Source organism: Leptospira congkakensis, assembly GCF_004770265.1.
Classification (GTDB): Bacteria; Spirochaetota; Leptospiria; order Leptospirales; family Leptospiraceae; genus Leptospira_A; species Leptospira_A congkakensis.
Genome location: NZ_RQGQ01000017.1, coordinates 749729 through 807399 on the forward strand (window position 1 = coordinate 749729; position 57671 = coordinate 807399).

Sequence of the window (57671 nt, forward strand, 5' to 3'; positions counted from 1 at the left end):
GAAATTTTGGATCTTCAACAAGAGTTGCAGTTGACTTATAAATTAGGTCGAGCCTACAACTTGGAAGATTAAATTTCAAAAATAGATTTACAATTGTTATAGATTGAAGTTCCATTTACTCTAAGACTCTACCCTATGAAAATCCTTTTTGTTGATGACGAAGATACAATCCGCGAATTGTTCTGGGAATACTTCAAAGATGAATTTAATGTCACTCTTGCTTCTGACGGGTTAGAGGCACTTACCATTTCCAATCAACATACGTTTGATCTTATCATTTCCGATATCAGCTTACCGAAATTAAATGGAATTCAGTTCATACAAAAACTGAGAGCGGATGGAAATCAAACTCCATTTTTAGTTATCACTGGAGATAGCGACATTCAAATAGCGATTGATGTTTTTAGAATGGGAGCGGTGGATTTTTTTCTGAAACCATTTCGAATGGAAGCTCTTCGTTCTCGAATTAAAAAATTTGAAAACGCAGATATAGATCTAACACTTCTTTTTAATAGTGGTGAGATCATTCAATACAGTGATGATTCCAAAATTAAAATTCGTCCACAAATCAAAAAATTAAATTCTTATATTGCCTTTATCGTAAAACAAATAATGAATTCGCCTCTTGCCACTCATGAAGATTTAATTTCTATTAAAATCGTTTTGTATGAGTTATTGGCAAATGCCATTGAACATGGTGTTGCTGGTGTGAGTTACGCTGAAAAACAAAAATGTTTGGAAGCCAATGAGGATTATTTTAAGTTAGTGGATTCTCGTTGTGCAGAAAATAACTGCTCTATTTTTGTTGAAATTTCGATGGATGACGTTGGCATTACCATTGTCATTCGTGATGAAGGAAATGGATTTGCAGTCAGTCAAATTCCGAATCCGGTTGTGAATCCAGCTGCAAACTTAGTGAGTGGGAGAGGAATTTTTCTCGCTAAGATGAATATAGATTCAATCGTTTATAATGAAAAAGGAAACGAAGTTCGATTTTTCAAAACATGGTACAAACTCATGTTATCGAACTAGAACCGAATTCCTGAAGAAACAAAGAATCTGATGTATTCTTTTTTGGTAACAAAGTCAGCCAAAATGAAAAGTTTTCAGAACCAAGACCACCACCATCAATTTCTCTATAGAATCCAGTCCTCTTTTTGGGATTAGGATAAGATTCAGAAAAAAGTTTGAAAAAAAAGAAACTAATAGAAGGGAAACTCTCCCGATACTTGTAGAGATGAAGAAAATACTTTTGAAATACAGGCATGGATTTCTTCTCATTTTCCCTCTACTATTGGTTATTTTTTCTTATAGGGAAGCGGATACGCGTTTTTCACATGATTTGAGTCGGTTTTTTGAAAAGACAGATCATAGCAAAGAAGAAGTTGTTATCTTTGTTTATTTGACAGAAGTGGAAAAAACGGAATTTTCTGTTCGCCGAAGGAAAGAACTTTCAAGAGCAATCGTTCGATTTTCTCAAAAATTACAATTTCCAGATGGTACATTGTTAGGTGGATATCCTCCGAACTCCTCTTTGTTTTTATTGGCATGGGCAAAAACTAGATCGGAATTTCGTAAAACAAGTCCAGAAGGTTATGGAATTTTAACTTTGCCGGAACTATTTGTACGCGAATTCGAAATGTCTTCAGGAACAAAAATCAATCGTGATTACGATATTCAAAATGATTCTATCCAATTGAAGATGGTTATATTGAAACTAAAAGAATCCTTAGCAGAAGGAAAATCAGTTAAAGATTCTTATCTAAAATTGTATGGATCCAAAGTTTTTCCTAACGAGTGGGAAACCTTAGAAACAAACTATAAAAAAATATATGAGTTTGTTATTTCCGGAAATAAGCCATAAAGTAACCAGTCAAAAGTAACCAAGAAACAATTTGACCGAGAAAAAGGGAAATGGCGGCCCCATTGGCACCCCAGTCCGGTATGATCCAATAGTCAAAGATAGCACCAAAGATAAGGCGAAGAAGGGCAAGGCCCGCAAGGAGCCTTGGTAATCCCAAAGCAAACAATGCCGTTCCTAACGGAGCAAATACCAATTGAAGTAAAAAATTCGGGTATAGAATTTTAAATACGGAAATGGAGTTTGTGTATTTTGTTCCAAATAACAAGGTTAAGATGGGTTCAGCGAGTAAAATCCCCGGGGACATGACAATGGCGATCATCCCACCCAGATAAACTGATTTTTTTAATGCGTTGGGAAATTCTTCTGTTTCGGCAAGCCTTGCCAGTTTTGGGAAAATAATAGAATTAAAAGTAGCAAGGATGATCACAAATCCGCTAAACAACTGCAAGGCGGTTCCATAATCGGCAACAATTTCTGGTGGATGGAATTGGTTTAAAAAGAAAATTTCCAAACGATCCGATAAAATTGCAAATATAGATGCTCCGAAGGCCCAAAGATTAAAGAGTAACAGTTTTTTTTGATTGGTTCGGATTTCTGAGGTTTCTGCTGTAAAAGAGATTTCTTCCTTGCCAAAAAAGAAAAAGAACAGAAATAAAACGAAGATAGGTGCAATACAAAATATAGCAAGTATGTCAATATAAGTCAGCGAATGTACACTTGACTCTGAAAAATAGAATAATAATAAAAGACGAACTACATTTGGTAGTGGATTCCAAAGTGATAATGATTTGTATTTACGGTAAGAAACAAAAAGACTTTCGAAGTAGGATATAAAAGAAATGATGATCCCGCCGAATAACAATAACAATAAAACAATATAGTTTTCATCACTTGTGATATAGGCTACAAAACATACTAAGGATAAAAATAAAAAGGAATAGAACTTAATCCTGAGTGATGCGTTTAGAATTGCCCCTGGATTTTCTTTTTTTTCTGCTAAGGGAGAGATATATTTGATGAGAGCATTTGGCAGTCCAAATTCGGCAACCGCCAAAACCACGGGCAAAAATCCTAAGAAATATTGGAGTTTTCCATTTTCCGCTTTGCTTAACAAATTAACGGAATAAATCATAAACACCAAATTGGTGATAGCTGATAGAGCTTTGGAACTACTAACGAAGAAAGAGTTTTTGAGGACTCCTTCTTTTAGTAGCTCTAATTTTAAAACCTGAAATATCTTTTTTAATTTTTGCATGTATTAGTTTTGCAAAAACTTTCCTTTTTGGATTTTTTGCAGAACCAAAGGAACAAAGAAAACCAGAGCAAATCCAACAACTAAGTAACGGATGTATCTTAAAAACAAATCATCTTTCCAAATGGTTTTTTTGATCACAATTCCTGGAATCACATAAAGTAATAGAATCACTATCGCTAATACTAACAACCGAACAAGAACCGTAATCCAAAAATTCTTAAAATCTTTTGTCCCGAATGAGAAACTGAATTTAGGAAGAGACCAATCTAAAAACTCAGGTTTGCTAAATCTTGGATAAAAAAGTAAACCGAGCCAAAAACCAGCAAGAGCTCCACTGGCAGTCAGCACTCCCGACAAACTATGATGGTGTTCTACAGAAAGGAAGGGAGAATCAAGAGCAATTGGCGACAAGGTAAGGACGATTCCTAAAAGACTTAAGGTTCGATAATTATTTGTCTGTAGGAAAGTAGGAACAGAATCTTTTTTATAAAATCGATCAAGTAAAAGTAAAAGGATGAATAAGTGAACCACACCGAGTCCAAATCCTAAACTTACATCACCTAAATAATGAACTTTTAGATACATTCTTGAAAATGGCATAAAAAGAATGATGAGAACAGATAGAACCCGAAACCAAAGTTTAGGAATACGATAAGCTAACAGTCCCCAGACGACGACCGCCGAATATGCGTGACCAGATGGTAAACCAAATGCTTTTTCGTCGAAGGCTTCTGGGTAGGGGAAAGGTCTTGGGCTTTCTAAATAAAATTTTAAGATCGAAATGATCACCGCGGATGTGAGTAATCCGAGAGAAAGTTCAAAAGCGAGTTTTGGCCTGTAGTAGATGTAAACAAAGGATATGAGACCTAGGAAAAAACTACTTCCTCCCAAATAATGGCAGATGGTAGCAATGGTAAGGAAGATTCCACCGAGGGTAGGATCCCAAATATGTAGGGAATCTAGGGGGATGGGAGAAAACCAAAGGGAAGTCTGTGCGAGGAGGAGATCTTTCATAGGAATTTCCATCTAAGATGAAAATCCAACTTGATTTCATAAAGTTTTATTTTGAAATGTGTGATGTTTCTATGGATTCTAACCAAAACCCCGCTGATATACTAGAAAGTCTTTTCGTCATTCCCAGGGAAGTTCCCAAAACCATCCTTCGTAACCTCCTGGAGCTCATTTATGACGTCAAAGTGGCTGGATCTGAAAACATTCCCGAATCCGGCGGGGCTCTCATTATCTCCAATCATACCGATTATTTGGACATTCCGGTCCAAGGAGCTTTTGCCGATAGAAAGATCGTTTATTTGGGCAAATATGAACTTTTCCATCCTCAGGAAGAGATTATGGCCATCATCAATCATAAAAACTCTCCTTTCAACTACCCACCGTTAAGCCTGACAAAACCAATCGTTGAGGTTTTGGTAAACTCTCTCGGTAGTGTAGTGAAGAAAAACCTGATCAATTGGGGGAGTATGCCCATCATTCGGAATGCAGCAAAAGATTCGGAAATGGACAAACGGGCAGCCATGGATTACTACGAAAAACTGGAAACCTATATGGTGGATCTCATGAAAGAGGGGGAACTTCTTTCCATTTACCCGGAAGGATCTCGTTCCGAAACAGGGGAATTACAATCCTTTCGAGCAATGGCGGCAAAACTTGCCATCCGTGCTGGGGTTCCCATCATTCCGTCTGGAATTGTTGGTGCGACCAATATGTCAAAACCCAAGGCCTTCCTCACAGGAGACGCTTTCAAAACCAAAATTCGTTATCTTATTGGAAAACCCATCTTACCTTCGGAATTCCCAACAGGCCCCGAGAAGAAAGCTGCCAAAGAACTGACAGAAATTCTGGAAAATCGAGTGCGGGAGCTGATGAAAAAGGCGGAATCCATACTTTAATCTCGACCATTCGGGAAAATTATGACATAGTTTCCAAAGCTATGTCATTCCCGTCACATTTTCCAATTGAATCCATAGCAATCTTTTTAGAACGTTGTTCTCTATGACCACGGAAATCCTCACGTACACCCCCCAAAACAAAATTCGCTTTGTGACTGCGGCCTCCCTTTTTGATGGCCACGACGCCTCGATCAATATCATGCGGAGGATTTTGCAACAAAGTGGGGTGGAAGTGATCCACCTGGGACACAATAGGAGTGTGCAAGAGATTGTACAATGTGCCATCCAGGAAGATGTACAAGGGATTGCCATCACCAGTTACCAAGGTGGTCATGTGGAATATTTCCAATACATGATTGATCTTCTAAAAAAAGAAGGGGCAGGTCACATTCGGGTGTTTGGTGGTGGTGGCGGAACCATCCTTCCTTCGGAAATCGAAGTTTTACACAAATACGGTGTGGCACATATTTATTCTCCTGATGAAGGACGGACTCTTGGATTGCAAGGGATGATCAATGATGTGGTCAAAAAATCAGATTTCCCTACACCACTTTCATTTAACGGAGATTTGGCGTCTCAAATCCAAAATAAAAATTATTTAGCACTCGGCCAAGCCATCACACAGATGGAGTTTTCCCTTCTGCAGGAAAAAACAAACTACTCTATCAATTTAGAATTTCCACCTCCCCAAAAAAACATTCCCGTTCTTGGAATTACCGGAACAGGTGGTGCTGGTAAATCTTCTTTAACCGATGAACTGGTTCGTCGCTACCTACATGATTTTCCAAACCAAACCATTGCGATTTTGTCTGTGGATCCATCCAAACGAAAAACAGGTGGGGCACTTCTGGGAGATCGGATTCGTATGAATTCCATTTTTAATGAGAGAGTGTATATGAGATCGTTTGCGACAAGGGAAGCAAACATTGCACTCAACAGAAGTGTCAAAGGAGCCATTCAGATTTTAAAATCTGCGGGTTATGATCTGATCATTGTTGAAACTGCTGGGATCGGGCAAAGTGATTCGGAGATTACAGAAGTCGCAGATGTTTCGTTATACGTGATGACACCAGAATATGGTGCTGCTACCCAATTAGAAAAAATCGATATGATCGATTATGCGGATGTGATTTCCATCAATAAGTTTGATAAACGTGGGGCCCTTGATGCGCTTCGTGATGTTAAAAAACAATACCAAAGATCTCGTAATTTATTCAATGATCCAGTAGATGCGATGCCCGTGTACGGAACCATTGCTTCACAATTCCAAGATGCAGGAACGGATGAACTCTATGCTCATCTGATTGGAGTTGTAATTGAAAAAAACAAATTAGATTGGAAAACTAGTTCCTCTAAAAATCAAGAAGGAAGAGAGGCATCCGTTGTGCTTCCTCCTGATCGTGTTCGTTATCTAACAGAAATCAAAGAAGAAATTGATCGGAATGCCGAGTGGATCGTGAAAGAAGCGGAAGTTGCGAGATCCGCCTACCAACTGAAAGGTGCTATTTCCGTTTTATCCAAAAAAGGAAAACCAACCGGAGACTTGGAATCCGAGTACCAATTGTTATGGGATTCTTTGTCACTTGATTCGCGAAACATTTTAGATACTTGGTCTGAAAAAATCGAATCCTTTCGCAAGGAACAGTATTCCTATTTTGTTCGTGGCAAAGAAATCAAAGTAGATAACTATACGGTTTCTCTCAGCCATTTGAAAATTCCAAAAATTGCCACACCGCGTTTTGTGGATTGGGGTGATATTTTACATTGGTCTTACCAAGAAAACTTCCCTGGTTTTTTTCCTTATACGGCGGGAGTGTATCCTTACAAACGAAGTGGAGAAGATCCGACACGTATGTTTGCGGGAGAAGGTGGACCAGAAAGAACCAATCGTCGTTTTCATTATTTGAGTTCAGGAATGCCCGCCAAACGACTGTCAACTGCTTTTGACTCTGTGACTTTATATGGGGAAGATCCAGACATTCGTCCTGATATTTATGGAAAGATTGGAAATTCTGGTGTGAATGTTGCCACACTTGACGATGCTAAAAAACTTTATTCTGGTTTTGATCTTTGTGATCCTTCCACTTCTGTATCCATGACCATCAATGGACCGGCTCCGATGGTTCTTGCTTTTTTCCTAAATGCGGCCATTGACCAGGCTTGTGAAAAATACATTCGTGCGGAAGGGAAAACAGAAGAAGTTAAATCCCAAATTCAAAAAATTTACGCGGCCAAAGGACAAGTGGTTCCAAGTTTCGATGGGGCGCTTCCTGAAACTAACGATGGTTTAGGACTAATGCTTCTTGGTGTGACGGGTGATGAAGTATTACCGAAAGATGTGTATACAAATTTAAAAAAAGAAGCCCTGTCCCAAGTGCGTGGCACTGTGCAAGCGGACATTCTAAAAGAAGACCAAGCACAAAACACTTGTATTTTCTCTACTGAATTTGCTTTAAAGATGATGGGAGACATCCAACACCATTTCATCCAAAATGCAGTTCGGAATTTTTATTCTGTTTCGATCAGTGGGTATCATATAGCAGAAGCAGGTGCCAATCCGATCACTCAAGTTGCCTTTACATTAGCCAACGGATTTACTTACGTAGAATACTATTTGAGTCGCGGTATGGACATCAATGAGTTTGCTCCCAACCTATCTTTCTTTTTTTCCAATGGGATTGATCCTGAGTATTCAGTGATTGGGCGTGTGGCTCGTAGGATTTGGGCCAAAGCGATGAAGTTCAAATATAGAGCCAATGAACGTTCCCAAATGTTAAAGTACCATATCCAAACATCGGGTCGGTCTTTACACTCTCAAGAAATTGATTTTAATGATATCCGGACCACATTACAAGCTTTATATGCAATTTACGACAATTGTAATTCCCTTCATACAAATGCTTATGATGAAGCCATCACAACACCAACGGAAGAATCGGTTCGACGTGCCGTTGCCATCCAACTCATTATCAATAGGGAGCTTGGTCTTGCCAAAAATGAAAATCCATTACAAGGTGCCTTTATCATTGAAGAACTTACCAATTTAGTCGAAGAAGCCATCTTAACAGAATTCAACCGACTGACCGAAAGGGGTGGGGTACTTGGTGCGATGGAAAGGATGTACCAAAGGAATAAAATCCAAGAAGAGTCCCTCCATTATGAAACCCTAAAACATACTGGTGAATACCCGATCATTGGTGTGAATACATTTCTCAACCGCAACGGATCGCCAACAGTAATTCCAGGTGAAGTCATTCGTTCGACAGATGAGGAGAAAAGGCAACAAATTGGAAATTTGAAGGCGTTTCAAAAACGAAATGAAGGCAAAACAGAAATTGCCATTACAAAATTAAAACAAGTGGCTCGTGCGAAAGAAAATATCTTTCAAGAGTTATTGGAAACAGTGAAAGTGGCGTCCTTAGGGCAAATCTCCCATGCTTTGTACGAAGTGGGAGGTCAGTACCGCCGCAACATGTAAACAAAGGAAAGGGTAGAGTTCCTACCCTTGGTGACTTTATGATTTCTTGGGATTTGATTAAAAAACACAAACTTGGAATTCCTCTACTTTGGGACATTACCATGGTCTTTGTTGTCCTTGGGAACTTGGCGCTTATCATTTTTGATTTGAGTTATTTGAGTTTACGGCCGTTTTACTTTCATAAGTTTCCAGAAATACTAAAACTATACGACAAACCAATTTTAGGAATCGAAACTCATAGAACAACATCAGCTTATACTGATTTGGTGGATGATTTAAAATATCTCACTCAATTACGAGATGATGGTTTTAGAGAAAACCAAAGAAAAATCACCAGAGAAGAAATTTACAAGACATTAACTTCTTTGAAATCACAAGTTTCCAATGAGAAGTTTGATTCCCTATACGCTAACTTTGAGTCTGCGATTCAAATTGAAGATGTTCAAATTCGTCGAAAAAAAGTCGAAGAGATACTATTACAAGTCAATGATTTTGTTAGTGTTTTGGAAGAGACAGATGAAATCACAAAACTCAGCGAACTATCTGAAAAATATGCTTTTATCAATCGGTTGAGTGTTGAGACAAACGAATCGAAAGAAATTCTATCCATTTTTCAAAAGATGGACAAACGGATGTTGGAAATTGTAGAATCCAATCCATTTGCCATGTCAGGGCAAACTCATTTTTTATCGGAGATCCAAACGACGATCAAAAACGAATACCAAACCCATAAAACGAAAGCAAGAGATATCAAATTAAGACAAGAACTGGATCCCGTATTGAATCGAGATCGAATTCCATCCACTGTTGTGGCGTTTGCTTGGTTTTGGCGGGATCAAAACAGGTCATTAGAACAAAAAATTGAATTTTTTAATTCTAATTTTCGAGAGTATTTTGCTCTGAATTATTACCGAACCATTGCATCGGATGGAAATTTAACTAACAACTATTTATTGTTAGATGCTCCATTTTTATTTTTCTTTTTGGCTGAATTCATTATTAGTTGGCTGATTGCCATTCGAAACAAATCCTATATCGCTTGGTTTTTGTATCCTATTTACCATTGGTATGATGTACTTGGACTCATTCCGATTGCTACTTTCCGTTTTTTCCGTTTGGTTCGGGTGTATAAAATTTATCTGATGTTACAAACCAATCAATTTACTCGCATTTTAGGAAATGATTTGATCAGTAAAACTTTGCGGTATTATTCCAATATCATCAAAGAGGAAATTTCTGATATTGTTACGATTCAAATTTTGACAGAAACTCAGAATGAAGTAAAATCTGGAAACTCACTTGATCAACTAGTGAATGCCATTGATCAAAACAGAGATGAATTAAAAAAGGTGGCAATCAAAAATATTGCCAAGTCGGCTCAGAATCCAAACTTACAAGCGTTAATTCAAAATTTGGTGACAGAAATTTCCGAACGTGTTTCTGCAAATATGAAACCTATATCTTTGCTTCCAAAGGACATGCAAGCCAATCTCACGAAACAAATTAGTTTAACAATTTATACTGCGATATCACAAGCAACTGTAGCAATGGCAACTGATCCTTCAGGAAGAAAGTCGATTGAGAACTTAATTGATTATATCATTGATGAGATGATTGTTTTTGCACAAGATCCAGATATGGTAAAACTCAATACGAACATTACTGTTGCTCTAATTGAAAATATGAAAAAATCAATTGGTGAAAAAAAATGGCTGAAGGCAGAAATTGGAAATAGTTAACATAAGAAGTTAAACATATTCGTAATTCTTTCGAACACTGTTTTTTCTTTGAAAAAAGTCTTGTTTTCTTTCGAAAACAAGATGTGATCGATCCACTTTGAATTCTTATTTTCGATTTTTTCTTCTTTGTTTCGTTTTGATTCCAGGACTTATACTAGTCGCCCAACCTAAAGCTACAAAAAAACAAATGAAGGGATGGGATCTTAAGGATCAAAAAGGAAATTGGAAACCTCTGGAACTTATTTGGGAAGAAAGTTCAGGAGCCGTTGCCCCAGAATTTCGGTATGGGAAATACTACCGATTGGTAACGAGCAAAAATAAAATTTCACTCACTCGGAAACAATCCCGCGCAGGAAAACAGATACTCAATGAAACAAAAGAAATATCTGCTTCCAACTATGAATCCTGGATGCAAAAACTTTATAAAACAGGAATTGATTCATTAACGATCGAACCTTCTCCTGAGGAAAAAGTTACTGGAGTCAGTTATAACTTCGTTTCTTTTCAATTTACTTCCACCAAATCAAAGTTTTATTATATGTTAGAAGATAAAAAAAATCCAAGTTGGAAACAAAAAAATAGTATCATAGAAATGATTGAGAGGATGAAGCCATGAGTTTAAATCAAAATTGGAAAGTAATAGGATTATTCCTTTTATTTACGAGTGCAGTTCTTGCGGAAGAATTTGATCCGAGTAGTGTTCGTTCTCCTGGATGTAAACCAGGAACGTTCTCTTGTGGTTATATTCCGAGTTCAAAAGAAATTCAAGATAGTATTCCGCTCAAAAGAGATTTTAATTCCTTTGATGAGTTACCAAAATCTGTAGATTTATCTTCTATGATGCCACCTGTTGGGAACCAAGGTAGACAAAATAGTTGTGTTGCATGGGCCAGTGGTTATGCGATCAAATCTTATTTATTAAAAAACAAAGGACAGGCTTCAGAATATGATCCACCTTTTGCTGGCGGAAAGGGAAACTTCGTTTTTTCACCTGCTTTTATTTATAACCAACAGAATGGCGGAGAAGACAAAGGTTTATATTATTATAAAACAATGGAATTTTTAAAGTCTAATGGTGCCGCTCCGTGGAGTAGTATGCCTTATTCTGATAAAGATTATCTCACACAACCTTCTCCAGGTTCTAAAAAAGAAGCTCTAAAATACAAAATTAAATCATTCTCTAGATTAAATTATAAAAATCCTGATGAGATAAAACGAGTATTAGCTGGTAAAAATGTTGTACTGGTCGGAATGATTATTGATGATGCTTTTTATAAATTAAAAGGTTCTGCTATTTATGATGAGAATGGTGGGCAAAGTTATGGTGGTCACGCTATGACTATTGTTGGTTATGATGATAACAAAAAATCGAAGTCAGGAAAAAAAGGAGCCTTTAAATTACAAAACTCTTGGGGAACCAATTGGGGAGACAAAGGATTTGGTTGGGTATCCTATTCTATCCTTGCAAAAGTAGGTCAAGAAACCTATGCCATTATTGACGAACCAGCTCCACAAAATACGCCGACAGTCAATGTAACTCCAACAAAAAAACCAATTGCACCTCCAGCAGAAATTAAAGCATCAAAAGGTGAGTTCGACACAAAAATTGTCTTAACTTGGGCTCAACAGGATTTGGCTGTTGCTTATTTGATTCAAAGAAAAGAAGAATCAGAATTTTATGATCTTGCCTATTCAGATAAACCAAGTTTTACTGATATCTCTGTTTCACCTAACTCTGCTTATGTATATCGTATTCTTTCTGTTGGAACAGAAGAAGTTTCTGTCGCATCTTTGGATGTAGAAGGATTTACGGCAGCAGAACCAAATTCCAATGGAAACATTGGGCAGGTAGTGGGACTCACTGGTGTGGTTTATATGAGTGGATCGACACCGAATGTGGAGCTGAGTTGGTCCGCGTTGGATGGGGCGACAAGTTACTCAATTGTTCGGACTGATTCTTCTCTGAAATGGAAAACAATAGGGACAAGTAAATTACCAAGTTTTACCGATCCTTCTCCCAAAGTTGGTGAATCAAATTTTTATCGAGTGGTTGCTTTGATGCAGTCCAAACCAGTTGGTGATTGGAGTGAATCTGTAGTGATCGATGTTGCGGACCAAAATTTATTACCGAATCAGGTGAGTATATTAACGGCAACTAATGGAGATTATTCGAATAAAATTGTTTTGAATTGGAATGCAGCTCCAGGTGCTAAGGTATATTTTTTATACCGGTTTGATGAAAGAGCGGAACCTTCTGGTCAATTTGAAATCTCTGGAACTAGTTATACGGATACTGATGTATCGATTCAAAATGGAAAACAATATTTATATACAATCATTTCTGCTAATGATTTGGGTTATGCAGAGCCAAGTGAAGTTGCCATTGGAAAAACAGATCCTGCCCTGACAAAAAGAGCAGGTGGTGTGACTTTGGCTCCTCCAAAACAATTGGTTTCAAATGCAGTCGGTAAGGATAAACTTGTCACTTTGAAATGGGAATCTGTGAAAGATAGTTTTGAATACTATATTTATCGCAAACAAATGAAAGGTGGTGGAAAGTTAGGAAAACTAGAATTTGTGACCGGAGTAGATTCTAAAAAAAATTCCTATAGCGAAACCTTTCCTGGAAATTCAGGAGATTTGTTTTTATATTCGGTTCGCTCAAAATCAGAGTTTGGATCTGAGTCGAAGGATTCCAATTTTGTTTCTGTATTTTGGAACGAACCAAAAGTCCAAGTGAAAAAAAGAGCTATGTCTTTAGAAGAATTACCATCTACCTTTGTTGGGACATGGTCTTCTATGTATTGGAATCCAAAATCAGGGCCACAAACTGTTTTAGTAGAAATTTTAGGAAATGGACAAGACTTTACCGCAATATTAAAGTTAAATGATAAAGAGATCAAACAATTTAAAGGATCGTGGACGCCCGGTAGTCATTCTTTAAAAACAAATGGATTTATGTTTGAATTATCGAATTCATTGGAAGGTAATTCTTTGGCTCAGTTCCAATCCATCAAAGATATTGAGAATGGAACAGAACTGAGTTTTACCAAAGAAAAATAATTTAGATTTGTATTTGGTTAGAATGAAATACTAAATTGTTTGTAAATACAGCCAAAGTGCTTTGAGTTCTGTGTCCGTTAGTTGACCCAAACTTTGCCAAGGCATTGGAAATTTCATCTCTGAACCATCTGGACGTTTTCCTGTTCTGATGGTTTGGATGAAATTAGATTCCGTATAATTTGTTAAACCAATTTTACTGATATCTTGTGCTTGAGGCCATTCCGGTGGTGCACCTTGGATCGGACCTCCTTTTAAGTTAAATCCATGACAACCGGTACAAGTTGACGCAACATATTTTCCATATTCCAAAGAAACAGAAGGTTTAATATTTGTTAAGTGAACTGTCTCGTGGTTGATGATTTCAGCGGAAACAAAGATTGGAATTTCTCCAATCAAATATAAAAATCTTCCCAAGAGGCCTGGTTTGATGTCTCCTTTTGGTTTGTCTACGGCAGGAGTGGAACGTAAATAGGAAATCAATTTGCCAATGTCTTCGTTGGTCATTCCGTGAAAATCGGTGGAAGGCATAAAGATTAAAGCTTTACCATTTTTGCCGACACCATGTCGGATGGAAATGGCAAGTTCTTCATCAGATCTGTTTGATAAAACTCCCCCTTTACCCGATGTTAGGTTTGATCCAGAAAGAGTTCCGATTGCCGGATCATCAATAAATGTTTTTCCGCTTCCATCTACATCATGGCAATCACCACATCCTCTTGATTGATAGAGACGTTTTCCTTCCGCTATGTCAACTGGTTTGGAAAATTTAGGAATGGGAACAGATTTTACTTCATAGGTTTTGTTCATACGTACTGAACTGATCGCAAAGATTGTAGCGACTAACAGTACGACTATGCCCAATAAAGATAGGAAGGTGAAAAGAAAGATACGGGAAATTTTTTTCATAGGTGGAGGAATTAGAATCGAAATAAGAATTTGGTCAAGTGGGATTTTGGTGGGTTGCGAGGGGGGTGGATGTACAGGATTGGATATCAGTATCCCCGCCCGATTAGAGGGTGGGGAACTAGACCCGCCTCCCAATGAGTTCCAAATATCATATTTTCCAGAAAAAGGAAATTTCTTTCCAAAGCCTAAAAATTTTTAGTTTGGGAAAGTTCATATTTCTCTCTGTTTTCATCGTGTTTGTATTGGGATTTTTTCCCGCCACCGATCGCAGTGGAAATCCTTTCCCGAAGGGAAAGATTGGAACGGAGAGCGGGATCGCTTTTTAGTTTTGATTAGCGTTTCAGAATTAATTGCGAGGCACAAAAATATCAACTATAGATTGTTAGGGTATGGCATCGTGACAAATCCTTTGAAGCCATCTTGGTAAACGGCTAGGTATAGTTTTTCTTTTCCTGGCACAACAACGATGATATAAGAAAATAAACTTCCGTCGTGGACTGAATAGTATATCGGATTTGTACCGTTAGGTGACAGTGCGATGATACTTGTTTTTTTTGATACGGGTTGTAGTTTTTCAGGGATGTAGAGAACGAGACGTTTCCAAAATGGATGTTTGTGTAACCAAGTAATGAGTTTGGATCTTTCTACGGGGATGGCAATCCAAATCCGTCCACTTGGATCTCTATCCATACCATCGGGAAATCCAGGAAGGCCTTCGATGACTAGTTCGTCTTTTCCAGATTTATCGCCAGTTAGGTGTAATCGAATGAGTCTGGATTTTGAGAGTTCATTCAGTAAGATAGAGGATTCTTGTTCGCTTTCTTTTTGCGAGTATTCCAATAAAATTCCATCTAAGTAAGTATACTGGTGTGCGATCAAACTTGCGGTGTTATCTTTTAAATCATATTTCCAAAGATGTCCATTTCGTCCTAATGTGAGAACTTCTTGTTTTGATTGTATACTCACGCCAAGGATTGCATTTGGATGGTCGTAGGGTTCTGTGAAATAGATTCTTTCTCCGTCTTTACTAATCGCCAAGTCGTCTGCTTTTTCCACATTGCGGCTGTTAGTATTATTTAACTCGCTGATTGGAATTTTAGTTTCTTTGCCTTTGGAATAAAAAATACCAATTTGATCATTGGATGGTTCTTTTGTTTTGTCCACAAGGGGAACTCGTGTGCCAATTTTACGAATTTGTTTTGTGGAGATAGTGAGTTCGTAAATCCCAGGTGTTTCGTTGAGGTTACTTTCATGTTGTTTTCCACGTGACAAACACATATAAATGATATCTTGATTTTTTGGATGAAACACCATACCACCAGGTAGAAGCGGAGTTTTCACAAATGGTTCCGCTAGGTTAGTGGTTAGATCAACTTTCCAAATCCATCCATCAATGGAAGCGACAAAGGCTCTACCTAAATCTTCCTGGAGAAGGATTTCATCTTGCGCCGGTAAATTTGATCCACTAATCGTTACATTTTGTTTGATGGGATCACCTTCGGATTTGATTGATTCTATGGAAGGATTGTAAGGAAGATCAACAGGGCCTTTGATTTGATTTTTAAAATATTCTTCTGGTGTTCTGCAAGATAATAAAATCAAAGATACAAAGAATATAACTATCGGACTTGAGTTTCGATAGTTATGGAATGAAGGAGAGTTTATAATATTTTTTTTCATTTTACTTTTCACCTAACTTTAAACTATCGGTAGGGATGGAATATAATCCTCTAGAGGTTGTGTCAAAGGATGGAAAATAAAGAAAATTCAAATTGGGAACTGCCACGGAGATATCTTTGATTTTGGAACCATCATGCATTGAATAATATAGAGCTTTTTTACCGGATGGATCAAGTAGTAGAATCCCTGTTTTTTTGGCGATGGGAAGGATTCGTTGGGGAATCGATAATAACAATGGTTTTAGCCACGGGTTGTTATGAACAAAATTAATAAGACCCGAACGAGGTTTGATGATCCCAACCCAAATTCTACCTAATGAATCTCGTTCTAAACCATCCGCAAGTCCCGGAAGATTTTCGAATAAAATTTCAAACGTTCCTTCTTGTTTGCCACTGATGTTTGCTTTGATGATTCTGAACTTTGTTGTTTCCGTGATGATGACTGATTCTTCTTTAGAAGAGGAATGATCGGCAATGATGATGCCATCAACAAAAGTAAATCCACTCATGATGAGAGAAACTGTATTTTGTTTTCTATCATACATCCAAAGTTTGCCATGAGGATAAAGTCCAATTGCCTCGGGAACGGCACCACTTCCCATTGCTGCGTTAGGTCTTTCAAATGGTTCTGAAATATAAATTCGATTTCCATCTTTAGATACGGCGAGATCATTACATAAGGAGAAGGTTCTTGAATTGGATTCGTTTAAATTTCGAAGAGAGAACGTAGGTCTTTTTGCTTCTGGATAAACTGTTTCAAAATCTGATTTTTCTAAATTAGGTAGGTTGAGTAAAAGCGGAACCACTGATTTTGTTTTGATATTAATTTCATATAAACCAACGCGATTGGTTGCATCATAATTAACTCCACCAAGTCTTGAAGCACAAGCGAGTATGGATTCATTGGATTTGTTTGAAAATTGTAAGCCCGCTGGATTCACGGGAGGTTTTACCCAAGCTTCTGCTGATTTTGTTTTGAAATCTAATTTCCAAATCCATCCATCCATTCCGGAAGCATAAGCAATTTGATTTTTGTTATCGAAGATAAGATCGTCATGACCAGGTAACTCAGGAAAGTCGATTTTTAAATGGTTCAAAAAAGGATCTGGTTGGTTTACTTCTAGAATTGAATCAGGAACTTTTCCTAGTTTATAGGCTTCTCCAATTTTGATATTACCGGAATTACATCCAATGAATAGAAAAAAGATAATTGAATAGATAGAGTAAATAGAGTTTATAGAAAATAAAAATTTCATATTGTTTCCTTTTGTGTTTTGTATTTGTTTACATGTGGGACATCGTTGTCTAACCAATAGGCTTTGTCTTTTTCCACTACTAAGATTTCTTCAAATTTAAAACCAGTTTTTCCTCTTCCTAAATGTGGTTCGATAGCCCAAAGTCCAACTTTATCTCCTTCATGGTCAGGAGTTAAGAGTTCTGGTAAAACTTTGTGTGATAAAAATTCGTAAGATCCTTGTAAGCTAAACCAACTTGCAAAACTAATTGGCAACAAAGGAAAGGAAATATTGGGAAGGTTTACTTTATAAACACGATGGCCTAGTACTGCAAAAGGATACAATGCATGTACATTATCGAATCCGGCATTTTTTGCATCGGAATCAATTTTCCACCAAATTTCAGAAGGAGTCATAGGTGAACTAAAATAGTTTGGAATTTCTTTTCGAAGTTGTAATAGATAATCCATACCTTTATCGAGTTCAGAATTTTTGATTAGCGATGATGAATATCCAATATCACCTATGTAACCATCTACCACAGGTGAAACATCTAGAATAAAAGATTCTTCTTCCTTTAAGATTTTTTTGCCAGGATGGAATTGAGTGAAACGTTTGTATCCATCGAATCTTGCGTGTTCGCCGAACCAAGCAAAAGGTCTATGTAAAAATACTTTAACCCCATGATCCCGTAAAAATTCATCCATACGTTTTGCGGTTTGTTTTTCTGTCCAACCAGGAACTAATTCTTTTTCAACTGTGGTAACACAATCATAAGCAAGTCTTTGAGCTTTTAAAAAGCCGGCTTTCTGTTCTGGTGTAGGAATTCTGATTGATTCAGAATTTAATTTTGAAAATTTCGAGGAGAGTTTGGAAAACAATCCTTTTTCTTGGGTTAAGGGCATTGGTTTTTCTTTTCCTTGGTAGAAAAAGAGAATAACAAATTATAAATATCTCTGCTTGAATGATTCCGGTATTATTAAAAATTATTAAAGAATTTCGTTTGGTTCACAGAAGCGAACTTCTGCTGTTTTGAGATGTCCAAAAAATAAAGAAGGGATAAATCCAAAATTTTCTTTGAATGTTCTAGAAAAATGAGCCGAATCGGAAAAACCTGCTGCATGAGCCGCGTCAGTCAGATTATTGCCTGCTTTTAATTCTTTGACTGCTCGTAGAATTCTCACCCATAACAAATATCTTCGCAGTGGAATACCTAAGTTTTCTTTAAACAATCGAATCAATCTATCTTCTGAAATGGAAAAGTCTTTTCCAATTTCTTTCATCCGAATGCTATTCGGAATTTCCATTCTAATTTTTTGAGCAATTTTTTGAATTCTTGGATCAATACTTGTTTCTAAGGTATCAAATGGATAAACCGTACGAAGTAAATTTAATTGAAGTTTGGTGGCTTCGGTATCATTTAAATCACCATAATACAGTGCTTTAAGAGAATCCATTAAGGGTAAAAAATTTTGGATGTCTAAACGTTTGACTTCACCTGAAGATATATGTTTTGAGATAGAACCAAATTCGTAAGTTTCTGGATCTATCAGTAGTGCCACCATTTCAACCCCAGGAGAAATGGTTCGATGATGAGTGTTGGGGCCAACAAGTGCGACTCGGTAAAATTGTTTACCCAAATCTGTTTCGATCATGATTTCTTTTTCGAGTGAAATGGCGAGTGTGGCAGCATAATGGGAATGAAAATCAGTCTGCATGTTGTTTGTTGCAAACATCACACGACTATTCCATAAATAAAGTATGCTTTTGTTTTCAGACTCCATTTCGAATCCCCGTGTTTAAAAAAGAAAGTAGTAACAGCGCAAAACTAATAACTCATCTTTCATCATTTTTTCGAGATCGTTTTTTGGGGATGGGTAGTCTTTTTTTTTTGAGCTTTTTTCTTAGTTTTTTCTAAATTCTCAGCAACTCTAAATTTAACAATTTTTTTGATCAAAACATAGGGAATCGGTTCACTTAACGGAAATTGAATGGAGCCTTTTCCAAATTTATATTTTGAAATTTCTTTTTGGAAGGCAATGTTCCCTGAAGGAAGAGCATAAAATCCTATATGTTTTGCATATGCTGCAAAATGAACCAAATTTCCATTCAACGCAAATGTTGGCATTGCGTAACTGATGATTTCCTTTGCTTCTGGTGCTTCTTTTTGAATTGTACTTCGAATTTTCTGAAGGATGTTTTGAACATCCTTCGGAAAATTTTCTATATATTCATCGATTGATTTAGGAATCTTAGTCGATTTCATACTGAATCAGTTTTAAACCTTGGCTTGTTTCCAACTTCCCTTAGTGAACAACCAAAGCGTAAATATACCAACAGAAGTTTCTGAAATCATTATCGCCCAGAAAACTCCAGTGGGACCAAATGCTAAATGTTTTCCTAATATATAAGCCAAAGGGATTTGAATGATCCAAAAGAAAACTACGTTGATTTTTGTGGGAGTGATGGTATCACCTGCACCATTAAATGCCTGTCCAGCTGCCATCCACCAAGCGTAAATAAAATACGAATAGGATACAATTTGTAACCATTCTCCACCAATGTGAATTACTTCTTTATCATCGGTAAAGATCGCAATTAAATTTTCACCGTAGAAGTAATACACTATCGCAACAATGATCAAATAACCCATGTTACAGAATCCTGTAAACCATACTGATTGTTCCGCCCGTTCTGGTTTTCCAGCTCCAAGGTTTTGGCCCACTAAGGTTGCCACTGCATTGGACATCCCCCAGGAAGGCATCATGGTAAACATCATGGTTCTCATTGCGATGGTGGCTCCAGCAACGGTTTGGCTTCCAAACTCGGAAAGGATTCTCATGATAAAAATCCAAGATGTCATTCCCACAATCATTTGGCCAATTCCACCAAGAGAAGTTTTTAATAAACCTTGGATTGTCTCCCATTCAATTTTTAGATGAGACTTGAGAATTCGAATGTGTTTTCCACCTTGGAATAATAACCATAATTGAAACAATACACCAATCCCACGTCCTAAGTTTGTGGCAATGGCTGCACCTGTGATTCCGTACGCAGGAATGGGTCCCCACCCAAAAATTAAAATAGGATCTAAAACGATATTTAATCCATTGGAAATCCATAATACTCTCATGGAGATTGCTGCATCACCGGCCCCACGAAAAACTGCGTTGATCAAAAAGAGTAATACGATTACGATATTCCCACCTAACATCCATTGCATATAGTGGTAACCTTCTGTCAGTACCCATTCATCTCCACCCATCAGTGCCAAAAGTTCTTTAGAGAAAAAGATACCTGCAATGGCAAAAGGAATGGAAGCAAGGATCGCGATCCAAATGGATTGAACTGCAGCAACTCCTGCTTTATCTTTTTCTTTTTCACCAATCCTTCTTGCAACAACTGCCGTGACAGAAAAAGAAAGACCCATTGCTACTGAATACAATAGAAATAAATAAGTTTCCGTAAGACCAACGGTTGCAACTGCGGAAGCACCTAGAGCACTCACAAAGTATATATCGACAACAGCAAATACAGATTCTAATACAAGTTCCAATACCATCGGAACTGAAAGGAGAAATAGGGCCTTACGAATGCTGACTTCAGTATAGTCTTCTTCTGAACCGGCGAGGGCTTTTTTTAAATCATTCCATAAACTAGCGCTTGTCATTTTGAACTTTCCTGCCATAGATAAATTTTACCACCTAAGTAAGCAATTGGCGGTGTCAGTACAACTAAAGACCAAGCATACCACCATGGTCCAAGATGTCCTGCGAAGATAACACCGGCAATACCGAGCACCAAACCAATCCCACCCAAAATATATGAATGTAACATTGGATTTTTTGGTGCTAATCTTGCTGTTAAGTAACATCCCAAAATACTAAAAACGATACGATAACCTAAAACAAATAAAACTATTGGAGTTGATACAAACAAATTATCGTAAGGAAGAACTCCTGAAACTTTTAAAATCGTATCGACCAAAATAGAGAGAATCACGTTGGATAATAATCCAACAATGACTGCGATAGAACTTTTTAACATATTGATAAATTTCCTTTATATGTGGTCACGAGTTTATATACTTTCTTTTTGGCTAAGGTATTGATTGAGTCTCGAAAGAGTTTGTTTGCCACCTTCAATAGCACCAATTCCTAATTTTGTATTTCGAACGTTTGTATCAGAAAAGGTCATTTGCATCTTGATGACGGTTTTATTTGTATCGAGGGCAATTAGATATACCTTCACTAAAAAATCATCTTTTTTATTTGCATCACCAGATCCATGTGTGTACTCCATGTAATCGAAATTCCTAATTTCTTTGTATTCGATTACATTGGGATAATTTGTACCATCTGGCCCGAGCATATTAAAAATCCATTTTCCACCAATGCGAAATTCTTTTGTTTGTGTAGTGGTTTTAAATCCGTTAGGTCCCCACCATTGTCCAATGGACTCTGAATCTGCAAATGCGTTGAAAATTAATTCCTGCGGATGATTTAAGATTTTTTCTATATAAATTTCATTGGATTTAGGAAGTGCATTTTCTTCTAGTTTTTCGAAACTATCTGACCAACCTTCTTTCATTCCCGATTTTGCAAAACCATCGCGAATTTGGTTGTTTGCAAATTCAGTAAGAAGAATGACTTTTGTTTTGCCATCGGTTTCTTCAAATAAAACTCTCAGTTTTGAATTTAAGAGTTCGCGACTTCCAATAGGCCCTGTTAATTTTTGGATTTCATCCACCCATTCATCTGGATGTTCATCAACTAAATCACTGATAACAAAACTTTGGAAGGGAGTGATTTCTAAAAATTTTCCAATAATAGGATAATCTACACCATCAGGAGATCGCATAACAATTCTATACGATCCGCCCACCTTAAAATCAAATTCGACGGTAGGATTTGTGAATCCTTTTGGACCCCACCATTTTGAAATGTGTAAAGGGTTTGTCCAAACTTCCCAAACTAATTGGATTGGAGCATCAAACAATCGTTCGATACGAACTGTCTTTTCTTCTAATGTAAGAATTGATTCTGATTTAAACATTTTAATTTTTCCCTTTTGATTTTTGTAGTTCGATTAAGTAGGCATCCAAACGATCCAATCGTTCTTCCCATAACTTTTTGTATTGTTCCAACCATTCGTTGGCTTCCTTTAGAGCTTCCACCTTCAATCGACAAGGTCGGAATTGAGCAGCCTTGCCTTTCTCGATTAACCCAGCTTTTTCCAGCACCTTTAGGTGTTTTGATATTCCGGGTAAACTCATCTGGAAAGGTTCCGCTAGTTGTATCACTGTGGCCTCTCCCGAGACCAATTGCATGAGGATCTTTCGGCGCGTAGGGTCTGCCAACGCCTGAAAAGTTGCATTTAAAGTTTCTTCAGAATCCAATAATTTAACCATATGGCTAATTAACCTTTTGGTTAAATTAGGAAGAGGGATAGATTTTGTCAAGGGGGATTTGTGGGTTTTTTAGGGGGGGTGGTACAGGATTGGATATTGGTATCCCCGCCCGATTGAGGGTGGGGAACTAGACCCGCCTCCCAATGATTTCCTTTTATCACATCCCTCTCGGTTTCGCGAGCAGAACTTCCCCAACCAAAAAAATTCTCCAGGAAAGTTCGTAGTTTCGAAAAGGAATGCAACTTCAAGATTGAAGCAAAACTAAGCGTTTAGTGTTAGATTTTTGAAAGATATATTCCAATCAACATTAATGAAAAATGCTTGTAAACCCATACAGTATACTTAAACAATTGTTAGGTATTGTATATGGTAATTCTTTAAACTGGAGATATCGATGACAGGAATTATGAATGATTCGAGGGAAGTATACGAATGGAATGTTGTTCTGCCGGTCAGAAAACAATTATGACTACCATAGACATCTAAAAAGAGTTATGCGAAATGGAGACAAATATTTTTGAAAGCAGAATTTGAAATCATTAACTTCCCAATGTTAGAGACTTTTCAGAACGTATTTAACGATGGGGGCATTAAACTTTTTAGTAACTTTTTGAATGAATTCACAACTACACAAAATTGGAGCATCTTCAGTGATTACTATTTCGAAGACAAACGAGAAAGTTTTGTAATAGCAATATCAATAATACCAAACTTTGAAGAGTTAGGACACTTAAGAAAAATCTATTATAAATTATTTAAGAGTGATATCAAGCATACGAGAGACGTATCAATCGAATCATTGAAGAAAATCAAAACTGAAAATATTTTTACGATCTCTATTATTCTACCGAAAATAAAATACTATCCAATGTTGACACATTCTGTTTTTAAAGAAAATATGAAGAAAACATGTAATGATTTAATTAATATTCGGATACCGGATTGGAAAATTCGCCAGCCTCATTTAATGACTGAACATATTTCCTTAGAAAAGAAAATTTATAGACTTTTAACTGAATTAGAAAAAGGGACTAAATTACTAAGTATTTGGAGAATGTGGTTGGTAAGTGTTTTCATAGGCTATGTAATTTCATTACTCGTATCCAATCTTAAGATTAAAAAAATAGGATGGTTTTCCGACCGAGATGCTATAAACGATTTATATAATTACCTTTCAAAAGACTTCGTATCGATTTTCGTTAGTGGCTTGGCTAGAAAAACTGATTTTGAATTAATTATTGGCGATGCACGATGCACGGCAGAAACATGGTTTGATGAAATACTCAGAGTTTCCGATTACATTGCAGGAGCGTTAAGTGATTTTAATTTTGAAAATAGAATTTCATCGAAGGAAAAATTCCAGAAAGTAGTATCTCATTATCTTTCAAATAATGAAAAATCATTAATTTACAGATTTACAGCAAAAAATACAGACTTCCGGTGCATGAGAGTTCAATTTTAATAATTAATTTTTTAATGGTCTCTACTTCGTATAACATCGCGGAAACGGTGCGCTTCGGCACTTACGGCCTCGCTTGGGCTGCGCCACATTCCCTTTCTGTTACTCGCTCGCATACGCAAGTTACGTGCGAGTCCCTAACGTCCCATCGGGACTCAGGGTCAGGGAACTTCGATTAGCCTAGTTCGTTATACGACATTACTTAAATGAAACAAAAGATATACAAACTTACAATAATCCTAGTATCCTTTCTCTTAATAATTTATACTAGTCTATTTATATATACTGTTGGTAACGCTTACTACATAAGAGAAAAAGCATCGGTAATTAATGAATTGAAAATCTCAAAGTCAATACTTTCCGATAAATCATTTAAACCTATTTATATTTTTAAATGTGAATCAAATTCCGTCACTTTACCTTTGGAAGTTTGCGAAAATTTTAAACAAAAATATCCAAAACTATGTTCTCAATCCCACTTTTCGTTTGTTTTAGATCAATATGACTTCTGCGATTCAATAGACTATAAAGGCAAAGTCCAATTTGGGAACGTATCTTGCCCTGAGCACTTATATGATTTGTTTCACAAGAATTATGATAATTCTTTTTTCCTACCATTTGATGAATTTATTCAAGACACAAGTAACATACTTTTCTTAGAATCTTTTTTCGCATTTCATAAAGACTATTCCATTGATTTATTGAGACTTGAAAATGGCCAACTAGAAGTAATTTCGAAGACAAATATCACTATAATTACTAAAAGTGGAAGTCTACTACGCCTAGAGCTACCAAGTGAAGTAAATAAAAGTCTAGAATCTATATTGCAATATTCAAAATTCATAGGATGTGATGTAGTTAAAAACTATGTAAATTAAAGTCACATAATATTCATTATATGAGATTCAAAAAATATTATCTATGGCAAATAAAATGATAAACCAAATAAAATACATTACTTTATTGATCACCACACTTTCGTGTATGACAATTCCAGTTGAAAACTATGAATTAAATTATCTTGATTATGATAAAATTAGCATAAATAAAACGGCAAAAATTCTTATCTTTGAAGACCTTAGAAAAGGTGAAAATAAGGATGATTCAATACTTGCCATGATCCCTTTGGTTTTTTCAGCTGGAGCCAAATTGAATTTTCCTGAGGCAGATACATTAAGTGTTAATTCACCTATCAAATACTATATAGCTGATATTATCAAAAGAGAATTGGCTAACCAATATCAGTTTAAAAAAATTTTTATTTCTGAAAATACTTCCGATAATGAAGATTTCAATATTTTTGGAAAAATTAATACTTATACATGTAATAGGTATAATACTACGTATGGATTGGGACTTTTTGGAGTATTTACGTGGTATTTTGGCGCGCCGATTTTTAAGACAGAGTGTATTATAAATCTAGAAATTTTAATTAAAAATAAATCAGGAGGAGTTATTTTCAATAATAGCTACCTTGAAAATGAGACCAATTATATTGGTTTGTATTACAACCTAACTACCTCCTCAAAAATACATCCTATGTTAATGAAAAAAGTTATGTATAAAATAAATTTAGATTTGAAATCAATCCTTCGTTAGTTTTTAAAAATTCGTTTAATTTGTGCTAACTGTTCAGAAATGCATTCTCTTTCATGCCCTGCCTCAGATTTGGGGAGAACCTACTTCGATTCGTTGGACCGAAGAAGGAAATTAGAAAAGTAGAAAGAAAATGAACTTTACTTTTCTCAATCGAGTTCGGGTTGTTTTACTGGACTGTATTGAACGCTGGTTTTTTGAATTTCTTAAATAAGAGAACTTTATGAAATAGGAAAAGGTAATATGAGAAAAATTATATTAGATCTAGCTGTAACATTAGATGGTTTTATTGAAGGTCCTAATGGAGAAATTGATTGGTGTATCATGGATGATGATATGAACTTTGATGGATTCTTGTCCACAATTGATACAATTTTTTATGGTCGGATAAGTTATGACAACTGGGGTAACTATCAACCGGTAAATGATGCTACTCAAGCAGAAGTTAAACTTTGGGAAGGAGTTCATTCAAAGAAAAAATATGTATTTTCAAATCATCCAAAAATTGATAACAACGCCGAATACATCAGTTCAGATATCCTAAAAAAAGTGGAGGAGATAAAAAAGCAGAATGGAAAAGACATTTGGCTTTACGGAGGTGCCAGTCTTATTAAAACATTTATCAATCATAATCTTATCGATATTTATCGTATTTCAATTCATCCTATTGCATTGGGAAGTGGGAAGCCATTGTTTGAAGATTTAAAGGAAAGACTCAATCTTACCTTGATTGAAACAAACAGATTTAAGTCAGGAGTAGTTCAGGTTATTTACGACAAGGGCTAATGAGTCAGAACATTAATATCAAAAAAACAATCAGTGATGAACTTGAATTTTAAAAATAATAACTTAGTAGGCAGTTTCAGAGATTGGTAGCTAAATTGATTTGGAGTGGTATCTACTTTCTCTATTTTTCTTCCGCCACTGCATCGTCTGCAACGACTAGGTGTTTGTATTTTTCCGGTTGGTTGGTTTTAAGATAAAATTCTAAAATAGTTTCCACATCGGCTTCGGTTTTCATCGCAAACCATTTTCCTTCGGGGTAAGATACTTGGATGGGACCAAGTTCACAACGATCCAAACAACCAGATTTTTGAACTCGGAATTTATATTGAATTCCCGCTTTGGCTGCTTTTTGTTTGAGGAGTTTTAGAAGTTCAATGGAACCTTGGTTTCCACAAGACACCCGTTCTCCGGGTGCCCTTTGGTTTTCGCAGACAAAAACATGTTTTTCGTAAAACATTGGTTTTCTTTTCCTTCAATTTCCTAAACGGCGTAGTCTTCCATGGGAATACAAGAACAAACCAAGTTACGATCTCCGTACACATTGTCCACACGACCTACACTTGGCCAAAACTTACGTGTGCGTAACCAAGGAAGAGGGTAAGCCGCTCGTTCTCTTGGATAAGAATGGTTCCAAGAGTCGCTGATGACCATGTCTGCCGTGTGAGGAGAATTTTTAAGTGGGTTGTCTTCTTTGGAAAGAACTCCCGACTCAATGTCTTTGATTTCTCCGGCAATGGCTAACATAGAGTCAATGAATCTATCGAGTTCTTCTTTCGATTCAGATTCTGTTGGTTCGACCATAAGAGTTCCTGGAACTGGAAAAGACATAGTGGGTGAATGGAATCCAAAGTCGATAAGCCTTTTGGCGATATCTTCTACTTCAACTCCACTTGTTTTTTTGAATCCACGCATATCCAAAATACACTCGTGAGCCACTAGACCCTTGTTCCCACGATACAATACTGGAAATGAAGATTCTAATTTTTTAGCGATATAGTTTGCATTGAGGATTGCGATCTTAGTTGCAAATTGTAATCCTTCAAATCCAAGCATGGCAATGTATGCCCAAGATATTACTATGATCGATGCCGATCCCCAAGGTGCAGCAGATACCGCCCACTGGCTGTTATTCGACCCATTTTCCACAAGGCTATGTCCTGGAAGGAAAGGTGCTAAGTGTTCGGCAACACCGATTGGTCCAACACCTGGCCCACCACCACCGTGAGGGATACAAAAAGTTTTATGAAGGTTTAAATGGCAAACATCAGCACCAATATCACCAGGTCTTGTGAGTCCCACTTGGGCATTCATATTGGCTCCATCCATATAGACTTGCCCACCGTTATCATGTATGGTTTGGCAAATTTCTTTGATGGAAGCTTCGAACACACCATGTGTGGAAGGATAGGTTACCATAAGGGCACCTAAACTACTTTTGTATTCGACTGCTTTTTTCTTAAGATCATCTACATCAATGTTACCATTGGAATCACAATTCACAGGAACCACTTTGAATCCAGCCATCACTGCAGATGCAGGATTGGTTCCGTGTGCCGAGATAGGGATGAGACAAATATCTCTATGCATATCGTTACGACTTTGGTGATAATTACGAATGGCAAGTAAACCTGCATATTCTCCTTGCGAACCAGCGTTAGGTTGAAGAGAAACCTCAGCAAAACCTGTGATTTCACAAAGCCATTTTTCTAATTGGCTAAAAAGTGTTCTATACCCTTCGGTTTGGTTTTCAGGAACAAAAGGATGGATATTGGATAGTTCTGGCCAAGTGACAGGATACATCTCAGTTGATGCATTGAGTTTCATGGTACAGGAACCAAGTGCAATCATAGAAGTTGTCAGTGACAAATCTTTGGATTCCAATCTACGGATGTAACGAAGCATCTCTGTTTCTGTATGGAAACTATTGAAAACTGGATGAGTCAGATAAGATGACTTACGTTCCATGATTTCTGGAATTTTCCATTCTTCTTTGGTCGTTAGATCTTCTAAAGCAAAATGAAGGGATTTGTTTTCGTTAAATATTTCCAAAAGGTCTTTAATGTCTTTTAGATTGGTGGTTTCATCTAAAGAGATACTGATCACATGACCAGAAACCTGTCTAATGTTGATTTCTCGTTCTTCTGCATAGTGTATGATCTCTGCAGAAGAAATTTTAGACAATTCTACACGAATGGTATCAAAATAGGGATTGGAAATGATTTTGTATCCAAGTTTTTCAAGACCAGTGGCAAGGATCGTTGTCATACGATGCACTCGTGATGCAATTTGTTTTAAACCTTTAGGTCCGTGGTAAACGGCATACATAGAAGATAATACAGCAAGTAAAACTTGCGCTGTACAAATGTTAGATGTTGCTTTGTCCCTACGAATGTGTTGTTCTCGTGTTTGAAGGCTTAGGCGGTAACCAGGTTTTCCTTGAGAGTCTTTGGAAACTCCAATGAGACGACCAGGCATGTTTCGTTTGTATTCTTCTTTGGTGGCAAAGTATCCTGCATGTGGTCCACCAAATCCAAGTGGCAATCCAAATCGTTGTGTAGTTCCCACAACAACATCCGCATTCATCTCACCAGGTGCTTTCAAAATAGTAAGTGCTAAAAGATCAGCCGCCACTACTGTTTTTGCTCCCACTTTGTGAAGGCTTTCTATAAATTCACTAAAATCATAAATGGTTCCATCAGTAGATGGGTATTGAACAATCGCTCCAAAAAAATCATTGGAAGGAACCATCTTCTTAAAAGATCCTACAACAATATTAATTCCTAGCGGAATCGCGCGAGTGCGGATCACATCTAAAGTTTGTGGGTGAACAGACTGTGACACAAAGAATGATTTTCCTTGTGTGTCCTCTTTTAAAGAGAATAACATGTTCATGGCTTCTGCCGCTGCTGTCCCTTCATCCAGAAGAGATGCGTTGGCAATTTCCATTCCCGTTAAATCGGTGATCATCGTTTGGAAGTTGATGAGAGCTTCCATTCGACCTTGGGCAATTTCTGCTTGGTACGGAGTGTACGCCGTATACCAGCCTGGATTTTCTAAAATGTTCCTTTGGATCACGGCAGGTGTGATACAAGAGTTGTAACCAAGACCTAAATAAGATCTATAGATTTTGTTTTTAGAAACAATTTTCTTTAGTTCTCTTTGGAGAGCATATTCACCAACAGGAGTAGGTAAGTTGAGTTCCTTTCGCAAACGAATGTTTTCCGGAACCGCATCATTAATGAGATCATCCAAAGCCTTATAACCAATTGTGTTGAGCATTGAAGAAACTGTTTCTTCTGTCACACCGACATGGCGACGGAGGAAGGTATCACTTGGCTCTAATGTTTCTTCGTAAGGGGAATGGATCGGTAATGTAGGTTTTGCGGAACTCACTTTAGAAAAACTCCTATTAATCTAGTTTAGATACGTATTCTTTGTACTGCGCTGCTGTTAAAAGACTTCCGAGTTCGGAAGTTTGGATGTTTTTTAATTTTACCATCCAAGTATCAAAAGGTTCTGCATTCACTGCTGCTGGATTAGAACCGAGAGCGGAATTTGTTTCCACAACTTCACCAGAAATCGGTGAATACAAATCTTCAGCTGCTTTTACTGATTCAATGGTTCCAAGGCTGTCTTTTGCTTTGATTTGTTTTCCTGGTTTAGGAAGGTCAATAAACACAATGTCACCAAGTGCATTTTGTGCAAAGTCAGTGATTCCAATTTGTGCCACATCACCTTCTACTTTGACCCATTCATGTTTTTCCGTATAATAATATCCGTCTCTTGCTTGTGTATCTGCCATGATTTTTCCTCTTCGATGCGACTCTTTCGTTTAACGATTGTTTCGGACACTGCCTTGGATGAAGGCACCAGTCTCTACTTTTGCCAATTTCTTCTGCCCACGAATCTCCACAAATACTTCCACTTGGTTTTTGGCGAATTCGGTGTCTAGAATGGCTAATCCTAGGGATTCTTTCCGGCTGGGAGAATGGGTTCCCGAGGTAGATTTGCCAATTTCTTTCCCATCACCAGAGAAAATTGGGAAATTTTCACGTAAAACCCCAGGTTCCATCAGGCGAATGCCCACAACTTTGCGTTTGGGACCATTCTTTTTATCTGCAATGATCCGCGCGTACCCTAAGTAAGGTGAGGGTTTTTCTTTGACAATAAAGTTGATTCCCGATTCTACAGGAGTCCATTCTGCATTCAGTTCATGGCCATACAGCGGGTATTTTGCTTCAAGTCTTAGTGTGTCACGAGCGCCAAGACCTACGGGAACCAAACCAAAATCTTTCCCAATTTCTAATAAATCTTTCCAAATGTTGACACCGAGAGTGTTGGATGTATAAATCTCAAATCCATCCTCACCCGTATAACCTGTACGAGATACGATGATGGTTTCACCTTTCCAATTCATTTCTTCAAAATGATAATAGAGGATGGAACTTAAGTCCTTACCAAGATATTTGGAAAATATTTCATCTGCTTTTGGGCCTTGTAATGCAATTTGATGCCAGTTTTTACTATCATCAACAACAGAAACGTTCCCTTTTTTATATGTTTCTAAATGTTTTGTTACGGCAGGGTTGTTGGATGCATTGGAACAAATCATATATTTTGAATCACTGAATTTATAAACAGTGATATCATCCACAAGCCCACCATCTTCATTCACCACTGCATTGTACTGCACTTGGCCAACTTTCATCCCAGTGATGGTGTTACAAGTGACTGATTCTAAGAAAGAAAGAACATCGACCTCATTTCCTGTGACAAAAATTTCTCCCATATGGGAAACATCAAATAGTCCCGCAGCCGATCTTGTGGCTAAATGTTCTTGGATGATCCCCGTATATTGCACGGGCATGTCCCAACCGCCAAAAGGAACCATCTTAGCTCCCATTTCTTTATGGATTGTATGTAAAGGTGTTTGTTTTAGTTCCACGGCACTCTCTCGTTCAGACTCTGGAACCATGGAAAAATGGTTTCATCGTTATGGAATAGAATTTTTTTTAAGATAATATGTTAAGAGAAGTCTATCGCATCGAAAAAACGGGATCTATCGATCAACTGCAAAGAAAATCAGAATCACTCAATGAACCGGAAGGTGATGAAGTTACCGTTGAAGTGAAAGCCATTGGTCTCAACTTTGCCGATGTATTTTCGATTTATGGTTTGTACTCAGCAACTCCAAAGGGAAGTTTCATTCCTGGATTGGAATTTGCAGGAAAAATCGCAAAAATAGGCCCAAATGTTAAGGATTTTAAAGTCGGCGACTCTGTGTTTGGTGTGACTCGCTTCGGTGCTTATGCAACTCATCTTAACATTTCAGAAAAAACAGTTTTTGCACTTCCGAAGGGTTGGTCGATGGAAGATGGTGCCGCATTTGTTGTACAAGCACTCACTGCGTACTATGCACTCGTTCCACTAGGACAAGTGAAAGAAGGAGATCATGTTCTCATTCATAGTGCTGCAGGTGGTGTTGGAATCATGGCAGGTCACATTGCGAAGAAAAAAAAAGCAATCCCGATCGGTCTTGTAGGTGATTCCGTTAAGTTTTCGATCTTAAAAGAGGTTGGTTATGATTATTTTCTCATTAGATCTCCTAAGTTTAAACAAGAGATGAGGAAAATTTTATCAGAACATCCGTTAAAAATAGTTTTAGAATGTTTAGGTGGTCGTTATTTTCAGGACAGTTATGATCTCTTAGCACCAATGGGAAGGCTTGTTACCTATGGTAGTGCGAACTTCACACCATCACATTCATACCGAAATTGGATATCAATCGCCTATTCTTACCTCAGAAGACCAAAAATTGATCCATTATCCATGATTTCAGACAATAAATCGGTGATGGGATTCAATTTAATATGGTTGTGGAATGAAATTGATGAATTAAGAAAACATTTTTCCGATTTAATGATCTTATCACTACCAAAACAAACGATTGGGCATGAGTTTACGTTTGATTCGATACACGATGCACTCCGTACATTTCAATCGGGACAAACAATTGGTAAGATTGTTATCAAAGTTCCGTAGAATGTGTATTAGTCTGTTTTTTTATTTTGAATAAAAATTCATGCAAAAAATAAAATTTCTTTACATTAAAATTGATATGATTTAATTATGTCGTATCAATTCACTCTCTGTTTGCCAAGGACAGCCGTGTTTTGAAATCAAAAGATAAGGACGATCACAATGGTTGCTAAAAAGAAAGCCGCAAAAAAGAAAGCCGCTAAGAAAAAAGCTGCAAAGAAAAAATCTAAGAAATAACTTAGATTCGATTCTTCCTTCGAAACTCTCGAAGTAAGATTGTGTGAACCCGCAAAACCTGCGGGTTTTTTCTTTTATAGAGCTTCGTTTGAGAAAAAACTAAGCAATCGCCCGCGTAAAACCTCTTCTACTCATCGAAAACCCCGATTTTTTATCTAAATTAGCTCTTTCCATACCAATAAATTGGAAATGATCCTTCTTATTGATCGAATCAAAGAGTGCTTTCATCAGTGATTCGATGTTAGGATGCACTACGTTTTTATAACTTTTACGTGAATGATCCTTTCCCCAGATCTCTAAATGGTCCGTGTCAGGCATTTTGAGGATGAGAGAAGGGAGATCGTAACGTTTCATTAGCACATTGCAAACGTCTTCAAATCCATACTCAGTGATGGAATTAAAATCAAAAAATACGAGTAAGTAGAGGATGTTGGTTGGTTCGAGTCTTCCATTTTCATCAGAAATTTTCTGAATTCCATCCAAAACAACATAACGAAGATTCTTGGTTTGGATCCAAAGTTTTTGATCTTCGTGGCGTTTGAGGTTCACTTCTTCCGAAAACCGTTTTTGAAATACGGTAGAGAGGAAAAATCCGGAAGAATCTTGTTTTTCTTCGAGGATTCGTTCTAAAGAAAAGGGTTCAAACTCTAAATTGAAGTACTTTGTATACGTCTCTGCCATATCACTTAGAGTAACGGACAGATTTTAGAGTTTGAATCGGATTTTTTTACAATTAAAATCTACAAAATTAGAATTCTAACATCCTGCGTTCGCTGTCGTGATAGAAACTATATCCTTCCTTCTTCCAAGTTTCCCAAAATTTAGCAGAACCTTCTCGCATAAAACAAATTCGTTCTTCCGTTGCGATAGGAGTTAATAAGAGAAAATTTGCGCGTTTGCCATTCTCTGTGAGTAGTCCGTGAAGATTTGGCAGTAATTCCTTGGAACCCTGCTCTATTTCCTCTGTGACGTTACGTAGAACGAACCAATTGAAGTCTAGATAGAGTTGATCGGGATCTTTTCTTGGATTTTGAATTGTATGAGAGTGACCAAACCAAATTCCTGTGTTCCAAGGAAATTTTACCATCTCGCCGAGTACATGTTGGATCCATGTTTCTGATTTATCTTCTGTATCTTTTAACAGTTGGATGGCAAAAACAAGTTCGATCCGAGAAAAGTTTTCATATTCTTTGTGATAGAGTTCAATCGAAGGTTGGTTTTGAACACTCATCCCAATGGTAGAGAAGATTTTAATCCCAGGAAATTCTTTTGGTAAAAAAGAAGCGATTCCAAGTGAAGGATACTTTCCTCCATCAGCAGACCAATACTTTTCATGTTTCCCAAGTTTTGATTCTAAAAAATCCAATCGAAGTTTTTGTGCTTTCTTCCAATGATCTTTTTCCGCAACAGATTCCCAAAATTTACGATTGGTTCTGACTCGTTCAGCAATCACTCCATTTTCTGGATCACCAAGGGGAGATGCAGTAGGTGCTTCTTCTTTTGCAAACTTTGCGTATCCATGAATCCCTTTGATCCCTGACCAAGAAGGAAGATAAGCTTGTAGTTCTTCATCAACAAATAAGGCAACACCGTCACCTTCTTCCGACCAAATAAAATGGATTTGGTCTTCTGTAAGAGAAGTTTGTGCATTTGGATCTGTGATTTCCGATTTGGTCAACACGGGCGCAAGACCCGCATCAAAATCTTCATCCACTCGTGAATCCGGGGCTTCAATTAAGTTTCGCACCCAAAGTGTTTTCATCGGCCACTCAGGGTTGTTATGTGATTGTAAGTAAAGGTAAATGGTTCTTCCATCATCTTCTAAAAATGCAGTAAAAGAACCGTAGGGATTTGCTTCTTGGTATAAAACTTTAGGGGTACTGGGATTCATTAAAATTTATGGGGAACAACTCTCTCTTTGAATTTTGCTAGTAGTTTCGAAATGGTTTCATCCATTCCTTCTTCAAAATAAATATCTGGATAATAACCAGAGGCATTTCTTAGACCGATGAGTTCGGGTTCATTCCACTTTCGGTATCCTTTCAGTGAGTTCCAGACTTCTTCCGAAGGAGAATTGTTTTCCTTTTTAGCGTCGATGAAAGATTGAATCGTGCGAGTTGGGGTCATACGAGTATAGATTCTTTGGTCTCCAAGGGAAACCAACTAAAATTTTAGACTGTTTCGACAGTGGGTGTCAATTTTCATTGGATTTCTTTGGTAAGTGGGTGAAAAATTACAGTGACTTACTTTTTTCAGGCGACCCTTTTCGAAATCCATGCACTTATTCCACAGAACTGAATCCGAAAATCTTTTACCTTATGACGGGGTTTTGTTGTACATCCCAGATTTTATCCCCAGGGAGGAAGCAGATCAGTTTTTCCTCTCTCTTCTGGACGGAATCGACTGGAAACAAGATGAGGCCATCTTGTATGGAAAACACATTACCACCAAACGAAGTGTGGCTTGGTATGCGGAAAAAGGTTTTTCTTACCGGTATTCGGGAACCACAAAAACGGCACTTCCTTGGTCTCCATTCCTTTTGGAATTAAAAACCAAAGTGGAGTTGGTCTCTAAAGAAAAATTCAATTCTTGTTTACTCAATTTATACCATGATGGAAGCGAAGGGATGGCTTGGCATAGCGATGATGAAACATCTTTACGTCCCAATTCAACAATTGCATCAGTAAGTTTTGGAGCCGAACGTATCTTTCGTTACAAACATAAAAAAACAGAAGAGAAAGTAGAGTTGCAGTTAGAACACGGGAGTTTGCTTTTAATGAAAGATGTCATCCAAAGGCATTGGTTGCATTCTCTTCCTAAGGCGATGAAGGTCAAACGACCAAGGATCAATTTAACCTTTCGTCAGTTCGGAATGGTTTGAAACCCTCGTTTCAAAAGTAATTCTTGAAACTGTTCATCCGATTTTTGATTCCATAAAACTAATGTTTTATACGGATCTCCCTTTAGATCCAAAATTTGACAAAACGCAGGTTCTGTTTTGATTCCTTGTTTTTTTAGATTACGAATTTCATCTCGAAAGGATGGATCCGCTAATTTTAAAAATCGATTTTCTACCATCATATGAATCCAAGCATATTGATCTGTTGGTTCCACCGATTGTCCAAAGATTTCATATTGAAATTTTTTAGTTTCAAATCGACAAATTAGAGTTACGCGAAGGGCCATTGTTTTTTCAGAAAAACTATAATTTGGTAAATTGCGAAACTTTGCATAACAAATCTTTTGTAAATGCGCCGGGATATTGAATTTTACTAAGAGATCCACATCGCTAGAATCTGTATCGATATCCAAGGGAATGGTGCCAGCCAATGTAGGTTTGAAACCATGTAAAGATTTTAGAATTTTCCATTTTTCTAAATCAATTGCCAATTCCTGTTGTTTTGGAGTACCGAACTGTAAGTAGTCTGTACCAAGAAACGGATTGGTTTGGAGAGATTGCATATTATGTCTCGTGCGCTCGGTCTCGACCCCCACCCTGAATGGGTGGTGGAGGTGGGCTTGTGGGTGTTATTCCCGGCCCAACTCCTACCATAAAATCGAACCCTTGTCTCCTGGGAACTGAATCTCTGCAAAAATTTTAAAGAAAACTTCGCAGTTTCACTAGTTTTCCAATCAGGTTCGTTTGAACCAAATCACAACAATCCAGAACTTTCCATTTGATTGACATGATCCATAAATGTATCTTTTAACGGGCGATAGGTGAGTCCTAGATCCGTTTTGCTAAATTCATTATTTAAGTTTAACGGTTGGCCAATATTATTTTTTGTATAACCCCAAGATAATCCAAAAAAAGGACCAATCACATATACAAGTGCCTTTGGAAGAGTCCCCGTTGGAACGGAATATTTGTTTCCAAAATTTTCTTTAATGATTTTTGCAACACCTAACATCGGTATTACTTCTGCGGAAGTGATATGTCTTCCCTTTGCACTTGGAGTAAATCCTGCTAAGATATGTGCCTTTGCAACATCTCTAACATCAACAAATCCCATTTTTGTATCCGGGACACCAGTGCGGAAAACTCCCTTTAACATATTTTTCATAAACTCAACGCTAGTTCCATCCATACGTTTGGAAAGCGAAGGTCCCATCACAAATGATGGATTGATCACAACTAAATCCCAACGAGATTGTTTTTTCTGAATTTCCCAAGCTTCTTTTTCAGCTAAAGTTTTGGAATAAGCATAAGGTTGGTGGTTGAGATTACTGGTAATGTTCCAATGATCTTCCGTAAACGTCTGGTTCGGAACTTGTAAAGAATCAATATTGTCCCCATGAATCGCTGCCACACTCGAAGTTAAAACAACTCGTTTAACGGAAGGTATACGATTACAAGATTCAAGAACATTCCTGGTTCCTTTTAAAGCAGGATCAATCAATTGTTTTTGTGCATCTTTGACACCGGCAACAAAAAATGGGGAAGCCGTATGGATCACAAGTTCGGCGCCTTCAATGGTTTTGTCAAAACTTCCATCCAATAGAAGATCCGCCTCGAACAAATTCAAATGATCCGGATACTTTTCATTTAACTCTAATAAATGGCCAATTTTAGAAATATCTTTGAGACTGCGAACCGTCGCCCTCACTTTCTTTCCATCTTCTAACAAATATTTAACGATCCAAGACGCAATGTATCCTGAACCTCCAGTGACAACAACGGGTAATTCTGAATTAATAGATTTCATATTGAGTTTTAGACTAAGTTCCAACCTATGTTGCAAACAAATCCAAAAGAATCTGTCAAAACAGAAATCAAATCTCCAACCATCCCTACAAAAACAAAAATTAAATCCTTCTGAATCTATCATTCTATTTCTGTTCTTTTTTGGGCGAAGCCCTGTGGGCCCGGGCTTTTTCGGAGTCCGCGTTCGCTCCCGTCTCTGGTTTGCGCACATTGTGCACACCCAGAGACCAAGTCCTACAAATCCCTTTCGCTAAAATCGAATCTTTTATAAAACTATAAATGGTTTGCCACCATTGTTTCTTTGGATTAGGTTTGGTGGTTATGACAGAGAAAACCAAACTTCTTAAAAAACAAAATCTTTCCTTAGTCCTTCTCTATGTTTCCTTCATTTTCTTTTTTTCCCATTGTGCCCTTCGTTCTTCTGGAAATCTAAACCATTACGATACCTATTTCCCACATGAAAGTAAATCAAACCTCATACCGAAAGGAAAAGTGCGAGTCACTTTCCTTGGAACCTCCTCCATATTGTTAGATGATGGAGAAACACAAATTTTAACAGATGGATTTTTTTCAAGACCATCAATATGGAAAACTGCATTTTCCAAAATAGAATCTAATCCAATCATCGTTTCTTCAGTCATCGAAAGGGCAAATATCAACCGATTGGGAGCCATATTTGTTTGCCATTCACATTATGATCATGTAATGGATTCTCCACTTGTCGCCAAACATACAAAGGCGAAGTTATTTGGTTCTTCTTCTACTCTCAATGTAGGAACAGGCGCCGGGCTTACTAGTGAACAAATGCAAAAGTTTGTACCAGGTAAACCGATTACAATCGGAAAGTTTACCATCACTGTTTTGGAATCCAAACACACTCCTCCTTTTCGTATCCTTGGGAAAACAAATGCAACAGATCCCAACCATCCAAACATTGAAACACCTCTCGTCCAACCCGTAAAAGCTTTGGACTTTATCGAAGGAGGTACTTTTGATTTTTTCATCCAACATGGGAAAAATAAAATTTTGATTAAAAGTAGTACAAACTTTGTAGAGGGAGCACTGGACAAACTGCAGGCCGATGTTTTGTTTTTAGGAATTGCTCAACTTTCCCTACAACCCACTGCCTTTCAAGATGAGTATTACAAACAGACAGTGCAGACTTTAAAACCCAAACTACTCATACCCATTCATTGGGATAATTTTTTCAAACCGCTTTCAGAACCATTAGAACCCAATCTGAAACTTGGGGATGATTTTGATGGAAATATGAAATATATTTTAAATAGAACGGAAAAAGAAAAGATAGAGGTAAAGTTATTACAAGGTTTTGAAACTATCGATTTGTTTTAGAGAAATTACTGGAAACCTGTTCGAATCCTATCGATCTCGTTTTTTTAGTAGCGGGAAGAGGGGTTCTTCTTTTCAAAAATTTTAACTTAAGTTAAAAATAAGTTAAACATTCATGACCTCTATTAGAAGAGTCCCTATCTTTTGGGTAGAGGACTCATCAAATCTAATCTTTGAGAGTCATCACCATGCAAAATCCAATTTGGAACCAAAACATTTTTTTTCTTTCCGCTTACAAGATTCTAAAACAATACTTACCCGATCGTTTTGCCATTTTTAAATTACTCCGAGTACCAATGGTATGGGTCATTTCTATGGTAGTATTCCAATCTTCTCTTTTTGCAAATTCAGAACCAAAACCAAAAGTTTTAATTGTGATGAGTGCTGCGAGTACACTTTTGTTAGATGAAAGTTTTGATCATCCCACTGGAGTGTTCTTAAATGAACTTGCCCATCCTGCCATTCGTTTGAACCAATCCGGTTTTGATTTAGAGTTTGCCACACCCAATGGCAAAAAGGTTACATTTGATCCAGAAAGTTTAAAAGATAAATACTGGAATTCGAAAGAAGAAAAAGAAGAAGCCATTCGTTTTTTAACTTCACTCAATTCCTTTCAAAAACCAATCTCACTCGAACTTGCCATCCAAAAGAATCAAAGTTATGTAGGTTTACTCATTCCTGGTGGACAAGGACTGATGAGTGACTTGTTGTATGATACAAATCTTCCCATTTTACTTTCCATATTTCAAAAACAGGAAAAAACAATCGGTTTGGTTTGCCATGCACCAGCTTTGTTACTCACACTTCCTTCCGGTTCTAAGGGAGAAGGATTTTTATTTCATGGTTATCGTGTGAATTCTGTTACCAAAATGGAAGAATGGTTTATCGAAACCTTCGTGATGAAAGGTAAACCTAAAGTTAGAAAAATTTCTGAGTTATTAAAAGGACGAGGAATGTTGTACGAATCTTCTTTTTTTCCTGCAAGCGGATTTGCCACAAGAGATAGAAACTTAGTCACTTCACAAAATCCATTCTCAGGAGAAGAATTCACCAAATTATACTTAGGTGCAATTAAGGATTCTTTAAAAAAATCCTCTTTTTGATACGGCTGAGCGCCACGTTTGTGATTCCCAAATAGGCAGCTTGGTCTATTTGGGAAATCCGATCTAAAACATGAGAATATTCCTGAATGAACTTTTTGTATCTTTTTTCAGGTTCCAGGAGTAAAAAATCTGCGACTCGTTCTTCTTTTTTTAAATACAATTTCGAAAGAAATTGAATGAGAAAATTTTGATAACCGTTTTCTTTTTCCATTTTTGATTTGAATTCGTTTGCAGTTAACACAATCACTTCACTCGGTTCCATCGTTATGATGGAATAGGGAATGGGTTGGTTTTCAAAGATACTTGGCAAACTTCCCAAAAGTCCGTCTTCGAAGATAAAGGATTTGATCCATTCCTTTTTCCCATGTTTATAAATGAGTTTGCATCCACCACTGACAACCAAACCAACGCTAAATAAAGGAATTCCCTTTTTGGCAAAATATTCCTTTTTCTTTAGTTTGATGGTTTTGCCGTGAGTCATAAAAAACTGACGAATTTCTTCGGAACCAAAAACGTTTGGTAACAAAACTTTCATTTGATCTAAGTTTTAAGATCCTTGTTTTTGAAAGCCTGTCTACTGATTCTTTATATGATGATCTAAGACAGGTCAATTTTTTACTTGTCTCCGTTGAAAGTGTTCTGGATGATTTGTATCTGCCGAGGTACAACCTTTGAAAACATTGCTCCTAACAATTTTGGTTTTCCTGGTTCTATTTTGTAAAAATAGTCCAATAGAAAATTCCATCGTTATCGAACGAATCCAAGCAGCTTCGTCTGCTGATGGTACAAGCCCCATCAATGTATTCAAACCTGGCAAATATTGGAAACCAGAATCCAGCTTAGATGGGATTACCATTTTTTTCTCCAATGGAGCCAAATGGAACCAAGCAGGAAAAACCGACGGACGTTCCTTTTTTAATGAAATTTCTATCGAATGCAAAGACAAAAAAGGATACGTTGCCTTTTATAAAGACGGCAGTTATGCGACAAATTTTGACTGCTCTAAAGAAACTCCACAAAAAATAAGATCCAATGGAGTTCACGTAATTTATCTATTACCGGAATCAGGGAATGGAATCCAAACGGTTTCATTTTTCCAAAATGGTAAAAAATTGGATGTAGTTTATCCGGAACCCATCGTTGGCCAAGTCACTGCTAGTAGCACACTTCCTAATTATCCCGCATATAGTTTGTTTGATGGTAGTATCGATTTTGCTTGGGTGGAAGGCGCTAAAGAAAATGGAGAAGGTGAATCTTTTCAAATTGAATTAGAAGACAATATCGATTTATCAGGTTTGGAAATATTTAACGGTTATCAAAGATTAGATGCTTTGTTTTTTAAAAATGGATCGGTGACTGAATTAACTGTATCCAATGAATCAGACTCTTTTCCTATCAAAATTGCAGACAAACAAGGTGGTCAAAGAATATTTTTCCCAAAAACTTTATCAGGAAAAAAGTTTACATTCACCATCCAAAAAGTGCGACCAGGAAAAACTTGGAAAGACACTGTCATCGCTGAGATCATCTTACTTGGAGAAAAAGGAAAACGATTTACAGTAGTTGATAAAAATGCTGATGAATTCAAACAGTCCATCCTGTCGAAAACTAAAAACACCATTCTCTCTATCATAGTCAATAAAGCAGTGTTCGGTGATGTTTCGGAAGGTAGATTGGATTATGTATTTCGTTCGAATGGTTCCTTCGTCATTTGGAAAGATGATGTGTCTGAAAAAAGAGTATTAGATGGAAATTGGGTTTTGTTAGAAGCATCTCCAACTGAGGCCAAAATTAAAATCTTTGGCAGGGATCACAAGGTTGTCACACAGAGTTTAGATTCCAATAGTCCTTATGCAGAAACAACGAATGCGGAATCTACTATCATCTTTGGTGATACACTTATTGTAAAAAAGTCTGCCAATGGCTTGCAGATGATTGGCAAAAAAGTCCAAATCTCCAACTAAATCCCATTGTTCGGTAAGGATATTTATTGGTATGGTGTCCAAGCAATTTCTCTCTTAGAAACAGGGAAATTGCATTCGCCAGACCATTCTCCCGTTTTTCATATCGTCGCTTTTTTGTTTCAGATCTTCGGTGTGAGTGACGAATCTTTATTTGTTTTTCAGGTGATAACGACCGTTTGGCTCATATTTTCTCTCTTCGTCGCTCGGAGTTTATTCCTTGCTGCAAAGGAAAGCCAAGACCCAATAATCAATTTTTTTCCCAGTGACAATACGCAAACCAACGCTAACGACAATCGAAACGAGGATCTATCCATAAGTGTAAAAAAAAGGATTGGGATCTTTTATTTGGGACTGCCTAGTATTTTGGTTTTTGTTTTAGGTTTTTTATATCCCAAACAAAGTTGGGCTTTAGGATTTTTGATTCTTAGTATTGGTTGTTATTTTACAGCTACGATAAAACCAAAACCACAAGTAATACCAACGATTCCTTTTTTATCATCTTTGGTATTTGATTTTCGGCATATCATTTCTGGAATTTTCTTTTTATTTGCCCTTTGGTTTCATCCGATGGTGGCTCTTTTTGGATTTGGAATTTTGGTTTTCTATTGGATACCTGAAAAATTCTATCCAGTGATTTTCTGTTTTGCCATCATCCTTCCTTTTTTACTCCCTCAAAATCCGAATGGAAGGTTTTATAGTGATAAAGAAAATTTTCCATTGTCCGCAGCATTCGCGTTAGCTGGTTTTGGAATCCTTTGGGACTGGGCTTTTTTTATATTTGGAAAATCCGAACCTAAACATAAAAAAATACGAAAGGCCTTGGCTTTCTTTGGATTTTTACTTCTTTTACCAATCTTTCATTTTGCAGACATACAATACCGAATTCTTTTGAGTTTGATTCTTGTGGTTCAGATCTTTTTGGTTTGGAATCGATTTCAAATTTTGGTTTGGACTATTGGTACAAGTCTTTGGGTTTTTACAGTTTTTACGAGCCCTCATTTATTTAGGTATCCTTATGATCTAATGTGGGTACCGGGTGAATCTATGGCTTCAGTCCCTAACAATGGTTTGCTTGTTGCCCACCACGGTTTTTGCGAATACTACCATTTCCAATTTCGAAAAGATTGTTTATCTTGGGAACCTGATGATAAGGCAATCTCGGAACTACCAGAAGGCACAGAAATCTACCGAGCTGTTTATGGAATTCGTTATGAGAATTTGCTTGCAAGTAAGGATGAAAAGAATGGGCCTATTTTTTCTTTTGTTCAACCTTTAGGTGAATACCAACTAGTTTTAGAAAAAGATTGGCAACGTTATCGTTTGTGGTTAGAAAAAAGAAATTCGAAACTTGTACCTATCGCCAAGTCTTGGAAAAATCCTTACAGACAGCGCCCTGAATTTATAAAGAGAAAACAATCCTATGGGCTTTAGTTCTAAAAGAAAATCAATTCCAGGTATGCATCGAAAGATCAATCGAGGAAACCTTCGACTGTTTTTTGGTAAGATTTATTTCCAATGGAAACGTTACCTGGTTTGGTTTCTCGAAAGAAAATCCTTTGCGACTACAAGAGTATCCTTGGCAGAGCTAACTCATAACTTTTCTATCTCTATTTTTAAACATAGTTCTCCCATCTATCGCAAACTCAAAGACGTTCCCATGTATCTCCAAGAGAACAAGAAGGTAAACCTTGGTATCGCCATTTCTAAGTTAGATGGAGTTATTCTCCAGCCAAACCAAGTTTTTTCGTTTTGGTATCTTGTGGGGAAACCAACAAGGCGCAAAGGATATTTGCCAGGGATGCAACTTAGGAATGGCAGTTTTATTGAAAGAACTGGCGGTGGACTTTGCCAGATGGCCAACCTCATTTATTGGATGACTTTACATAGTCCATTAGAAGTAAAAGAGAGGTGGCGGCATAGTTTTGATATTTTTCCTGATTCCGAAAGAACTCACCCTTTTGGTTCGGGTGCCACTTTGTCCTACAATTATATCGACTTACAAATCAAAAATACAACCAAACAATCATTTATATTGCATTTATGGATAGAAGGCGATTTTTTAAAAGGGGAATGGCGTTCCGATGTTGAAATTCCTTTTCTCTACCAAGTTTATGAGTCCTATCATGGATTTCATGCAGAACCTTGGGGAGGTTATACAAGAAGGAATACCATCCGCAGAAAAAAAATTTCTAAAGATACGAAAGAAATTTTAGAAGATGAGTTGGTTACAGAAAATACTGCTTGGATGATGTATGAACCACTGTTAGAATCCAAAGGATCAAGTTCCACAGGTCTCTAGTGGGATCAAAATTCATTGATCAGTAGTTATGTGGAATGCGACAATTTTTATTTTGATGATAAAGCAAACAGGAAGGACAAAATGAAGTTTAAGAAAATTTCTCTATCAAGCAAGTTGGTGATGCTAATTACGACATTACTATTCCCATTAACCTTCGATACTCAGGCTAAAGATACATCTTTTGATTTAACTAAACCTGTTCTGATTCGACCTTTCGGAGATTCTATTACTTATGGTTTTGGTTTTACAGACTGGGGATTCTGTCCTGTCTATTCAATTGGACAGTATATATGTATGCCACCAAATCAAGCTGTTGGAGGTTATCGAGTTTGGATGACTGAATTTGCACTGACTAACAAAGCATTTACATTTGCTACAGAAGGATATCAAAGTGGAGGTTCCAATACTCAACAGTGGATTACCAATACACAAACTCATGATGGATATCCTGGATGGAGAAATGATCAGCTTCTTACAATTGCAAATTATCCGAGTTTCGCTGACATTACTCTCGTCCATGCTGGTACAAACGATTTAATCCAAGGAAAATCTCCGAATAATGCGATTATCGATCTATTTAAGGTTGTGAATGCTCTGCTTTCCAATAACCCGAAAACACAAATCTTTCTAGCAAAGATAATTCGAATTTCACCGGCTGCTGCTACGGTGTTGCCAAATTTTGATACTCTAAGTGGAAACATCAGAAATTACAATCAGCTAATTGATAAGTATTGGATCAATACACCACCGTCCCTTAGATCCAGAATTACTTTGGTTGATATGCACCCTATTCTTAATCTTTCACAAGATTATTTTGATTATGTTCACCCAAGTCCTTTAGGGTATATGAAAATCTCTTGTACTTGGATCAATGCTATCAAAAATCAAAAAACCAATCCAAGTGATCCTTGTAATGGAATCGAAACAGATAATATAAAAACAAAAATCCTTCCTTCTGCGGAAGATGTTAAAAATATGAAACCTACGAACGAAGACTTAGAAAAAGTTCTTAATGGAAAGTTTGAATTCAAATAATATTTTTGATCAATAATTTTGTTGAATCGCGCACTTTAACTAAATTATGCTAACTTAAATTAGGTCCTTATTTGATCTCTGGTACATAAGCTTCCTGGATTCGTTTGAATCTGAAAACTTTGTGCCAGTCGTTAAAGTCTCGTTCCAAATTCCGTATTTTTATATTTTGAATCTCCATTTGTTTGCGATGATTCTTTATCGATGCCATTCCTCTCTGTAAATGAAATAGCCATTCAATTAAAAGTTCCAAACAAACCCAAATATCCTTCTCGAGTTATGTCAAAATAAAGTTTTTTTCAGAAACAAACCCAAGAACTTCCCCTAAATTTATCTACCATAAAGGCAATACGATCAGTCTCATAAAAGAACCACCCTGTTAGATGTTTAAAGTTGACCATCTGGTCAGCGTTGATTTTTATTTGCCTTGCCGAGGACTGGGGAAAATTATGTTTTTAGACCTCTGGAGAATAAGATGAGCTTTGCTGAGCTTTCGATAAAACGACCCATTTTTATTACCTGTACAATCGTTTTGATTTTGATTACAGGTTATCTGTCCTTAAACAAATTGGGAGTCGACTTATTCCCCAATATTACAATTCCGGTGGTAACGGTCACGGTTCCTTATCCTGGTGCGGCACCAAACGAAATCGAAACGTTGATTGCGAAACCAGTAGAAGACGAATTGTCCACTATTTCTGGGGTCAAACGAATCAAGTCTATCTGTAACGAAAGTTTGGGGACTGTCGTTGTTGAGTTCACAATGGAAACAGATGTGAAATATGCCGAACAACAGGTCCGCGACAAAATTTCTGCCGTAAAGCCGAAGTTACCTGATGATGCAAAAGAACCGATCATCAGAAGGATCGATCCTGCCGATCAACCCATTATCATCTTAGCATTAAGAGCAGATCTTCCGGAAGCAGAAATTTATGATATTGCCAACGAAGAAATCAAACAGATCCTACTCACTACACAAGACGTGGGAAACATCACGATCTACGGCGGACGAAAAAGAGAAATCCATGTAGAATTGGATCGGGACAAATTAAAATCCCATATGATTTCCGCTTCTATGGTTTCCAATCGTTTGGCTTCTGGTGGAACGAACATCCCAGCAGGAAAAGTAAGTCGCTCCGACAACGAATTAGTTTATAGAACCATCAATGAGTTCAAATCCCCTGATGAAATTCGTGACACTCCGCTTTCTCTTTTTGGAAACGAAGTACCGATTAAAATAGGTCAGTTGGGAGAAGTAAAAGATACGATGGAAGACGAAGCTTCCCGTGCGTACTTTAACGGAAAAAAGGCGGTCTTTCTTCTTGTATATAAACAATCAGGAGCAAACACTGTTGCTGTTGCCAAGGCGATTAAAAAAAGAGCAGCTGATATCAATACAGACTTAGCAAGACGAGAAGGATCACTTTTCCTTGCTATTGCAAACGACAACTCAACTGCTATCGAAGACAATATCTTTGATGTAAATGAGACCATCTTTATCGGGATTGCACTTACTATCATCGTAGTATTATTATTCCTCGGAAGTGTTCGTTCTACACTAATCACTGGGCTTGCACTACCGAACTCGCTACTCGGCGCTTTTATCTTGATGGCGATTGCTGGATTTACAGTCAACGTAATGACTCTACTCGCACTCAGTTTGGCGGTTGGACTTCTCATTGATGATGCGATTGTGGTTCGGGAAAATATTTTCCGCCATAGAGAGATGGGAAAAACAGCAAGACAGGCATCCATTGACGGAACTAAAGAAGTAACTCTTGCCGTCATCGCAACAACAATGGCCGTTATCGCCGTGTTTATGCCGATTGCGTTTATCAGCGGGGTTGTTGGACAGTTCTTACGAGAATTCGGACTTACCATTTGTTTTGCCTTACTCATCTCCCTTTATGATGCACTTACCATCGCACCGATGTTATCTGCTTATTTTGGTGGAGCTGTTGCGGGTCATGGTGGTGGTCACGGAGGAGGACATTCTTCCCCAGAAACAACGACTTCCAAATCTAAGAAAAAACCACAAGATGCTCAAGTCGCTTACGTTTCTGGTCCCGCAGAGCCAGGAAAAGTGGCTCAAGTATTGACTCTAATTTTTACTCCCGTTCGCATCCTTCTGAATGTGTTGAATTTTGGATTGGAAAAGGTTTTGGATGTTTTCAATAGATTTCAAACAAGACTAGAAAATCTTTATGCAAAAATCTTAAAGTTCACTCTACAGTTTCCTCTTTTGATTATTTCTGGAGCGATTCTTCTATTCGTATTCAGTATCTTTCTTACCAAGTTCATTACAAAAACTTTCTTACCAGCACAGGACCAAGGTAAGTTCCAAGTAACTTTGGACATGCCACCTGGCACATCGGTTGATAAGATGGCTACGGTTGCGAAAGAAGTGTATGAAAAAATTTCTGCACACGAAGAAACAAAACAAGTAGCGATGTTCAATACAAACCGAACCGCTTCTATGTTTGTGGAAATGGTTCCTTCGAAACAAAGAAAAGTAAATACAAGCCAATTCAAAGACGTTTTAAGAAAGGAACTTGCCATCACTCACCCTTATGCAACTCCGATCGTAAAAGATATTGATAATGTCGGCGGTGGACAAAGACCTTTCGTACTGGTTGTGAGTGGACAAAAGGGAGAGGACGTTCAAGAATACGGTTTAAAACTTTTGGAACGATTGAAAAAGTCCAAAGCATTACTTGACGTAGATACAAGTTACAGAGCAGGTTCCCCTGAATTTCGAGTGATTCCTGATCGCGCCAGAGAAGTTATGTTAGGTGTTTCTGGATCAGCCATTGGTATGGAACTTCGAACTTTGATCGAAGGAACAACTCCCGCTGTATATAGACAAAATGGTGTGGAATATGATATCAGGGTTCGACTCAAAGAAGGACAAAGAAACTTAAAAGAAAGTTTCTATCAGTCCTATGTTCCTAATTTCAACAACATCATGATTCCGATCAAAAACGTTGCTACTTCCGAAGAAACAACGGGACTTGCGACCATCAACCGATTGAACAGAAACCAGTCTTTGGAAATTTATGCAGATATGGCTCCGGATGGTCCAGGGATGGGTGGTGCGATTGAAGAGATTGCAAAAATCACTGCAACGGAACTCCCTCTTCCTTCTACAGTAAGAATCAATTATCTTGGACAAGCTGAAAACTTCAAAGAGTTAGGTTCCTCGATGGCGATTGCAATGGGACTTGGAATCCTATTCATCTACATCGTACTTGCTTCTCTCTATGAAAGTTTCATCACTCCGATCGCCATCATGTTGGTTTTACCGTTAGCGTTATGTGGTGCCTTCATTGCACTTTTCCTTGCCAACGAGTCTATGAATCTCTTTTCCATGATTGCGCTGATTATGCTCATCGGTGTCGCTACCAAAAACTCAATTCTACTTGTGGACTTTACAAACCAGTTGATCCAACAAGGAACTGAGATGAAAGAAGCGATCATTGAAGCAGGTCGGGAAAGACTTCGTCCGATCCTTATGACCTCATTCGCGTTAGTTGCTGGATTTTTACCGATTGCTATCGGTTTGAACGAAGCATCAAAACAAAGAACGAGTATGGGTTGGGCACTCATCGGTGGTGTGATTTCATCTACGCTACTGACTCTGGTTGTGGTCCCTGCAGCATTCTCCTATATTGAAAGATTAAACAATTTCATCAGAAGACATTCTCCAGACCCAGACGCGAAATAAAAACATAGAAATTTCATTTAGAAAATTCTTTTCAAAGCCCCACGTAAGTGGGGTTTTTTGTATTCAGGCCTTAATCCACAAAACAATCATTATTCTCTGGGCACCATCTCCGGCCATCAGTCGACGAGGGCGCTCCTTCTGTCCGGGGTGCGCGTAACTGGTTCCTTAAGATCCGAAAAAATCTTGAAAACTGCACAAAGATTCTGCAAAATCAACAACAATGAAAAATGTTACATTTAGATTAGAAGTTGATAGGTTTATAGAAAGTACTTCACCAAGATCGAATCCATTAAAAAGTACAGAATTCTTTTCTAAGTTATGAAGCTCATCACGATCGCCATTTGTTTCGGAATTCCTTTTTTATCTTTGGTTTCCCAACCTACAGAAAATAAACTGAATGTTTTGAATCGTAAGGCTTATGAACTTTCCATACAAAAAAATCCAAATAAAGAACTCATTAACTTAGAAAAGAAAATTCCTGGCATTACTTTGGATATCAAATACGCAACTCCCGAGAACTTTACCAAACAAGTTATCTATAAGGAAGCCAAAGCCTTTGCCAGAAAACCAGTGGCAGAAGCACTAAACAAAGCCAACCTTGAATTTTTACAACTTGGCTATTCCATAAAAATATTTGATGCGTATCGGCCTTATGCAGCCACAGTCAAATTTTTTGAAATTGTGGGAGACACAAGGTATGTGGCCTCACCTAAAACAGGATCGAGGCATAATAAAGGTTGTGCGATTGACTTAACTCTTGTGGATCAAAAAACAAAACGGGAGCTTCCTATGCCAACGGAATATGATTCCTTTCAAAAAGAGGCTTGGGCTGAAGCACCAGTTTCCGATCCTGAGATTTTAAAAAACCGTACGATTCTAATCAGTACACTTAGCAAATATGGATTTCGTGTGAACAAAACCGAATGGTGGCATTATGATTTTGTAGGATGTTCCGGCTTTGAAGTTTTGGACATCCCTTTTGAAGAATTGGAGTAGGGGGTTAGATATACTAATTTTAATTTGCCAATGATTAAGATATTCTTATTCATTTAAATTAATAAAAGGATTATCCTGTTTTCCTGTGCCTACCACTACATTATACTCTAATTTTGGAATTTTTTCTAGCGGAATTCCTTGAGCTAACATACGCGCTTCATAAGTGTCAACTATGCATTGAAAATGTTTTTTTGCAGATTCGATCTTTTGTTTTTCTTCCTCAGTTCGAATATCACTAAAGTTTTTGTATCCTTTGGTTTCTTTAATATAATAAAGAAACTTTTCAGTGCCGCCAGTTTCTTCTTTTACAACAATTGCCCAATCTGGGTTATATTCTCCGACTGGTGTCGGAACAATAAACTTTCGCGGGAGTTTAGTAAATACCTCAACTGTGCTTGAATCTTCTTGTTCTCTAGCAAATCTCTTTTCAGTATCACTATCAGTTTCCATTTTATCATATAATCCATGTTTATTGGTTTCTATCGTATCAGATATTACCTCTTTAAATTCTTTAAAAATTGGATCAGATGTATTCTTTTGCTCCCAGTAGGTATTGGGTAGAGGAACATATTCGAGTCCATTTTTAATACCAATTTCTCTTATGACTTCTCTTATGTGCTGAGCGGATCTTTCGAGGTAGTTCTGTGGATTTTTTAAAAATTCGCCAAGAGAGCCGGATTCTTTTAAGATTTTTTTTAAAGTATCTCTAGTTAAGTCCGTTTCTTTTTGTAAGTATTCAAGAGGGTCAGGGAGGGGGAATGGACTTGTTACTTCTCTTGATTCTCTATTACGAATTTCTGCAGCGGAGACTCCACCATAGGCAATGGTTCCTTGTGCAATAGAAGTAACTACTCTCATGGATTCACATTGGATCTCTCGGATCCTTTTCACCGATTCGGTAATAATAGAATTGGAATCAAACTGAAATCTATATATGGTTTTTTGTTTGATGATATCCCAAAGTTTCCAAAATTCTGGATGATTCCATAAGTGGTCATTTTTTTTGATTAGGTTTGGCTTTCTTTTGATTTGAACGAAGGTTTGGATATTTAGTCCTCTGAGCCATTCCAGAATGATATCTTCACGGCCAGCAAAATCACCTTCCAAAATAAACTCTGATGGGTTTAGAAAGGCATTTTCCATTAGATTTGTAAATGCACCATCTGCGTTAAGATAACGTAATTTTTTTAAGACTTCAAAAAGTTCGTCTGCTTTTTTTCTTTTTTCTTGGGGACTAGGAGTATTAGAGCTGAAGCTGGCAACAAGATTCATAAATTGATGGGAATTTACTTTCCCGAATTCGATACCGGATTCTTCCCTGTATTCTGTTTGCAATCCGCTTACGAATTCTGTATAACTTTCATTTACTACGACTGTAAGTTGGTTTACAGTTTCGTTTTGAATTCGATTGCCTTGAATGTCCACCGGGAGCCGCATTCCACGACCAATCTGTTGTCGTTTGGTAAATTCGGAGCGTGTTTCTAATAAGGTACAGATTTGAAACACATTTGGATTATCCCAACCTTCCCTGAGCGCTGAGTGAGAAAAGATAAAACGAAGTGGTTCGTTAGAATCGAGTAACCTCTCTTTGTCTTTCATGATGAGATTATAGGTATCATCATCTTTGGCGCCATCGCCTTTGGTATCTTTCCATTCGACGATTTCTGAATTTCCTTTTTTCTTTTTATCGCCAGAAAAATATCCATTATGTACAAACTCGACGGGAGGAGCATTTAAATCGATAAACTCTGGTTTTTGAATTAACTCTGAATAGGCTGCCTCAAATACCTTTCCAAATTTACCAAGACTTGTGGTTCCATCAGGATTATATTCTCTGTAATTGGAAACTCGATCTAGAAAAAAGAGAGTCAAAACCTTGGCCTGAATTCCCATTCGCAAAAGTTGCATTTCTTTTTCCAAATGCGCTTTGATTGTTTCTTTGATTCTTTCGTCTTGAATGACGGGGGCTATGGAACCAATTTCTTTGCCCAAAAGAATTACGGTGCCGTTTGTGAATCGTAAAAATTCGTTTCCAGGTTCGATGCTAATCGTATCAGCAATATAACCATTATAATGCGAATTTTCTGTTTTAAGACTTAAGTCATCTTTTTGTTTGAGTTTGATTTTCTTTTTTGAAATTTTTCCCTTAGATTGGACGTTTACCGTTACTGTTGCGGTAAACCCAACACCTGGCTTTCCTTCTGTAGATTCCAGTTTCATATAGGGTGCGTTTTCTGTTCCTGTAACTTCTAAAGATCGAATTTGGATCCGTTTGACGAGTTTTCTTTGGAAGGCCTCAACGGGTCCCAAGCGAAAGATGGGGTTGTATCTAATGCGCGGTGTAGCCGAATACCGTAATTGGAAAAGGGGATTTAATTCTGCAATGGCATTCTGTGCGGTTTCGGTATTGTCTACAGATTGGGGTTCGTCAATAATAAGGATGGGTTTTGATGAACGAATGAAATCAATAGGTCTTTGTCCATTCAGCTCATCCATTTCCTTATGGATGATGTTGGTGTCTTTATTGAAGGCTTGGATGTTCATCACAAGAATTTGCAATTGGTTTGTTGTAGCAAAGTTACGGAGGGCACTTGGCGCCGAACCTTGGTAAAGCGAATAAGTGCTTCCTTTGACAAGAGGAATCCCATACTTCGCTCTGAAATGGTCTGCAGTCATTTCTAAGGTTTTTAGAACTCCTTCTTTGATGGCGATGGAAGGAACAATAATGATAAACTTCGACCAACCATAGAGTTTATGAAGAGATAAAATTGTATTTAAATACACATATGTCTTTCCAGTTCCTGTTTCCATCTCGATGGTAAATCGAAGTCCATTTCGTTCAAATTCTTCTTTTGTAGTGGCTTCAAGAGAAAACTTGTCTTGCACCTTTCGTAAGTTTTCATACAAAACTGATTCTTCTAAAAGCAGGGCATTTCCAAATCCAAGTTCGGTTTGAAAAAGAGACCCTTTTTCACCAGAAAGAGAAAAAGAAAATCCACTGGGATTTTTTTCCATCCCTTCAAATAAAGATACAGCGGCACTTGTGGCAGTGTCTTGGAATTCGAGACTTTCGAAATGGATTTTCATACTTTAAACCACCTGGAAGCTAACATCTTTCATCTGTTTGAATCCGGCATGTACGTTGGCTTTAAGGACATCGTTTCCAGAAAAACCCATTTCTCTAGCAATCACAAGCGAAGGGCTTCGTCTCATGATTTCATTAAATACTTCCAAGTTATGTTCTTTTCCTAGTACATAATAGGCGGTTTCTTCTGCGATATAAACGATCTTTCCGGCGATGGTCTCCGTTTTGATATTTGGGTTTGCGAGGGCTTCTGAAATTCCCGATTTTAACAAAACTTCATAGAGAATGGCTTCTTCTGTATTCGCTAATGCATTGGAGGACAAAAGTGTTGGTTGGTCTTCGAAGAGCGCTTTTTCCAAAGCCTCCTTAGTTTTTTCGATATTACCATTCCAAACCGGGAAGTTAGACGGTGCCAATTTGAAAACCCGAAAGCCCAAATCTTGGGGTTTACGCGGTGGTTCGTTATTTTCCCTATTTTTTATTAGTTGGTCTACCCCGGACTCAAAACCCAAGGAAGGCGAATCTTCTTTTTTGGATGGGTCTGCTTTTACTTTTACCGATTTTTTCCCACTATCTTTGGTGTTTGCACTTCCTTCTTCTTTCAGCTTTGTTATCACACGACGGATCCGTTCCATTCCAATTTCGGCAATGGTTTGGAAACCGGCTCTAGAGGCTTCCGATTCCTCCCAAGTCCCATCGGCCTTTTGTTTGCGCGTAGGCTCGGGGAGTTGCACACAGATAAATTTACGATTGCCTCCATCTTCTGCATTTAACGCCAGTACGGCGTGGGCGGTAGTGGCAGAGCCGGAAAAGAAGTCGAGGACGATGTCGTTGGGGCTACAAGATATAGCCATCATTCTTATCATTAATCTTACAGGCTTTGGAGTTTCAAATTCTAATCTATTCAAGATAGCATTGAATTCTTGTTTTGCTTCTTGGTTATGACCAACGTCTTCATGCATCCATAAAGTAACAGGAACTATACCATCTTGTACTTCCGAAAGGAATTGCTTTGCTCTTGGAAAATTTTCACCAGATTTCCCAAACCATATTTTGTTTTCTAGTAACATTTTATTAAAAGTGTCTTGAGATGGTGCCCATTGCCTTCCTTCTGGAGGGAAATGCTTATTTCCATTAGGTGATTCAATGCAATATGAATGGCCTTGAGCCTTTGTTTTTGAAGTCAGATCCCCACTTGTCCAAGGTCCACGTGGGTCATTGTCCAGGTTTTTATATGCTGCTTTTTGTTCCTCGGTACGTCGAAGAAGAATTGGTGACCATTTGTCTTTCATTTTTGAGTAAAGTAAAATATGGTCATGTGATTCAGATAAATATTTTTCATCGTTTTGAGGAGAAAATTTCTTTTCCCAAATTACATTCGCCACAAAGTTCTCTTCTCCGAAAATTTCATCGCATACTTTCCGTAAGTGGGCCACTTCGGTGTCATCAATGGAAATAAAAATCACCCCATCTTCACGAAGGAGGTTGCGAGCAAGGAAGAGTCTCGGATACATCATGTTCAGCCATTGAGAATGGAACCGGCCCGTGGTTTCTGTGTTATTCGAAAACTTGCGTCCTTTGGCATCCACTTGTCCCGTGTATTCTAGATAGGTTTTGAGAGATTCCGTATAATCATCTGGATAGACAAAGTCGTTTCCTGTATTGTAAGGCGGGTCGATGTAGATCATCTTTACCTTACCGAGGTAGGACTTTTGCAAAAGTTTTAATACTTCCAAATTGTCCCCCTCGATATAGAGGTTTTCGGTATTGTCAAAGTCCACCGAAGCGGCACGGTCAGGGAGTAGAGTGGCTGTCGTTGGGGATTGGATGGCCTTAAAACAATTTCGTTTGCCGGGCCAGTTTAGTCCAAATCGTTCTTTTGTTTCTTCCGATTCGATGGTTTCGCCAAGGCTTTGGCGGAGTTTGTCCCAATCTATCAAATTCCCTTCAGTGAAGACTTGAGGGAAGTGTTCTTTTAGAATACGGAGTTTGTCTTCGGTTAGGTTGTGGGAGGTAAGGGGGAGTTTTTGGGGTTCGTCAGACATTTTCTTTAATTCCTTGATTGTGTTTTGGTTAGATTCCAAAAAGGAACCTCTTTCCATCTTTCAGGAAAACCCATTTCGCGAATGGGAATGGTAGGATAGAGAGTCAGTAAATCTAAAAAACGAAATTTCCATTGGCTAGTTGGGGAAATGAAATTTAGCATATATTGAATGATCGATAGAATCACAAAGATTTTGTTTGGTTGGATTTCGACTGGTTGTTTCCAACCTAAATCATTTCGCGGAAGCATTGGTTTGTATCCAAACTCTCGATTCCACAACCTAGAATGGTGTGCACAAATGTTCCTGACTGAGTTTAAACTTCCGATCCAAGACAAGAGAACAGGTTCAGGTAAATTGTATTTTTTAGCAATCGATTTTGAAGTGGAGGTAGCGATTCCTCTGTACATAGTAAACAGTGTGCCAAAACTGATGAGCTCAGTAGCCATCCAAAGAGGAAGAGAATCATGCTCTTCACCATATTTGTGTTGGAAATGTGAGACAAATTTTTCTTTGCTTCGCGAATATTCCTTTTTTATTTCCTCTTGGAGTTTCATAAATTCAGGTTCTTTTAACATGGGAAAGGCAGAGGGTTCTGTGTAACCAAAAGCGCCTGTTTGGTGAGATAATTTGTATGTGATATCGGTTCGTAGAGCGATTTCTATTTTCTCGATACCATCAAGAACAAGTAAACGAAGTTTACGATCAAAACAATAACGACTCCAAATTTCTTTCAGAGTGGTGTTTTGTTTAAATTCTTCATTTGGATAATTTCGAAAAGGAAACCAATAGCCACTCAATCGATAGTAACTAACTTGTTTTAAGATTGATACTAAGTCAATGCGGTCGCATACCAAACCTCTGGAGAGAAGTTGATCGGCTTGTTCATCAATGGTTAAGGCTTTTTTTTGGTAGATCATCGCCCTTGATTCCGGGAAGGGCAAAAGACCTGCCAATTTGGGCTTACATTCAGAGGCCTGGCAGGTATGCTATCTATCATGATCGGCCATCTCAGTAGATTCGCAAGTGAAAAATCATTTAGGTTTCGAAAATCATTTTTAAAAAGTTCATATTTTGGGTTGGGATTTCGCATTATAAAATGGTAAAAAATAAGGCTGGCAAGGAAAAAATAACCAGAAAATGAATGTCAGACGATTTGTATTTTGCCGTAAAATAAAACAGTTTCATCTGTTACAAATTTAGCTTTCTTTTCCATTTCCTCTAAGAATTTTTCCTTTTCTTCATCAATAGAACGCCGTGCCATTTCAAAACTCTTCCAGGCCTCATCCCTTCTTTTTTCGATTTCTTTTCTTTCTCTTTCCAACTTTAATCTGTCAGTTAGGTTCCCTGCATCTTTTGCTTGTTTTTTGCGAATTTTGATTTCCTCATCAAAAGACTTGAGTTCTTTTTGTAGACTCAATCGTTTGTCATCGGCCCAGGCATCCAGTTTTTCATATTCTTTTGTAAAAAGATCTTGGTTTCTTAAGTCTCGATTGATTAAGGTTTGGTTCTTTTTGTTTGAATGAATCTCTTCTAATTTAGTTGTTCTTGAATTTAAATCTTTCTCTACATAAGGTTTCCACTGACAAGATCTAGAAAATAGACGAATTGCTTGTTCGTTGTCTAAGGTTGAGCCATCTTCCCACAGAATTGTTATTAAAAGGACTTCTTCTTTCTCAAAACTATCCAAAGTCCAAAGTGTAGCCAAAATATCGCCCTGTTTATTTTTTATATTCGCGTAACTCTGATCAATTCTATCTTTGCTTAGAGTAAATTTCAATATACCATCTTCTGGAATTGATTCATTGACTGCAGCTTCCAAGATTTTTTTGGCAAGGGGATGGTTAGAATGGAATGAGTTTTCCTGAAATAAAGATTTTCCCATCCGGTAGTGGCCAAGTTGAATTGGAAGAGATAGAAATGGGTTAGAGTCTAAACGGAAACTAAGATCTAAGTCATTTGTTTTTCCATGTTTATGTATGGCATCCTTTGTTAAAATCCATAGTAATTTAGTTTGGCGATCGAACAAAATCTCACTTTCTTCCATTCGGATCTTAAGCTTTTCTTGGACAATTTCATCAAAGTTTGTAAGTAACTTTTCTCTAGTTTCTTTTATTCTTTCATTTATATCCGATTGAAGCTCAGATTGAAGTTTATCAAATGCATCTTGGATTTCTTCTTTGGTACGACAAGATTGGAAAATTTCTGCAATTCTTTTTTCAAAATCAACTCCAGTTTCAACGTTTCCAAGAACTTCGTCGCTTGCTCCAAATACACCACTGAATAATTGAAATTTTTCGCTTAACAATTCGTATACGCGTACATCGGCCAGGTTCTTTTTATTTAGGAAATTAACGACTACGACATCAAAATTTTGACCATATCTGTGGCATCTTCCGATCCTTTGTTCAATCCTTTGTGGATTCCATGGTAAATCGTAATTTACAACGATAGAACAAAATTGAAGATTGATTCCTTCGGCTGCAGCTTCTGTTGCTATTAAAATTTGCCTTTTTTCTTTAAATTCTTCTACAAGTGCAGCCCTAATATCTGCTGTCTTAGAACCAGAAATTTTATCTGTTCCTTTATACTTTTCCATCCAAGATTGAAATATCTTCTTTGAAGTATCATCATTATTGGAACCATTGAATAACAAGATTTGATTCGCATAACCATTGATTGATAAAAAGTCGAATAGATAGTTTTGGGTGCGTCTTG

General features: G+C 37.5%; 47 protein-coding genes and 1 pseudogene (2 of these 48 running past the window's edge). 22 read left to right on the forward strand and 26 right to left on the reverse strand.

Translation table 11 applies throughout. The features are described from left to right. From EHQ70_RS17085 to EHQ70_RS17100, 3 genes are all read left to right on the forward strand, one after another. Positions 1–72 carry the final stretch of a PDZ domain-containing protein gene (locus EHQ70_RS17085; RefSeq protein ID WP_135588425.1) on the forward strand. Its footprint begins 1293 nt before the window's first position, so 72 of the gene's 1365 nt are visible here — the last part of the coding sequence; the start codon falls outside the window, past its left edge; its stop codon occupies positions 70–72. 63 nt (positions 73–135) lie between these two features. Beyond that, entirely contained in the window at positions 136–1032 is an 897-nt protein-coding gene (locus EHQ70_RS17090; RefSeq protein ID WP_135588426.1) for an ATP-binding protein, read from the forward strand. 205 nt (positions 1033–1237) lie between these two features. After that, entirely contained in the window at positions 1238–1864 is a 627-nt protein-coding gene (locus EHQ70_RS17100; RefSeq protein ID WP_135588428.1) for a hypothetical protein, read from the forward strand. Here the strand turns inward: EHQ70_RS17100 and EHQ70_RS17105 are convergent. Both EHQ70_RS17105 and EHQ70_RS17110 read right to left on the reverse strand, forming a co-directional pair. Beyond that, positions 1842–3119, reverse strand: coding sequence for an oligosaccharide flippase family protein (locus EHQ70_RS17105; RefSeq protein ID WP_135588429.1), 1278 nt, complete (start codon positions 3117–3119; stop codon positions 1842–1844). The genes EHQ70_RS17100 and EHQ70_RS17105 overlap by 23 nt on opposite strands. Positions 3120–3122: 3 nt before the next feature. Further along, a complete protein-coding gene (locus tag EHQ70_RS17110) occupies positions 3123–4133 on the reverse strand; it encodes a phosphatase PAP2 family protein (protein ID WP_244288386.1) in 1011 nt (336 codons plus the stop codon). A 71-nt stretch (positions 4134–4204) separates the two neighbouring features. Here EHQ70_RS17110 and EHQ70_RS17115 point away from each other — a divergent pair, with 71 nt between their 5' ends. From EHQ70_RS17115 to EHQ70_RS17135, 5 genes are all read left to right on the forward strand, one after another. Next, complete coding sequence (locus EHQ70_RS17115) at positions 4205–5026, forward strand: lysophospholipid acyltransferase family protein (protein WP_208729586.1); 822 nt, start codon at positions 4205–4207, stop codon at positions 5024–5026. A 103-nt stretch (positions 5027–5129) separates the two neighbouring features. Further along, a complete protein-coding gene (locus EHQ70_RS17120) occupies positions 5130–8504 on the forward strand; it encodes a methylmalonyl-CoA mutase family protein (protein ID WP_135588432.1) in 3375 nt (1124 codons plus the stop codon). Positions 8505–8542: 38 nt separating this feature from the next. Next, positions 8543–10243: a hypothetical protein gene (locus tag EHQ70_RS17125; protein ID WP_135588433.1), complete on the forward strand. Its 1701-nt coding sequence runs from the start codon at positions 8543–8545 to the stop codon at positions 10241–10243. Between the two features lie 187 nt (positions 10244–10430). Next, entirely contained in the window at positions 10431–10859 is a 429-nt protein-coding gene (locus tag EHQ70_RS17130) for a permease (RefSeq protein ID WP_135588434.1), read from the forward strand. Continuing rightward, positions 10856–13306, forward strand: coding sequence for a C1 family peptidase (locus EHQ70_RS17135; RefSeq protein WP_135588435.1), 2451 nt, complete (start codon positions 10856–10858; stop codon positions 13304–13306). The genes EHQ70_RS17130 and EHQ70_RS17135 overlap by 4 nt, the downstream gene beginning before the upstream one ends. Before the next feature lie 30 nt (positions 13307–13336). On the opposite strand, the gene EHQ70_RS17140 is transcribed toward EHQ70_RS17135, so the two are convergent. The 10 genes from EHQ70_RS17140 to EHQ70_RS17185 all read right to left on the reverse strand — a co-directional run bounded on the left by EHQ70_RS17140 (position 13337) and on the right by EHQ70_RS17185 (position 22536). Further along, positions 13337–14113, reverse strand: a complete 777-nt coding sequence (locus EHQ70_RS17140; protein WP_135588552.1) for a c-type cytochrome — start codon at positions 14111–14113, stop codon at positions 13337–13339. Positions 14114–14584: 471 nt separating this feature from the next. Next, on the reverse strand, positions 14585–15892 hold the full coding sequence (locus EHQ70_RS17145) for an SMP-30/gluconolactonase/LRE family protein (RefSeq protein WP_244288387.1): 1308 nt from the start codon (positions 15890–15892) through the stop codon (positions 14585–14587). A gap of 1 nt (position 15893) precedes the next feature. After that, a complete protein-coding gene (locus EHQ70_RS17150; RefSeq protein ID WP_135588436.1) occupies positions 15894–17147 on the reverse strand; it encodes an SMP-30/gluconolactonase/LRE family protein in 1254 nt (417 codons plus the stop codon). Continuing rightward, positions 17144–18031: a M24 family metallopeptidase gene (locus EHQ70_RS17155; protein ID WP_135588437.1), complete on the reverse strand. Its 888-nt coding sequence runs from the start codon at positions 18029–18031 to the stop codon at positions 17144–17146. The genes EHQ70_RS17150 and EHQ70_RS17155 overlap by 4 nt, the downstream gene beginning before the upstream one ends. An 84-nt stretch (positions 18032–18115) precedes the next feature. Continuing rightward, a complete protein-coding gene (locus EHQ70_RS17160) occupies positions 18116–18862 on the reverse strand; it encodes a helix-turn-helix transcriptional regulator (RefSeq protein WP_135588554.1) in 747 nt (248 codons plus the stop codon). Positions 18863–18972: 110 nt separating this feature from the next. Continuing rightward, positions 18973–19392: an iron chaperone gene (locus EHQ70_RS17165; RefSeq protein WP_135588438.1), complete on the reverse strand. Its 420-nt coding sequence runs from the start codon at positions 19390–19392 to the stop codon at positions 18973–18975. A gap of 12 nt (positions 19393–19404) precedes the next feature. After that, on the reverse strand, positions 19405–20796 hold the full coding sequence (locus tag EHQ70_RS17170; RefSeq protein WP_135588556.1) for an MATE family efflux transporter: 1392 nt from the start codon (positions 20794–20796) through the stop codon (positions 19405–19407). Further along, positions 20793–21173, reverse strand: a complete 381-nt coding sequence (locus EHQ70_RS17175) for a hypothetical protein (RefSeq protein ID WP_135588439.1) — start codon at positions 21171–21173, stop codon at positions 20793–20795. Before EHQ70_RS17175 ends, EHQ70_RS17170 begins: the two co-directional genes overlap by 4 nt. A 33-nt stretch (positions 21174–21206) precedes the next feature. Then, on the reverse strand, positions 21207–22181 hold the full coding sequence (locus EHQ70_RS17180) for an SRPBCC family protein (protein WP_135588440.1): 975 nt from the start codon (positions 22179–22181) through the stop codon (positions 21207–21209). 1 nt (position 22182) lies between these two features. Then, the gene (locus EHQ70_RS17185; protein ID WP_135588441.1) at positions 22183–22536 is read right to left on the reverse strand and encodes an ArsR/SmtB family transcription factor; all 354 of its coding nucleotides are present in this window, start codon (positions 22534–22536) and stop codon (positions 22183–22185) included. A 517-nt stretch (positions 22537–23053) separates the two neighbouring features. On the opposite strand from EHQ70_RS17185, the gene EHQ70_RS17190 reads away from it, so the two are divergent. The 3 genes from EHQ70_RS17190 (at position 23054) to EHQ70_RS17200 (ending at position 26377) form a co-directional block, all read left to right on the forward strand. Continuing rightward, the gene (locus EHQ70_RS17190; RefSeq protein WP_135588442.1) at positions 23054–23998 is read left to right on the forward strand and encodes a hypothetical protein; all 945 of its coding nucleotides are present in this window, start codon (positions 23054–23056) and stop codon (positions 23996–23998) included. Between the two features lie 918 nt (positions 23999–24916). After that, positions 24917–25594 (forward strand): hypothetical protein, encoded by a 678-nt coding sequence (locus tag EHQ70_RS17195; protein WP_135588443.1) that lies wholly within the window; start codon positions 24917–24919, stop codon positions 25592–25594. A 240-nt stretch (positions 25595–25834) separates the two neighbouring features. Continuing rightward, complete coding sequence (locus EHQ70_RS17200; RefSeq protein ID WP_135588444.1) at positions 25835–26377, forward strand: dihydrofolate reductase family protein; 543 nt, start codon at positions 25835–25837, stop codon at positions 26375–26377. A gap of 121 nt (positions 26378–26498) precedes the next feature. Here EHQ70_RS17200 and EHQ70_RS17205 read toward each other — a convergent pair whose 3' ends face one another. The 4 genes from EHQ70_RS17205 to gcvT are packed head-to-tail and all read right to left on the reverse strand — an operon-like array spanning position 26499 to position 31352. Beyond that, positions 26499–26834: a (2Fe-2S) ferredoxin domain-containing protein gene (locus EHQ70_RS17205; protein WP_135588445.1), complete on the reverse strand. Its 336-nt coding sequence runs from the start codon at positions 26832–26834 to the stop codon at positions 26499–26501. 23 nt (positions 26835–26857) lie between these two features. Next, the gene (gcvP, locus tag EHQ70_RS17210; RefSeq protein ID WP_135588446.1) at positions 26858–29770 is read right to left on the reverse strand and encodes an aminomethyl-transferring glycine dehydrogenase; all 2913 of its coding nucleotides are present in this window, start codon (positions 29768–29770) and stop codon (positions 26858–26860) included. Positions 29771–29786: 16 nt separating this feature from the next. Beyond that, entirely contained in the window at positions 29787–30179 is a 393-nt protein-coding gene (gene gcvH / locus EHQ70_RS17215) for a glycine cleavage system protein GcvH (protein ID WP_135579631.1), read from the reverse strand. 30 nt (positions 30180–30209) lie between these two features. Then, on the reverse strand, positions 30210–31352 hold the full coding sequence (gene gcvT, locus EHQ70_RS17220) for a glycine cleavage system aminomethyltransferase GcvT (RefSeq protein ID WP_135588447.1): 1143 nt from the start codon (positions 31350–31352) through the stop codon (positions 30210–30212). A gap of 47 nt (positions 31353–31399) precedes the next feature. On the opposite strand from gcvT, the gene EHQ70_RS17225 reads away from it, so the two are divergent. After that, the gene (locus tag EHQ70_RS17225; protein WP_135588448.1) at positions 31400–32419 is read left to right on the forward strand and encodes a synaptic vesicle VAT-1 family membrane protein; all 1020 of its coding nucleotides are present in this window, start codon (positions 31400–31402) and stop codon (positions 32417–32419) included. Positions 32420–32752: 333 nt separating this feature from the next. Here the strand turns inward: EHQ70_RS17225 and EHQ70_RS17230 are convergent, their stop codons facing one another. From EHQ70_RS17230 to EHQ70_RS17240, 3 genes are all read right to left on the reverse strand, one after another. Then, complete coding sequence (locus EHQ70_RS17230) at positions 32753–33334, reverse strand: hypothetical protein (RefSeq protein WP_135588449.1); 582 nt, start codon at positions 33332–33334, stop codon at positions 32753–32755. 67 nt (positions 33335–33401) lie between these two features. Further along, positions 33402–34544, reverse strand: coding sequence for a suppressor of fused domain protein (locus EHQ70_RS17235; protein WP_135588450.1), 1143 nt, complete (start codon positions 34542–34544; stop codon positions 33402–33404). After that, the gene (locus EHQ70_RS17240) at positions 34544–34780 is read right to left on the reverse strand and encodes a hypothetical protein (RefSeq protein WP_135588451.1); all 237 of its coding nucleotides are present in this window, start codon (positions 34778–34780) and stop codon (positions 34544–34546) included. Before EHQ70_RS17240 ends, EHQ70_RS17235 begins: the two co-directional genes overlap by 1 nt. Before the next feature lie 148 nt (positions 34781–34928). Between EHQ70_RS17240 and EHQ70_RS17245 the strand changes: the two genes are divergently transcribed. Continuing rightward, positions 34929–35534: an alpha-ketoglutarate-dependent dioxygenase AlkB family protein gene (locus EHQ70_RS17245; protein ID WP_135588452.1), complete on the forward strand. Its 606-nt coding sequence runs from the start codon at positions 34929–34931 to the stop codon at positions 35532–35534. On the opposite strand, the gene EHQ70_RS17250 is transcribed toward EHQ70_RS17245, so the two are convergent. Further along, positions 35516–36115: a DUF4269 domain-containing protein gene (locus EHQ70_RS17250; protein ID WP_135588453.1), complete on the reverse strand. Its 600-nt coding sequence runs from the start codon at positions 36113–36115 to the stop codon at positions 35516–35518. The genes EHQ70_RS17245 and EHQ70_RS17250 overlap by 19 nt on opposite strands. A 191-nt stretch (positions 36116–36306) precedes the next feature. Next, on the reverse strand, positions 36307–37359 hold the full coding sequence (locus tag EHQ70_RS17255) for an SDR family oxidoreductase (RefSeq protein WP_135588454.1): 1053 nt from the start codon (positions 37357–37359) through the stop codon (positions 36307–36309). 320 nt (positions 37360–37679) lie between these two features. On the opposite strand from EHQ70_RS17255, the gene EHQ70_RS17260 reads away from it, so the two are divergent. Together EHQ70_RS17260 and EHQ70_RS17265 are read left to right on the forward strand one after the other, a co-directional pair. Further along, positions 37680–38711 (forward strand): MBL fold metallo-hydrolase, encoded by a 1032-nt coding sequence (locus EHQ70_RS17260; protein WP_244288388.1) that lies wholly within the window; start codon positions 37680–37682, stop codon positions 38709–38711. A gap of 185 nt (positions 38712–38896) precedes the next feature. Next, positions 38897–39811, forward strand: a complete 915-nt coding sequence (locus EHQ70_RS17265; protein ID WP_135588456.1) for a type 1 glutamine amidotransferase domain-containing protein — start codon at positions 38897–38899, stop codon at positions 39809–39811. On the opposite strand, the gene EHQ70_RS17270 is transcribed toward EHQ70_RS17265, so the two are convergent. Beyond that, the gene (locus EHQ70_RS17270) at positions 39780–40346 is read right to left on the reverse strand and encodes a Crp/Fnr family transcriptional regulator (protein WP_135588457.1); all 567 of its coding nucleotides are present in this window, start codon (positions 40344–40346) and stop codon (positions 39780–39782) included. The genes EHQ70_RS17265 and EHQ70_RS17270 overlap by 32 nt on opposite strands. Before the next feature lie 136 nt (positions 40347–40482). On the opposite strand from EHQ70_RS17270, the gene EHQ70_RS17275 reads away from it, so the two are divergent. The 7 genes and pseudogenes from EHQ70_RS17275 to EHQ70_RS17300 all read left to right on the forward strand — a co-directional run bounded on the left by EHQ70_RS17275 (position 40483) and on the right by EHQ70_RS17300 (position 49826). Next, positions 40483–41775 (forward strand): discoidin domain-containing protein, encoded by a 1293-nt coding sequence (locus EHQ70_RS17275; RefSeq protein WP_135588458.1) that lies wholly within the window; start codon positions 40483–40485, stop codon positions 41773–41775. A gap of 6 nt (positions 41776–41781) precedes the next feature. Then, on the forward strand, positions 41782–43206 hold the full coding sequence (locus tag EHQ70_RS17280; RefSeq protein ID WP_135588459.1) for a hypothetical protein: 1425 nt from the start codon (positions 41782–41784) through the stop codon (positions 43204–43206). After that, positions 43196–44074 (forward strand): VanW family protein, encoded by an 879-nt coding sequence (locus EHQ70_RS17285; RefSeq protein ID WP_135588460.1) that lies wholly within the window; start codon positions 43196–43198, stop codon positions 44072–44074. The genes EHQ70_RS17280 and EHQ70_RS17285 overlap by 11 nt, the downstream gene beginning before the upstream one ends. Before the next feature lie 81 nt (positions 44075–44155). Continuing rightward, complete coding sequence (locus EHQ70_RS17290; protein WP_135588461.1) at positions 44156–45109, forward strand: GDSL-type esterase/lipase family protein; 954 nt, start codon at positions 44156–44158, stop codon at positions 45107–45109. A 472-nt stretch (positions 45110–45581) separates the two neighbouring features. Beyond that, a pseudogene (locus EHQ70_RS18780) lies at positions 45582–47133 on the forward strand (efflux RND transporter permease subunit); the annotation flags it as partial. Between the two features lie 56 nt (positions 47134–47189). Beyond that, a complete protein-coding gene (locus EHQ70_RS18785) occupies positions 47190–48830 on the forward strand; it encodes an efflux RND transporter permease subunit (protein ID WP_425270054.1) in 1641 nt (546 codons plus the stop codon). A 318-nt stretch (positions 48831–49148) separates the two neighbouring features. After that, entirely contained in the window at positions 49149–49826 is a 678-nt protein-coding gene (locus EHQ70_RS17300) for a M15 family metallopeptidase (protein WP_135588463.1), read from the forward strand. 45 nt (positions 49827–49871) lie between these two features. On the opposite strand, the gene EHQ70_RS17305 is transcribed toward EHQ70_RS17300, so the two are convergent. The 4 genes from EHQ70_RS17305 to EHQ70_RS17320 all read right to left on the reverse strand — a co-directional run. Continuing rightward, a complete protein-coding gene (locus EHQ70_RS17305; protein WP_135588464.1) occupies positions 49872–52913 on the reverse strand; it encodes a restriction endonuclease in 3042 nt (1013 codons plus the stop codon). Positions 52914–52916: 3 nt separating this feature from the next. After that, the gene (locus EHQ70_RS17310) at positions 52917–54956 is read right to left on the reverse strand and encodes a site-specific DNA-methyltransferase (protein ID WP_167481727.1); all 2040 of its coding nucleotides are present in this window, start codon (positions 54954–54956) and stop codon (positions 52917–52919) included. Positions 54957–54961: 5 nt separating this feature from the next. Then, positions 54962–55873, reverse strand: a complete 912-nt coding sequence (locus EHQ70_RS17315; protein ID WP_135588466.1) for an Abi family protein — start codon at positions 55871–55873, stop codon at positions 54962–54964. Positions 55874–56100: 227 nt separating this feature from the next. Then, positions 56101–57671: the 3' portion of an SNF2-related protein gene (locus EHQ70_RS17320; protein ID WP_135588467.1), read on the reverse strand. The gene runs 1309 nt beyond the window's last position; only the last 1571 of its 2880 coding nucleotides appear in the window; its start codon lies off the right edge, out of view — the gene reads right to left on this strand; the stop codon is at positions 56101–56103.

Coding starts and splice junctions, on each gene's coding strand:
- EHQ70_RS17090 (WP_135588426.1), top strand. CDS start 136: ATGAAAATCCTTTTTGTTGATGACGAAGATACAATCCGCGAATTGTTC.
- EHQ70_RS17100 (WP_135588428.1), top strand. CDS start 1,238: ATGAAGAAAATACTTTTGAAATACAGGCATGGATTTCTTCTCATTTTC.
- EHQ70_RS17105 (WP_135588429.1), bottom strand. CDS start 3,119: ATGCAAAAATTAAAAAAGATATTTCAGGTTTTAAAATTAGAGCTACTA.
- EHQ70_RS17110 (WP_244288386.1), bottom strand. CDS start 4,133: ATGAAAGATCTCCTCCTCGCACAGACTTCCCTTTGGTTTTCTCCCATC.
- EHQ70_RS17115 (WP_208729586.1), top strand. CDS start 4,205: ATGGATTCTAACCAAAACCCCGCTGATATACTAGAAAGTCTTTTCGTC.
- EHQ70_RS17120 (WP_135588432.1), top strand. CDS start 5,130: ATGACCACGGAAATCCTCACGTACACCCCCCAAAACAAAATTCGCTTT.
- EHQ70_RS17125 (WP_135588433.1), top strand. CDS start 8,543: ATGATTTCTTGGGATTTGATTAAAAAACACAAACTTGGAATTCCTCTA.
- EHQ70_RS17130 (WP_135588434.1), top strand. CDS start 10,431: ATGAAGGGATGGGATCTTAAGGATCAAAAAGGAAATTGGAAACCTCTG.
- EHQ70_RS17135 (WP_135588435.1), top strand. CDS start 10,856: ATGAGTTTAAATCAAAATTGGAAAGTAATAGGATTATTCCTTTTATTT.
- EHQ70_RS17140 (WP_135588552.1), bottom strand. CDS start 14,113: ATGAACAAAACCTATGAAGTAAAATCTGTTCCCATTCCTAAATTTTCC.
- EHQ70_RS17145 (WP_244288387.1), bottom strand. CDS start 15,892: ATGAAAAAAAATATTATAAACTCTCCTTCATTCCATAACTATCGAAAC.
- EHQ70_RS17150 (WP_135588436.1), bottom strand. CDS start 17,147: ATGAAATTTTTATTTTCTATAAACTCTATTTACTCTATCTATTCAATT.
- EHQ70_RS17155 (WP_135588437.1), bottom strand. CDS start 18,031: ATGCCCTTAACCCAAGAAAAAGGATTGTTTTCCAAACTCTCCTCGAAA.
- EHQ70_RS17160 (WP_135588554.1), bottom strand. CDS start 18,862: ATGTTTGCAACAAACAACATGCAGACTGATTTTCATTCCCATTATGCT.
- EHQ70_RS17165 (WP_135588438.1), bottom strand. CDS start 19,392: ATGAAATCGACTAAGATTCCTAAATCAATCGATGAATATATAGAAAAT.
- EHQ70_RS17170 (WP_135588556.1), bottom strand. CDS start 20,796: ATGACAAGCGCTAGTTTATGGAATGATTTAAAAAAAGCCCTCGCCGGT.
- EHQ70_RS17175 (WP_135588439.1), bottom strand. CDS start 21,173: ATGTTAAAAAGTTCTATCGCAGTCATTGTTGGATTATTATCCAACGTG.
- EHQ70_RS17180 (WP_135588440.1), bottom strand. CDS start 22,181: ATGTTTAAATCAGAATCAATTCTTACATTAGAAGAAAAGACAGTTCGT.
- EHQ70_RS17185 (WP_135588441.1), bottom strand. CDS start 22,536: ATGGTTAAATTATTGGATTCTGAAGAAACTTTAAATGCAACTTTTCAG.
- EHQ70_RS17195 (WP_135588443.1), top strand. CDS start 24,917: ATGGCAAATAAAATGATAAACCAAATAAAATACATTACTTTATTGATC.
- EHQ70_RS17200 (WP_135588444.1), top strand. CDS start 25,835: ATGAGAAAAATTATATTAGATCTAGCTGTAACATTAGATGGTTTTATT.
- EHQ70_RS17205 (WP_135588445.1), bottom strand. CDS start 26,834: ATGTTTTACGAAAAACATGTTTTTGTCTGCGAAAACCAAAGGGCACCC.
- gcvH (WP_135579631.1), bottom strand. CDS start 30,179: ATGGCAGATACACAAGCAAGAGACGGATATTATTATACGGAAAAACAT.
- gcvT (WP_135588447.1), bottom strand. CDS start 31,352: ATGGTTCCAGAGTCTGAACGAGAGAGTGCCGTGGAACTAAAACAAACA.
- EHQ70_RS17225 (WP_135588448.1), top strand. CDS start 31,400: ATGTTAAGAGAAGTCTATCGCATCGAAAAAACGGGATCTATCGATCAA.
- EHQ70_RS17230 (WP_135588449.1), bottom strand. CDS start 33,334: ATGGCAGAGACGTATACAAAGTACTTCAATTTAGAGTTTGAACCCTTT.
- EHQ70_RS17235 (WP_135588450.1), bottom strand. CDS start 34,544: ATGAATCCCAGTACCCCTAAAGTTTTATACCAAGAAGCAAATCCCTAC.
- EHQ70_RS17240 (WP_135588451.1), bottom strand. CDS start 34,780: ATGACCCCAACTCGCACGATTCAATCTTTCATCGACGCTAAAAAGGAA.
- EHQ70_RS17245 (WP_135588452.1), top strand. CDS start 34,929: ATGCACTTATTCCACAGAACTGAATCCGAAAATCTTTTACCTTATGAC.
- EHQ70_RS17250 (WP_135588453.1), bottom strand. CDS start 36,115: ATGCAATCTCTCCAAACCAATCCGTTTCTTGGTACAGACTACTTACAG.
- EHQ70_RS17255 (WP_135588454.1), bottom strand. CDS start 37,359: ATGAAATCTATTAATTCAGAATTACCCGTTGTTGTCACTGGAGGTTCA.
- EHQ70_RS17260 (WP_244288388.1), top strand. CDS start 37,680: ATGACAGAGAAAACCAAACTTCTTAAAAAACAAAATCTTTCCTTAGTC.
- EHQ70_RS17265 (WP_135588456.1), top strand. CDS start 38,897: ATGCAAAATCCAATTTGGAACCAAAACATTTTTTTTCTTTCCGCTTAC.
- EHQ70_RS17270 (WP_135588457.1), bottom strand. CDS start 40,346: ATGAAAGTTTTGTTACCAAACGTTTTTGGTTCCGAAGAAATTCGTCAG.
- EHQ70_RS17285 (WP_135588460.1), top strand. CDS start 43,196: ATGGGCTTTAGTTCTAAAAGAAAATCAATTCCAGGTATGCATCGAAAG.
- EHQ70_RS17290 (WP_135588461.1), top strand. CDS start 44,156: ATGAAGTTTAAGAAAATTTCTCTATCAAGCAAGTTGGTGATGCTAATT.
- EHQ70_RS17300 (WP_135588463.1), top strand. CDS start 49,149: ATGAAGCTCATCACGATCGCCATTTGTTTCGGAATTCCTTTTTTATCT.
- EHQ70_RS17305 (WP_135588464.1), bottom strand. CDS start 52,913: ATGAAAATCCATTTCGAAAGTCTCGAATTCCAAGACACTGCCACAAGT.
- EHQ70_RS17310 (WP_167481727.1), bottom strand. CDS start 54,956: ATGTCTGACGAACCCCAAAAACTCCCCCTTACCTCCCACAACCTAACC.
- EHQ70_RS17315 (WP_135588466.1), bottom strand. CDS start 55,873: ATGATCTACCAAAAAAAAGCCTTAACCATTGATGAACAAGCCGATCAA.